The 55164-nt window shown below is 68.0% G+C and carries 60 protein-coding genes and 1 tRNA gene (2 of these 61 cut by a window edge); 27 read left to right on the plus strand and 34 right to left on the minus strand.

Annotated features, from left to right (window positions below):
- The 5 genes from ribD to HNP73_RS07015 form a co-directional block, all read right to left on the minus strand.
- A protein-coding gene (gene ribD, locus HNP73_RS06995; RefSeq protein WP_184147848.1) for a bifunctional diaminohydroxyphosphoribosylaminopyrimidine deaminase/5-amino-6-(5-phosphoribosylamino)uracil reductase RibD crosses the window boundary here: on the minus strand, positions 1–446 show its start. 664 nt of this gene lie to the left of the window's left edge; 446 of the gene's 1110 nt are visible here — the first part of the coding sequence; the start codon lies at positions 444–446; the stop codon falls past the left edge of the window.
- Between the two features lie 4 nt (positions 447–450).
- Positions 451–927, minus strand: coding sequence for a transcriptional regulator NrdR (nrdR, locus tag HNP73_RS07000; protein WP_184147849.1), 477 nt, complete (start codon positions 925–927; stop codon positions 451–453).
- Between the two features lie 96 nt (positions 928–1023).
- Complete coding sequence (locus HNP73_RS07005) at positions 1024–2100, minus strand: transporter substrate-binding domain-containing protein (RefSeq protein ID WP_184147850.1); 1077 nt, start codon at positions 2098–2100, stop codon at positions 1024–1026.
- Positions 2097–3128: a histone deacetylase family protein gene (locus tag HNP73_RS07010; RefSeq protein ID WP_184147851.1), complete on the minus strand. Its 1032-nt coding sequence runs from the start codon at positions 3126–3128 to the stop codon at positions 2097–2099. The genes HNP73_RS07005 and HNP73_RS07010 overlap by 4 nt, the downstream gene beginning before the upstream one ends.
- A 66-nt stretch (positions 3129–3194) precedes the next feature.
- Entirely contained in the window at positions 3195–3671 is a 477-nt protein-coding gene (locus tag HNP73_RS07015) for a transglycosylase SLT domain-containing protein (RefSeq protein WP_184147852.1), read from the minus strand.
- Between the two features lie 188 nt (positions 3672–3859).
- Here HNP73_RS07015 and HNP73_RS07020 point away from each other — a divergent pair, with 188 nt between their 5' ends.
- The 8 genes from HNP73_RS07020 to HNP73_RS07055 all read left to right on the plus strand — a co-directional run bounded on the left by HNP73_RS07020 (position 3860) and on the right by HNP73_RS07055 (position 11500).
- A complete protein-coding gene (locus tag HNP73_RS07020; RefSeq protein WP_184147853.1) occupies positions 3860–5134 on the plus strand; it encodes a hemolysin family protein in 1275 nt (424 codons plus the stop codon).
- Between the two features lie 56 nt (positions 5135–5190).
- The gene (locus tag HNP73_RS07025) at positions 5191–5538 is read left to right on the plus strand and encodes a PepSY domain-containing protein (protein ID WP_184147854.1); all 348 of its coding nucleotides are present in this window, start codon (positions 5191–5193) and stop codon (positions 5536–5538) included.
- Positions 5538–6197, plus strand: coding sequence for a response regulator transcription factor (locus HNP73_RS07030; protein WP_184147855.1), 660 nt, complete (start codon positions 5538–5540; stop codon positions 6195–6197). Before HNP73_RS07025 ends, HNP73_RS07030 begins: the two co-directional genes overlap by 1 nt.
- A 27-nt stretch (positions 6198–6224) precedes the next feature.
- A complete protein-coding gene (locus HNP73_RS07035; protein ID WP_184147856.1) occupies positions 6225–7580 on the plus strand; it encodes a sensor histidine kinase in 1356 nt (451 codons plus the stop codon).
- Positions 7581–7674: 94 nt separating this feature from the next.
- Positions 7675–8253, plus strand: a complete 579-nt coding sequence (locus HNP73_RS07040) for a calcium-binding protein (protein WP_184147857.1) — start codon at positions 7675–7677, stop codon at positions 8251–8253.
- A 142-nt stretch (positions 8254–8395) separates the two neighbouring features.
- Positions 8396–9013, plus strand: coding sequence for a calcium-binding protein (locus HNP73_RS07045; RefSeq protein ID WP_184147858.1), 618 nt, complete (start codon positions 8396–8398; stop codon positions 9011–9013).
- 114 nt (positions 9014–9127) lie between these two features.
- The gene (gene metG / locus HNP73_RS07050; RefSeq protein WP_184147859.1) at positions 9128–10852 is read left to right on the plus strand and encodes a methionine--tRNA ligase; all 1725 of its coding nucleotides are present in this window, start codon (positions 9128–9130) and stop codon (positions 10850–10852) included.
- Positions 10853–10888: 36 nt separating this feature from the next.
- Positions 10889–11500, plus strand: coding sequence for a LysE family transporter (locus HNP73_RS07055; RefSeq protein ID WP_184147860.1), 612 nt, complete (start codon positions 10889–10891; stop codon positions 11498–11500).
- Between the two features lie 6 nt (positions 11501–11506).
- On the opposite strand, the gene rnr is transcribed toward HNP73_RS07055, so the two are convergent.
- From rnr to HNP73_RS07085, 6 genes are all read right to left on the minus strand, one after another.
- A complete protein-coding gene (gene rnr / locus HNP73_RS07060; RefSeq protein WP_184147861.1) occupies positions 11507–13756 on the minus strand; it encodes a ribonuclease R in 2250 nt (749 codons plus the stop codon).
- 38 nt (positions 13757–13794) lie between these two features.
- Positions 13795–14406, minus strand: a complete 612-nt coding sequence (locus HNP73_RS07065; protein ID WP_246399567.1) for an Isoquinoline 1-oxidoreductase subunit — start codon at positions 14404–14406, stop codon at positions 13795–13797.
- Positions 14403–16550, minus strand: a complete 2148-nt coding sequence (locus tag HNP73_RS07070) for a xanthine dehydrogenase family protein molybdopterin-binding subunit (protein WP_184147862.1) — start codon at positions 16548–16550, stop codon at positions 14403–14405. Before HNP73_RS07070 ends, HNP73_RS07065 begins: the two co-directional genes overlap by 4 nt.
- A gap of 3 nt (positions 16551–16553) precedes the next feature.
- A complete protein-coding gene (locus tag HNP73_RS07075) occupies positions 16554–17012 on the minus strand; it encodes a (2Fe-2S)-binding protein (protein ID WP_184147863.1) in 459 nt (152 codons plus the stop codon).
- A gap of 129 nt (positions 17013–17141) precedes the next feature.
- The gene (locus tag HNP73_RS07080; protein ID WP_184147864.1) at positions 17142–17921 is read right to left on the minus strand and encodes an MBL fold metallo-hydrolase; all 780 of its coding nucleotides are present in this window, start codon (positions 17919–17921) and stop codon (positions 17142–17144) included.
- Positions 17922–17972: 51 nt separating this feature from the next.
- Positions 17973–19082: a LacI family DNA-binding transcriptional regulator gene (locus tag HNP73_RS07085; protein ID WP_184147865.1), complete on the minus strand. Its 1110-nt coding sequence runs from the start codon at positions 19080–19082 to the stop codon at positions 17973–17975.
- Positions 19083–19252: 170 nt separating this feature from the next.
- On the opposite strand from HNP73_RS07085, the gene HNP73_RS07090 reads away from it, so the two are divergent.
- The gene (locus HNP73_RS07090; RefSeq protein WP_184147866.1) at positions 19253–19501 is read left to right on the plus strand and encodes a hypothetical protein; all 249 of its coding nucleotides are present in this window, start codon (positions 19253–19255) and stop codon (positions 19499–19501) included.
- Between the two features lie 4 nt (positions 19502–19505).
- On the opposite strand, the gene HNP73_RS07095 is transcribed toward HNP73_RS07090, so the two are convergent.
- From HNP73_RS07095 to HNP73_RS07160, 15 genes are all read right to left on the minus strand, one after another.
- On the minus strand, positions 19506–20414 hold the full coding sequence (locus HNP73_RS07095; protein ID WP_184147867.1) for a sugar phosphate isomerase/epimerase family protein: 909 nt from the start codon (positions 20412–20414) through the stop codon (positions 19506–19508).
- A gap of 14 nt (positions 20415–20428) precedes the next feature.
- Complete coding sequence (locus HNP73_RS07100) at positions 20429–21121, minus strand: class II aldolase/adducin family protein (RefSeq protein ID WP_184147868.1); 693 nt, start codon at positions 21119–21121, stop codon at positions 20429–20431.
- On the minus strand, positions 21118–22503 hold the full coding sequence (locus HNP73_RS07105) for an FGGY family carbohydrate kinase (RefSeq protein ID WP_184147869.1): 1386 nt from the start codon (positions 22501–22503) through the stop codon (positions 21118–21120). Before HNP73_RS07105 ends, HNP73_RS07100 begins: the two co-directional genes overlap by 4 nt.
- Complete coding sequence (locus tag HNP73_RS07110; RefSeq protein ID WP_184147870.1) at positions 22500–23525, minus strand: ABC transporter permease; 1026 nt, start codon at positions 23523–23525, stop codon at positions 22500–22502. The genes HNP73_RS07105 and HNP73_RS07110 overlap by 4 nt, the downstream gene beginning before the upstream one ends.
- The gene (locus tag HNP73_RS07115; RefSeq protein ID WP_184147871.1) at positions 23518–24540 is read right to left on the minus strand and encodes an ABC transporter permease; all 1023 of its coding nucleotides are present in this window, start codon (positions 24538–24540) and stop codon (positions 23518–23520) included. Before HNP73_RS07115 ends, HNP73_RS07110 begins: the two co-directional genes overlap by 8 nt.
- Positions 24533–26026 (minus strand): sugar ABC transporter ATP-binding protein, encoded by a 1494-nt coding sequence (locus tag HNP73_RS07120; RefSeq protein WP_184147872.1) that lies wholly within the window; start codon positions 26024–26026, stop codon positions 24533–24535. Before HNP73_RS07120 ends, HNP73_RS07115 begins: the two co-directional genes overlap by 8 nt.
- Before the next feature lie 57 nt (positions 26027–26083).
- Complete coding sequence (locus HNP73_RS07125) at positions 26084–27085, minus strand: substrate-binding domain-containing protein (RefSeq protein ID WP_184147873.1); 1002 nt, start codon at positions 27083–27085, stop codon at positions 26084–26086.
- Positions 27085–27495 carry a substrate-binding domain-containing protein gene (locus HNP73_RS22875; protein ID WP_425486619.1) on the minus strand — a complete coding sequence of 137 codons (411 nt, stop codon included), beginning with the start codon at positions 27493–27495 and terminating at the stop codon, positions 27085–27087. The genes HNP73_RS07125 and HNP73_RS22875 overlap by 1 nt, the downstream gene beginning before the upstream one ends.
- A complete protein-coding gene (locus HNP73_RS22880; protein WP_221288253.1) occupies positions 27480–28121 on the minus strand; it encodes a LacI family DNA-binding transcriptional regulator in 642 nt (213 codons plus the stop codon). Before HNP73_RS22880 ends, HNP73_RS22875 begins: the two co-directional genes overlap by 16 nt.
- 132 nt (positions 28122–28253) lie before the next feature.
- Complete coding sequence (gene lexA / locus HNP73_RS07135; protein ID WP_184147874.1) at positions 28254–28937, minus strand: transcriptional repressor LexA; 684 nt, start codon at positions 28935–28937, stop codon at positions 28254–28256.
- An 86-nt stretch (positions 28938–29023) separates the two neighbouring features.
- Complete coding sequence (locus HNP73_RS07140; RefSeq protein ID WP_184147875.1) at positions 29024–30214, minus strand: molybdopterin molybdotransferase MoeA; 1191 nt, start codon at positions 30212–30214, stop codon at positions 29024–29026.
- Positions 30214–30690, minus strand: coding sequence for a cyclic pyranopterin monophosphate synthase MoaC (gene moaC / locus HNP73_RS07145; RefSeq protein WP_184147876.1), 477 nt, complete (start codon positions 30688–30690; stop codon positions 30214–30216). Before moaC ends, HNP73_RS07140 begins: the two co-directional genes overlap by 1 nt.
- Positions 30690–31496, minus strand: a complete 807-nt coding sequence (trpC, locus tag HNP73_RS07150; RefSeq protein WP_184147877.1) for an indole-3-glycerol phosphate synthase TrpC — start codon at positions 31494–31496, stop codon at positions 30690–30692. Before trpC ends, moaC begins: the two co-directional genes overlap by 1 nt.
- Complete coding sequence (gene trpD, locus HNP73_RS07155; protein WP_184147878.1) at positions 31493–32521, minus strand: anthranilate phosphoribosyltransferase; 1029 nt, start codon at positions 32519–32521, stop codon at positions 31493–31495. Before trpD ends, trpC begins: the two co-directional genes overlap by 4 nt.
- Positions 32518–33099 carry an anthranilate synthase component II gene (locus HNP73_RS07160; protein ID WP_184147879.1) on the minus strand — a complete coding sequence of 194 codons (582 nt, stop codon included), beginning with the start codon at positions 33097–33099 and terminating at the stop codon, positions 32518–32520. The genes trpD and HNP73_RS07160 overlap by 4 nt, the downstream gene beginning before the upstream one ends.
- A gap of 134 nt (positions 33100–33233) precedes the next feature.
- Here HNP73_RS07160 and HNP73_RS07165 point away from each other — a divergent pair, with 134 nt between their 5' ends.
- Both HNP73_RS07165 and HNP73_RS07170 read left to right on the plus strand, forming a co-directional pair.
- A complete protein-coding gene (locus HNP73_RS07165) occupies positions 33234–33494 on the plus strand; it encodes a hypothetical protein (RefSeq protein ID WP_184147880.1) in 261 nt (86 codons plus the stop codon).
- Complete coding sequence (locus tag HNP73_RS07170) at positions 33494–33991, plus strand: GNAT family N-acetyltransferase (RefSeq protein ID WP_184147881.1); 498 nt, start codon at positions 33494–33496, stop codon at positions 33989–33991. The genes HNP73_RS07165 and HNP73_RS07170 overlap by 1 nt, the downstream gene beginning before the upstream one ends.
- A gap of 18 nt (positions 33992–34009) precedes the next feature.
- Here HNP73_RS07170 and HNP73_RS07175 read toward each other — a convergent pair whose 3' ends face one another.
- The gene (locus HNP73_RS07175; RefSeq protein WP_184147882.1) at positions 34010–34759 is read right to left on the minus strand and encodes a gamma-glutamyl-gamma-aminobutyrate hydrolase family protein; all 750 of its coding nucleotides are present in this window, start codon (positions 34757–34759) and stop codon (positions 34010–34012) included.
- Positions 34760–34959: 200 nt separating this feature from the next.
- Here HNP73_RS07175 and HNP73_RS07180 point away from each other — a divergent pair, with 200 nt between their 5' ends.
- From HNP73_RS07180 to HNP73_RS07225, 10 genes are all read left to right on the plus strand, one after another.
- The gene (locus tag HNP73_RS07180; RefSeq protein ID WP_184148082.1) at positions 34960–35541 is read left to right on the plus strand and encodes a GcrA family cell cycle regulator; all 582 of its coding nucleotides are present in this window, start codon (positions 34960–34962) and stop codon (positions 35539–35541) included.
- A 191-nt stretch (positions 35542–35732) separates the two neighbouring features.
- A tRNA-Leu gene (locus HNP73_RS07185) sits at positions 35733–35819 on the plus strand.
- Positions 35820–35873: 54 nt separating this feature from the next.
- Positions 35874–36488: a ribonuclease D gene (locus HNP73_RS07190; protein ID WP_184147883.1), complete on the plus strand. Its 615-nt coding sequence runs from the start codon at positions 35874–35876 to the stop codon at positions 36486–36488.
- Between the two features lie 11 nt (positions 36489–36499).
- Complete coding sequence (locus HNP73_RS07195; RefSeq protein ID WP_184147884.1) at positions 36500–37486, plus strand: KpsF/GutQ family sugar-phosphate isomerase; 987 nt, start codon at positions 36500–36502, stop codon at positions 37484–37486.
- Positions 37486–38109 carry an LPS export ABC transporter periplasmic protein LptC gene (lptC, locus tag HNP73_RS07200; protein WP_184147885.1) on the plus strand — a complete coding sequence of 208 codons (624 nt, stop codon included), beginning with the start codon at positions 37486–37488 and terminating at the stop codon, positions 38107–38109. The genes HNP73_RS07195 and lptC overlap by 1 nt, the downstream gene beginning before the upstream one ends.
- Positions 38106–38645 (plus strand): LptA/OstA family protein, encoded by a 540-nt coding sequence (locus HNP73_RS07205; RefSeq protein ID WP_343063210.1) that lies wholly within the window; start codon positions 38106–38108, stop codon positions 38643–38645. Before lptC ends, HNP73_RS07205 begins: the two co-directional genes overlap by 4 nt.
- A complete protein-coding gene (lptB, locus tag HNP73_RS07210; RefSeq protein WP_246399569.1) occupies positions 38642–39412 on the plus strand; it encodes an LPS export ABC transporter ATP-binding protein in 771 nt (256 codons plus the stop codon). The genes HNP73_RS07205 and lptB overlap by 4 nt, the downstream gene beginning before the upstream one ends.
- Before the next feature lie 24 nt (positions 39413–39436).
- Complete coding sequence (rpoN, locus tag HNP73_RS07215) at positions 39437–40807, plus strand: RNA polymerase factor sigma-54 (RefSeq protein ID WP_184147886.1); 1371 nt, start codon at positions 39437–39439, stop codon at positions 40805–40807.
- Positions 40808–40889: 82 nt separating this feature from the next.
- Entirely contained in the window at positions 40890–41465 is a 576-nt protein-coding gene (gene hpf / locus HNP73_RS07220; RefSeq protein WP_184148085.1) for a ribosome hibernation-promoting factor, HPF/YfiA family, read from the plus strand.
- 32 nt (positions 41466–41497) lie between these two features.
- Positions 41498–41962, plus strand: coding sequence for a PTS sugar transporter subunit IIA (locus HNP73_RS07225; protein ID WP_184147887.1), 465 nt, complete (start codon positions 41498–41500; stop codon positions 41960–41962).
- A 358-nt stretch (positions 41963–42320) separates the two neighbouring features.
- Here the strand turns inward: HNP73_RS07225 and galU are convergent, their stop codons facing one another.
- The 3 genes from galU to cysQ form a co-directional block, all read right to left on the minus strand.
- Complete coding sequence (gene galU, locus HNP73_RS07230) at positions 42321–43229, minus strand: UTP--glucose-1-phosphate uridylyltransferase GalU (RefSeq protein WP_184147888.1); 909 nt, start codon at positions 43227–43229, stop codon at positions 42321–42323.
- Positions 43230–43376: 147 nt separating this feature from the next.
- Positions 43377–44177 (minus strand): 3-deoxy-manno-octulosonate cytidylyltransferase, encoded by an 801-nt coding sequence (locus HNP73_RS07235; RefSeq protein ID WP_184147889.1) that lies wholly within the window; start codon positions 44175–44177, stop codon positions 43377–43379.
- Between the two features lie 4 nt (positions 44178–44181).
- Positions 44182–44976 (minus strand): 3'(2'),5'-bisphosphate nucleotidase CysQ, encoded by a 795-nt coding sequence (gene cysQ, locus HNP73_RS07240; RefSeq protein WP_184147890.1) that lies wholly within the window; start codon positions 44974–44976, stop codon positions 44182–44184.
- 114 nt (positions 44977–45090) lie between these two features.
- Between cysQ and HNP73_RS07245 the strand changes: the two genes are divergently transcribed.
- Positions 45091–45480 (plus strand): acyl-CoA thioesterase, encoded by a 390-nt coding sequence (locus tag HNP73_RS07245; protein ID WP_184147891.1) that lies wholly within the window; start codon positions 45091–45093, stop codon positions 45478–45480.
- Entirely contained in the window at positions 45477–46091 is a 615-nt protein-coding gene (locus tag HNP73_RS07250; RefSeq protein WP_184147892.1) for an SH3 domain-containing protein, read from the plus strand. The genes HNP73_RS07245 and HNP73_RS07250 overlap by 4 nt, the downstream gene beginning before the upstream one ends.
- A 27-nt stretch (positions 46092–46118) precedes the next feature.
- Here HNP73_RS07250 and HNP73_RS07255 read toward each other — a convergent pair whose 3' ends face one another.
- From HNP73_RS07255 to HNP73_RS07265, 3 genes are all read right to left on the minus strand, one after another.
- On the minus strand, positions 46119–47084 hold the full coding sequence (locus HNP73_RS07255; RefSeq protein WP_184147893.1) for an ABC transporter permease subunit: 966 nt from the start codon (positions 47082–47084) through the stop codon (positions 46119–46121).
- Positions 47081–48643 (minus strand): sugar ABC transporter ATP-binding protein, encoded by a 1563-nt coding sequence (locus tag HNP73_RS07260; RefSeq protein WP_184147894.1) that lies wholly within the window; start codon positions 48641–48643, stop codon positions 47081–47083. Before HNP73_RS07260 ends, HNP73_RS07255 begins: the two co-directional genes overlap by 4 nt.
- Positions 48644–48708: 65 nt before the next feature.
- Positions 48709–49650: an ABC transporter substrate-binding protein gene (locus HNP73_RS07265; protein WP_184147895.1), complete on the minus strand. Its 942-nt coding sequence runs from the start codon at positions 49648–49650 to the stop codon at positions 48709–48711.
- Between the two features lie 269 nt (positions 49651–49919).
- On the opposite strand from HNP73_RS07265, the gene HNP73_RS07270 reads away from it, so the two are divergent.
- The 3 genes from HNP73_RS07270 (at position 49920) to HNP73_RS07280 (ending at position 53828) form a co-directional block, all read left to right on the plus strand.
- Complete coding sequence (locus HNP73_RS07270; RefSeq protein ID WP_184147896.1) at positions 49920–50681, plus strand: GntR family transcriptional regulator; 762 nt, start codon at positions 49920–49922, stop codon at positions 50679–50681.
- A gap of 187 nt (positions 50682–50868) precedes the next feature.
- Positions 50869–52182, plus strand: coding sequence for an FGGY-family carbohydrate kinase (locus tag HNP73_RS07275; RefSeq protein WP_184147897.1), 1314 nt, complete (start codon positions 50869–50871; stop codon positions 52180–52182).
- 29 nt (positions 52183–52211) lie between these two features.
- Entirely contained in the window at positions 52212–53828 is a 1617-nt protein-coding gene (locus tag HNP73_RS07280; protein WP_184147898.1) for a dihydroxyacetone kinase subunit DhaK, read from the plus strand.
- A 68-nt stretch (positions 53829–53896) separates the two neighbouring features.
- On the opposite strand, the gene HNP73_RS07285 is transcribed toward HNP73_RS07280, so the two are convergent.
- Positions 53897–54676, minus strand: a complete 780-nt coding sequence (locus HNP73_RS07285) for a class I fructose-bisphosphate aldolase (protein ID WP_184147899.1) — start codon at positions 54674–54676, stop codon at positions 53897–53899.
- Between the two features lie 311 nt (positions 54677–54987).
- Between HNP73_RS07285 and HNP73_RS07290 the strand changes: the two genes are divergently transcribed.
- Positions 54988–55164, plus strand: partial view of a GntR family transcriptional regulator gene (locus HNP73_RS07290; RefSeq protein WP_184147900.1) — the 5' portion only. It continues 648 nt past the right edge of the window; the window shows 177 of its 825 coding nt (coding positions 1–177); the start codon lies at positions 54988–54990; the stop codon falls past the right edge of the window.

The raw sequence follows: 55164 nt of genomic DNA on the forward strand, positions 1-55164 counted from the left end.
CCGGTGCTGACCCGCCGCAGGAAACCACGGTTGAGCGCAGTCGCGTCGGCAGCGAGACATCCCACCTCGACCTCGATTCCCGCCGCCCGGAGCGCAGCGAGGCCCGCGCCGCTCACGCGCGGGTCGGGATCCTCGATCGCAATGACCACCCGAGCGACGCCCGACGCGATCAGCGCGTCGGTGCATGGCCCCGCGCGGCCCTCGCGGACACACGGCTCGAGCGTCACGTAAGCAGTGGCGCCGCGCGCCCGCGCGCCGGCTTCGGCGAGCGCCGCCGCCTCGGCGTGCGGCCGGCCGCCGTCGGCCGTTCGCCCGCGCCCAACCACCTCATTCCCGGCCACGATGACGCAGCCCACTGCCGGATTCGGCCAGACCCGTCCAAGCCCTCGGCGCGCCAGACCGAGTGCCGTCCGCATCCAGCCCGCGTCGCTGGCGCTCGTGCTCATGTCGTCAGTCTTCTTCCCGTCCCACCGTCGCCGGGGGCCGCAATTCGGAGACGAAGTCCTCGAAGTCGTCGGCCGCCTGGAAGTTCTTGTAGACGCTCGCGAAGCGCACGTAGGCCACGGTGTCGATCCGTGCGAGCGCTTCCATCACGATCGCACCGATCGTGTCCGACGGGATGTCGGTCTCGCCCATCGATTCAAGCCTGCGGACGATCCCCGAAATCATCTGGTCCAGCCGCTCGCTCTCGATCGGCCGCTTCTGCATCGCGATCCGAATGGAGCGCTCCAGCTTGTCGCGGTCGAACGCCTCGCGCCGCCCGCTCTTTTTCACCACCACGAGGTCGCGCAGCTGCACTCGCTCATAAGTGGTGAACCGCCCACCGCAGGCCGGGCAGAATCGCCGCCGGCGAATCGACACGTGATCTTCGGCAGGCCGGCTGTCCTTCACCTGGGTATCGATATTGCCACAGAACGGACAGCGCATGCCTTGCCCTCGGGTCGCTACTCGGCGGGTTCGCGAGCACTATAGGGATGCATCGAATTGTTGGGTAGTGACAAGTTCAAACCACAACATGGCGATTCACTCGGGGCCGAGATAGTAGCGCAGGGTTCCGAACCATGCGGCGGAGCCCAGCGTGTCGAGGATTGCCCGGTTGATCGGCTCCCGCAGCGACGACCCTTCCGGAAGGGCCATGGCATAGGTTTCCGGCGCGAACCGGACGGGAGCGAGGTCAATGCCGCCGGTTGCCGCACTCTCCCACGCCAGCTCGGATTCGTCCGCGACGAAGGCATCTATCTCGCCGCTCGTCACGGCGCGAAGGCCGTCTCCCAGCGTCGGAAATGTCTCGACACGCGTCCCAAGCGCCTTCAATTGCGCCGTAGCCGGCCCGCCTGCGACGATCCCCACGCGCATGCGGGTGAGATCGCCCGCCGTGCTGACGCCGCCGTTCAACCGGTCAGCGGTCAGGATTGCCGAGAGCTGCGCCGTGGCGAGCGAAACGAGGCCGAGGGCAAGCAACATCCAGACGATCCCGAGGAGACGCCCCGCGACGGTGATCGGCGCCTTGTCACCGTACCCAACCGTGGTCATGGTCACGGTCGCCCACCAGAAGCCGCTGAAGAGCCCCCTGGCCGCAGTCTGCTCGAATTCCGGGTTCTTCCGCCGCTCCGCGACCCAGGCGAGGGCGCCGATGACGACCGTCAGCAGGATGAGCACGGCGAGCACGCTGCGGAACTCCGGCGATGCCAGCGCCTTCAGCAGGTCGAGGATCGGCACCGGACGTGTGGACGGCACGGCAACCGCGAGCCCGCTCTGGAAGTAGCCGTTGGTGAAATCGACCGCACGCTCACCGTCCGCCGTCGGAACGATGGCCCCGATCGCACCATCGAGCCGTCCCGCTGCGACCTCGCCCACCAGCGCGCCCGGCTCCGCTTCGACGAGTTCGTAGCGAAAGCCGACCCGGTCAGCGACCTGCGAGAGGAGATCGATGCTGAGCCCGATCCACGCGCCATCGGCGCCTTGCATTGCGAAGGGCGGCGCGGTGGTCGTGCCAATGCGCAGGGCCGGTGCCTCCTCGGAATGGCAGGGCGCCGCAAGGGCGAGCGTCAGGCAGAGCGCAACCGCAACCTTCCCGCGTCGCGAACAGGGCCGCCTCATGCGTCCGCGAATCCCCTGAGCAGCCCGGCGACATTCTCGCCGATCGCCTCGACGGCATAGCCGCCCTCCATCACGAAGAGCGTCGGCAGCCCGAGCGCCGCAATCCCCGCGCCCATGAGCGGATAGTCGATGGTGTCGAGCCGGAACTGGCTGATCGGATCGCCGTGGAAGGTATCGACCCCGAGTGAGACCACGACAACGTCCGGGGCGAAGCGTGCAATGGCCGTCGCGGCAACCGCGTAGGCCTCTGACCATTGCCCGAAATCGGTGCCGTGCGGCAGCGGCAGGTTCAGGTTCGCCCCCTCGCCGGCCCCCGCGCCCCGCTCGTCGGCGTGGCCGAGGAAGTAGGGGAATTCCACCATCGGATCGGCGTGGATGTTCACCACCTGCACATCGCCACGCTCGTAAAACATGTCCTGCGTGCCGTTGCCGTGGTGATAGTCGACGTCGAGGACCGTCACTTTTCCGGCGCCCCGCAGGCGGAACGATTCCGCGGCGACCGCGGCGTTGTTGATGTAGCAATACCCCCCGGCGAACCGCGCCCCGGCATGGTGGCCCGGCGGCCGGCAAAGGGCGAAAGCGGCGCGTTCCCCGCCCGCCACCAGCGCGGCCGCGCTCAGAGCCACATCATGGCTGGACTTCACCGCATCCCAGGTGCCGGCGACGAAGGTGGCACCGGCATCCATGGAATAGAACCCGAGGAGCCCGTCGATGTCCGCCGGCGGCACGTCGCACCGCAACCCCGGGCGCGGCCAGATGAACGGCATCGCCGGACCGTCACGCCCGGCGGCTTGCCAGAGCCCCCAGACGCGGGAGAGGAACTCGACATAGTCCGGAGCATGCAGGCGCATCGCAATCGAAAGGTCGTGCGTGTCCGGCTCCCGGATCGGCCCGAGACCCGCAGCCTCGACGCTCGCCCGGATGAGCTCGGCGCGGCGCGGCAGCTCGAAGGCTGGCACGATCGCGCCCGGCTGCAACTCGTTGTTGCCGCTGTGCCCGGCGTGGCGCGGCGAATAGACCGTCTGCATCTGGATCGTCCCCGGAGCCCGCGCCGTCAGCCTAAGCCGCCGCTCCCGGCCTGCGCAAGGCGCGGGTCAGCGCAGCCCGGTCTCCTCGAGCAGTCCGGCGGCCTTCGCCTCGTAGTAGTAGCCTTTGGCATAGAGGCCCACCGCCCGGTCCCGGTCGCCGCCGGAGACGAGCCACGCCCCCCGCAGGTACTTGACCGCAAATTCGAGGTTCGTCGCCGGATCGAGAAGGCCGCTCGGCTCGCCCCGGAAGCCCATCGACCGCGCCGTCGCCGGAAGGATCTGCATGAGGCCGTAGTACGGGCCGTTGCGCGCCTCGGGACGGTGCCGGCTCTCGCGGATCACCACCCGCTGCACCAGATCCTGCGGCACAGCGTAGCGCGCGGCCGCGCCATTGATCAGATCCCGCAGCTCCGGCGTCTCGTTGGGATAGAGCGGCAGCGCCCGCGAAACCTCCGGCGCAGTCTGGACCCGGGACGTACCCGAACACCCAGCCAGAAGGATCGCACCCGCCGCAAGACCGGCGGCAACCGTCACTGCCCGCATGTCGACTCTCCGGTCGCTGACCTCGTTAACCGTAACGCTGTTCCGGCCCGATCGCATCGCGTGTCAACTGAGGCAGTGCTCATAGGCGGATTTCCGCCCATCCAGATGCGCCCGTGCATCGGGCCCCGACTTTCCCTAAGAGGAGGACCGGGGCGCCCAGCATGCGCCTCTTTGCTCAAGGATCCCGGATGGTCGTCTCGCTGGTTATCGTTCTTGTACTCATTGTACTGAACGGCTTTTTCGCCATGTCCGAGCTCGCCATCGTCTCAGCGAAGCGCCCGCGCCTCGAGATCATGGCCAAGGCGGGCAACGGTGGCGCGGCCCGGGCGCTCCGTCTCGCCGAGGATCCGACCGGGTTCCTCTCGACCGTGCAGATCGGCATCACCCTCATCGGCATCTTCGCCGGTGCCTACTCGGGCGCCACGCTTTCCGCGCCGATCGCCGAGGCGCTGCGCGGCGTGCCGGCGCTGGCGAAGATCGCAAACCCCCTCGCGTTCGGCATCGTCGTCGTCGCGACCACCTACGTCTCGCTCATCATCGGCGAGCTGGTCCCGAAACGCCTCGCACTGCGCAACGCCGAGGGGCTCGCGGCGACCGTCTCCGGCCCGATGGCCGTGCTCGCCACCATCGGCAAGCCCGTCGTCTGGTTCCTCCGCATCTCGACCGAAGCCGTCCTCGGCCTGCTCCGCGCCCGCGGCGAGGCACCGAGCGCCGTCACCGAGGAAGAGGTGAAGGCGATGATCGCCGAGGGCACCGACGCCGGTGTCTTCCACGCCGCCGAACGCGAGCTCCTCGAAGGCGTCATCCGCTTCGCCGATCGCCCGGTAAAGGGCGTCATGGTGCCGCGCCACGCCATTTCCTGGCTCGACGTCAACGATCCGATGGACACGATCCTCCTTGAGGTCCTGTCGTCCGGCCACTCGCGCTTTCCGCTTTGCGACGGCGAGGTCGACGAGGTGCTGGGCTACCTGCACGTGAAGGACATCCTGCAGCTCACCGTCTCCGGCGGCACCGATCTCCGCGCCGCGGCTCGCGAACCGCTCTATGTCGGCGAGACGATCCAGGCGCTCAGGATGATCGAGCTCTTCCGCTCGTCCGGGACACACATCGCCATCGTCGTCGACGAGTACGGCAGCCTCGAGGGCCTCGTCACGCCCACCGACATTCTCACGGCGATCGCCGGCGACCTGCCCGATCACGACGAAAGCGACGAGGACGGTGCCGTGCAGCGGGAGGATGGCTCCTGGCTGCTCGACGGTAGCCTGCCGATCGACCAGGTCGCACGTCATCTCGAGGTGGAGGACATGAGTTCCAACGACTTCGTGACGCTCGCGGGCATGATCATCGAGGAACTGGGTCACATTCCCATCCCCGGCGAGAGCGTCACCCTGCACGGCTGGCGCTTCGAGGTGATCGACCTCGACGGCCGACGGATCGACAAGGTGCTCGCCCGCCGCCCCTGAAACCGTCAGCGAATCCGTCAGCGAGCCGTCAGGCGCGCTGACGCAACATCCCGCCCATGCAACGCCCGATTCTCCTCGCTCTCGCCCTCGCTGTCAGCCCGGGACCGGCCATCACCCAAGGTGCGGCGCCGCCCCCGGGCGTGGAGCCGGGCAGCGGCACGACCGACGTCGCCCGGGCGCGCGACGCGCTGGAGCAGGGCAAGGCCCTGCCACTGGTCGATATTCTGAAGATCGTTCAGGATCAGGTGGACGCGCGCATCATCGAGGTGGAGTTCGAGGAAGAGGGTGACCACTATGTCTACGAGTTCGAACTCATCACTCCCGACGGCCGCCTGCTCGAAGCCAAGGCCGATCCTGTGACCGGCCGCATCCTCGAAGTGGGTGAGGACTCGGACGACGACTGATGCGCGCGCTTGCGGTTGAAGATGATCCCCGTATCCAACGCGATCTCGCTGCGGCGCTGAGCGGCGCGGGCTTTCGCGTCGAGACCTGTGGCAACGGCGAAGAGGCCTGGTTCCTCGGCGATACCGAGGACTATGACCTCATCGTCCTCGACCTGGGCCTGCCCGGCATGGACGGCCTCGCGGTGCTGAAACGCTGGCGCGCAGCGGGCCGTGACACACCGGTCCTCGTGCTGACGGCGCGCGGCGCCTGGACCGAGCGGGTGGAGGGGATCGACGCCGGTGCCGACGACTACCTGCCGAAGCCCTTCCACATGCAGGAACTCGTCGCGCGCGCTCGCAGCCTCGTGCGCCGCGCCGCCGGCCGCGGCGGCGCCACGCAGACCTTTGGCCCGCTTGTCATCGACGCGAACCGCATGACCGCGACGCTGCGCGGCGTACCACTTGCGCTCTCCGCGCTCGAATATCGCCTGCTCGCCTATCTGGCACTGCACCGCGAGCGAGTCGTCGCTCCGTCCGATCTGCTCGAACACCTCTATGGCGATGACGACGCCCGTGAGGCGAATGCGCTTGAGGCGCTCATCACCCGCCTTCGCCGCAAACTCGGCCCGGGGATCGTCGGCACTCGGCGGGGCTTCGGCTACTTCCTCGAAGCCGCCTGAGGTGTGGCTCCGCTTTCGGCCGCTCGCATGAAGCTCGATTCGATTCGCCTCCGGCTGGTCGCCATGGGTGCCGCCGCAGTCCTCGGATCGCTCGCCGTCGCCGCGATCGGGCTCGACTATCTCTTCGAGCGCCACGTCCGGCGCCTCGCCATCGTCGAGCTTTCTTCCGATCTCGACCAGCTCACCGCGGGGCTCACACAAACCGAGAACGGCCTCGCCCTCGTCCGGCCGCCAAGCGATGGTCGCTACCGCCAGCCGCTTTCCGGCCGTTACTGGCAGATCGACACGCCGCAAGGCCCGCTCACGTCGCGCTCGCTCTGGGATGCAACGATCGCGATGCCCGAGGACGCCCCCCGCGACGGCCACCCGCACGAACACCTGCTTCCCGGACCCGACGGCGACCTGCTGCTCGTGCTGGAGCGGACCGTCTTCGCGCCGTCGCGCTTCGGGCCCGAGGGGGTGCGAATCCTCGTGGCGCTCCGCAACGGTCAGCTCGAAACCGCGGCTCATGCGTTCGTCCGCGACCTGGCGCCGTACCTCGGCCTCCTCTGCCTTTTTCTCACCGTCGCCGGCTGGCTTCAGGTCCATGTGGGCCTGCGGCCACTCTCGGACGTGGGTGGCCGGATCGCCGCGATCCGTTCCGGCACCGCCGCGCGTCTGGGCGACCGCTTCCCGGCCGAAGTCCGCCCGCTGGCCGCTGAGGTCGATGCGCTCATCGAAGCGCGTGAAGCCGAAACCAACCGCGCCCGCAGCCGTGCCGGCGATCTTGCCCATGGCCTGAAGACCCCGCTTCAGGCGTTGATCGGCGAGGCGGACGGGTTGCGCGCGAGTGGCGCCGGGGCCGAGGCCGACGGCATCGAGGAAATCGCCGCCGCCATGCGCCGCCACGTGGACCGCGAACTCGCCCGCGCTCGCATCGCGGCGAGCGCTCCGACGGCGGTATCCTCCCCCACCACGGTGATTGCCCGCCTCATGTCGGTGATCCGGCGGACCGAGGACGGCGCCCGCCTCGACTGGATCATCGACGCGGACCCGCACATCCGCACGCGCATTGACGGCGATGACCTGACCGAGGCCCTCGGCGCCCTGCTTGAGAACGCGGCCCGACACGCGGCCACGCGCGTCAGCGTGCTGGTCCTGCGCGACGGTCTGATCGCCGAGATCCGCATCGAAGACGACGGCCCCGGGATCCCCGAGGCCCGGCTCGACGATCTGACCCGGCGCGGCACCCGGCTCGACATGGCTGGTCCTGGCACCGGCCTTGGTCTCGCAATCGCCCGCGAGATCGCGGAAGCGGCGGGCGGCGGCATCCACCTCGCCAACCGCCACCCCGGCCTGCGCGTCATCCTGTCGGTCCCGATCAGCAACCTGACGGCTTCCTGACGCCCCGCGTCAGACCGGCGTCAGTCCCGGTCTGCCAGAAGTCCCTCATGCCGGGCAGCATGGTGCGCCCGGAGCTCCAGAAGGACAGACAGAGATGGCCACGATCGTCGGCAACAACGGTTCGAACGAACTCTTCGGCACCCGCTTTGCGGACCTCATCCGCGGCCTCGGTGGTGACGACGAGATTGAGGCCCGCGGCGGTAACGACCGGGTCTACGGCGGCGCAGGCAACGATGAGATCGACGGCGACGCGGGTAACGACTCCCTCTACGGTGACGGCGGCAACGACGAGCTCGACGGCGACGACGGCAATGACGTCCTGTTCGGCGGCACTGGTCACGACGAGCTTGACGGCGGCAGGGGCAGCGACCGGCTGAACGGCGGTGCCGGCAACGACGAACTCGACGGCGGCGCGGGCAACGATGTGCTGACCGGCGGAGCCGGCCGCGACATCTTCGAGTTCGACCGGGGCGATCGCGGCACCGACCGCATCACCGACTGGACGGATGGTCAGGACCGGATCGATCTCGATGACTTCGATTACAACCTGAACCAGGCGCTGTCGCGCGGCGATCAGGTCGGCAATAACGTGCGCTTCGACTTTGCCGGCAGCATCGTCATCGTTGAGGATGCACAGCTCTCCAACTTCGGCGGCGCCGACTTCATCCTCTGATTCTCTGGCGCAGGGCGGCTTGATCGGCCGCCCTCCACTCACCATTCTCAAAGGGTGACGTTCCAGACCGCGACGAACTGACGCAGAAACTACAGTCTGGCTCGCGCGATGCGGTCCGGACAGCAGGAGAGGAGAGACCACCATGGCAAGGATCATCGGAACCACCGGTGACGACGAGATCGACGGCACCCGCTTCGCAGACCTCATCCGCGGCCTTCAGGGCGATGACGAAATCGAGGGCCGCCGTGGCGATGACCGAATCTTCGGCGGCGTCGGCGAGGACGAGATCGAGGGTGACGGCGGCAACGACACCATCTGGGGTGACGGTGGCAGCGACGAGATCGACGGCGACAATGGCGACGACTGGCTGCTCGGCGGCATGGGCCATGATGACCTCGACGGTGGCGACGGCAACGACCGGCTGTCGGGCGGCCTCGGCAATGACACCCTGTCCGGCGACGAGGGCGACGACCTGCTCTTCGGCGGCGCCGGTCGCGACGTCTTCGAGTTCGACAGCGATGATGATGACGACGACGATGATGACGATGATGATGACGGCAACGGCCGCGACGTGATCGCCGACTGGACCGACGGCCAGGATCGCATCGACGTCGACGACTACGATTTCTCCATCCGCGAGGTGCTCGCCACCGGGACGCAGCGTGGCGACAATGTCCGCTTCGACTTCGACCGCGAGTCCATCCTGATCGTCCGGCAGGCCGATCTCGACGATTTCAGCGCCGCAGACTTCATTCTCTGAGCGACTGACGCGGCGCGCTCGCCGGCGCGCCGCGTCGTCGGGGTTCCCTGCCTCTGGCCACTGCCCGCGGGATCGCCTATCTCCCGTGGTCTGCCCTCAGACCCGGAACCGCCGATGTCCCGCATCCTCATCACCTCCGCTCTTCCCTACATCAACGGGGTGAAGCACCTCGGCAACCTGGTGGGCAGCCAGCTCCCCGCCGATGTCTTCGCGCGCTACATGCGCGCCCGAGGCAACGAAGTGCTGTTCATCTGCGCCACGGACGAGCATGGCACGCCCGCCGAGCTCGCGGCCGCCGCCGCCGGTGAGCCGGTCGCGGACTACTGCGCCCGGCTCTGGCAGGTGCAGAAGGACCTCGCCGACGGCTTCCGGCTGTCCTTCGATCACTTCGGCCGCTCGTCGAGCCCGGAGAATCACCGCCTCACCCAGCACTTCGCCGGACGCCTCGCAGACGCGGGCCTCATCTCCGAGGTCATGGAGAAGCAGATCTATTCCCCCGCCGACGGGCGCTTCCTGCCCGACCGCTACATCACCGGCACCTGCCCGAACTGCGGCTACCCGCGTGCGCGCGGCGACCAGTGCGAGAACTGCACCAAGCAGCTCGACCCGACCGACCTCATCGAGCCCCGCTCGGCAATCTCCGGCTCGACCGATCTGGAGGTGCGCGAGACCAAACACCTCTACCTGCGCCAGAGCCTGATGCGCGACGAACTGCGCCGCTGGATCGGCACGAAGACTGACTGGCCGGTCCTCTCCACCTCGATCGCGCTCAAGTGGCTCGACGACGGCGACGGCCTGCAGGACCGGGGCATCACCCGTGACCTCGACTGGGGCATCCCGGTGAAGCGCGGCAACGAGGAGTGGCCGGGCATGGAGGGCAAGGTCTTCTACGTCTGGTTCGACGCTCCGATCGAGTACATCGGCGCCACCGCCGAGTGGGCGCACGCGACCGGCCGGGGTGAAGACGGCTGGCAGCGCTGGTGGCGGTGCGATCTCGGCGCGGCCGACGTGCGCTATCTCGAATTCATGGGCAAGGACAACGTGCCCTTCCACACCCTCTCGTTCCCGGCGACGATCCTCGGCGCCAATCAGGACGGGCGGGAGGACTGGAAGCTCGTCGACTACATCAAGTCCTTCAACTACCTGAACTACGAGGGCGGCAAGTTCTCGACGTCCGAGGGCCGGGGCGTGTTCATGGATCAGGCCCTCGACATCCTGCCGGCCGACTACTGGCGCTGGTGGCTCATGTCGAACGTCCCCGAGGGGTCGGATTCGAACTTCACCTGGGAGAGCTTTCAGGCCGGGGTGAACAAGGATCTGGCCGACGTGCTCGGCAACTTCGTCAGCCGCGTCACCAAGTTCGCCGCTGCGCGCATCGGAACGGAGGTGCCCGAAGGCACCTACGGCCCGGCCGAGGAGGCGGTGATCGAGGAGCTGACGCGCCGGCTCGCGGCCTATGAAGCGGCGATGGACGCGATCGAGCTGCGCAAGGCGTCGCAGGAACTCCGGGCGATCTGGGTGGCCGGCAACGAGTACCTGCAGGCGGCAGCACCCTGGACGGCGGTCAAGACCGACCCGGCCCGGGCGGCGGCGATCGTGCGCTTCAGCCTGAACCTGATCCGGCTCTACGCGGTCCTCAGCCAGCCCTTCGTACCGGACGCATCGGCGAGCATGCTCGATGCGCTCGGGATCGAGGACGCGCACTGGCCGACGGACATCGGTGCCGCGCTCGACATGCTGGCCACCGGCGCGGCCTTCAGCGTGCCGGACGTGCTGTTCGCCAAGATCGACGACGCCCGCCGCGAGGGCTTCGAGGCGCGCTTCGCCGGGGCGGCGTAAAGCCAGTGGACGGGGAGGGTCGTCCCTGAGGACGCCGTGAGCCTCCCTGTCCTCTTCGCCGGGCTGACGGTGGGCCTCAGCCTCATCGTCGCCATCGGCGCGCAGAACGCCTTCGTCCTGCGGCAGGGGTTGCGGGGCGAGCACGTCTTCGCGGTCTGCCTCGCCTGCGCGGTCTCCGACGCGGCGCTGATCCTGCTCGGCGTCACCAGCTTCGCCCGGATCGCCACGCTCCTGCCGTGGGTGGACCCGGTGATGCGCTATGGCGGCGCGGCGTTCCTGATCTGGTACGGCCTGAAGAGCCTGCGCGCCGCGCTCACCTCTGGCGGGGCGCTTTCGGCCGATGGGCCGGCGCAAGCGGCCGGTCTCGGCCCGACGCTTGCCATGTGCCTGGCACTCACCTGGCTGAACCCGCATGTCTATCTCGACACCGTGGTGCTCCTCGGCACGATCTCGACCCAGTTCCCCGGTGACGAGGCGTCCTTCGCCGCCGGTGCCATGCTGGGATCGTTCCTGTTCTTCTTCGGCCTCGGCTACGGTGCGGCGTGGCTCCGCCCGGTCTTTGCCAGCCCGGCGGCGTGGCGGGTGCTGGAATTCCTCATCGCCCTGGTGATGTGGGCCATCGCCGGCAAGCTGATCGCCGGCGCCTGACTCCGGTCAGTGCCGCTTCGAGCGCTTCTCCACCACGCGCTTGCGCACGCGGCTCGCGCCGAGCTTGCGGCGCGGGGTGCCCTGCCTGCTGCCTTTCGGCGGCGTCGGCATCGCGCGGCCCTCCACCTCCAGCAGCTCGAAGAGCAGCCCGCCGGTGATCGGGGCAGCCTCGGCAAGCCGGATCATCACCCGTTGCCCGAGACCGAGCACCCGGCGGGATTTCTCGCCGGTCAGGGTCTGGCTGTCGGGATCATAGACGAAATACTCGCGCCCGATGGCCGAGATCGGCACCAGCCCGTCGGCGCCGGTTTCGTCGAGCTTCACGAAGAGGCCGAAGCGCGCGACGCCCGAGATGGTGCCGGCGAACTCCGACCCCACGCGATCGGAGAGCCACGCGGCCAGATAGCGGTCCGTCGTGTCGCGCTCCGCCATCATCGAGCGGCGCTCGGTCATCGAGATGTGCTCGGCCGTCTCGCCCAGCGCGCGTTCCTCCTCGACCGTCAGCCCGTCGTCGCCCCAGCGATGCGCCCGGATCAGCGCCCGGTGGACGATGAGATCGGCGTAGCGGCGGATCGGCGAGGTGAAGTGACCGTAGCGCGGCAGGTTGAGCCCGAAATGCCCGAAGTTCTCCGGCGCATAGTAGGCTTGGGTCATCGAGCGCAGCACGCTCATGTTGACCATCTCCGCGTGCTCGGTCCCCGCCACGCCGTCGAGCAGGCGGTTGAGCTGCGCGGTCTTCAGCACCTGCCCGCGCGCGAGGCTGAGGCCGACGGACTCCACGACCTCGCGCAGCGCCGCGAGCTTCTCGGGGTTCGGCTCTTCGTGCACCCGGTAGAGCAGATGCATCCGCTTCGCCTCGAGCTCCTCGGCGGCGGCGACGTTGGCGAGGATCATGAAGTCCTCGATCACCCGATGCGCATCGAGCCGATCCCGGAACGCCACCGACTCGACCTTGCCCTCGTCCGACAGAATGATCCGCCGCTCCGGCAGATCGAGGTTCAGCGGCTGGCGCAGGTCACGCTCCGCATGCGCCGCGCGCCACGCCGCCCAGAGCGGACGGATCACCGTCTCGAGAAACGGCGCCGTCTCGTCATCGGGATTGCCGTCCGCCGCCGCCTGCGCCTGCCCGTAGGAGAGCGTCGCCTGCGAGCGCATCAGGCCGCGGGTGAAGCGATGGCTGCGCTTCGCGCCATCGGGCCCGATCTGCATCCTGACGGCGATGCAGGGCCGGTCCGCGTTATCGATGAGCGAGCAGAGATCGCCGGACAGCTCCTCCGGCAGCATCGGCACCACCCGATCAGGGAAGTAGCTGGAATTGCCCCGCCGCCGCGCCTCCTTGTCGAGCGCGGATCCCGGCCGCACGTAAGCCGCGACGTCGGCGATCGCCACCCACACCACATGGCCGCCGGGGTTCGACGGGTCGTCGTCCGCCATGGCACAGACGGCATCGTCGTGGTCGCGGGCGTCCGAAGGGTCGATGGTGACGAGCGGCAGGTCGCGCAGGTCCTCGCGCTTGCCGAGCGGCATCGGCTCCGCCGCCGCGGCCTCGGCGAGCGCGGCCTCGGGGAAGACGTCCGGGATGCCGTGCTCGTGGATCGCGATGAGCGACACCGACTTCGGCTGCGACGGGTCGCCGAGGCGCGTCACCACCCGGGCGCGCGGCAGACCGTGGCTCCGCGGCGAGCCGATCTGCTCGGCCTCGACCAGTTCGCCCTCGCGGGCGCCGCCGCCGTCCCCGGGCGCCACCTGCCAGTCACGGTCGGTCTTCTTGTCGATCGCGGCGATCCGGCCGCCGAACTCGGCATTGTGGTAGATGCCGATCACCCGGCTCGGGCCCATGCCGATGCGCCGGATGACGCGGGCGGTAAGCGGCGCCTCCTCGGTGCCGGCGACCATCCGCCCGAGCAGCCGGTCACCCGCGCCCAGCGCCGGGTCGTCGCGACGGGTCAGGACGAGAATGCGCGGCGCGGGCTCGTCGCCCTCCCACTCGGCCGGCTCGGCCCAGAGATCGCCCGAGGCGTCAGGTCCGAGCGTGCGCAACACGAGCACAGGCGGCAACGCGCCGTCAGGCCGCACCCGGCCGCGACGACGCTCGAGCAGCCCCTCGCGCTGCATCCGGGTGAGAAGCTGCTTCAGCTCGACCTTCGCCGCGCCCTTCAGCCCGAAGGCGCGCGCGATGTCGCGCTTCGCCCCGGCGTCCGGGTGCTCACGCAGCCATTCGAGGATCTGTTCGGGCGAGGGGACCTGCTGTACCATCCCCGCGCCCTAACACGCCCGGCGCCCGGGCGCGACGCTCATTGCGGGCAATGCGCCCCCGTCTCGACCCACGCACTGATCAGCGCGCCGAACTCCGCCTGCGTGCCCGGCACCGGCTCGCGGCCCTCGCCCGGCTCCCAGCCCCAGCCGACGAGGTCGTCATGGGACATGTGCTCGACGATATCGTCGAGGCTCATGCCGCCATTCCGCTCAGGGTCCTTGATCTGGGTGCAGATCTCGCCGAGCGACTTGCCTGCCCATGCCATGGAGATCGGCGCGAGATGCCATGTGGCACTGCCGGGGATCGACGTCAGCGTGTCGGCCTGCGCCACCACCCTGACGTTCTCCGGCCCGTGGCAGGTGGTGCACATCATCCCGGCGGCGCCCATGTCGGCCTCGCCACGCACCACCGGCGGCTCGTGCGGATGCATGTCCATGCCCTGGGTCGGCACGTTGTCGACCGGGTGGCAGTTCAGGCAACGGGGATGCTCGATCACCTTGCCGGCTTCGGTGAAAAGCGCGACCGAGCGCGCCGCCTCGTCGGTGATCGTGTCGAACGACGAGAGGGGCTCCAGCTCCGCAGCGGCGGCGGGCACGGCGAGAACGGCGGCTGCGAGGGCCGCCAGGGCAAAGGCACGCTGCTGCATCATGCGAGCTCCGCGCTCGAGAGCGGCAGTCGACGCACCGGCTGGCCGGTGAGGCGTCGCCACGCATTGCCGACGGCCGGGCCGATCGGAGGCACTCCGGGCTCGCCGACGCCGGTCGGCGCCTCGCGCGACGGGATGACGGCCACCTCGACCTCGGGCATCTCGTGGATCCTGAGCGAGCGGTAATCGTGGAAGTTCGACTGAACGATCTTGCCGCCGTCGCCGAGGCTCACCTGATCGAAGAGGATGGCGCCGAGCCCGTAGCCGACACCGCCCTCCATCTGCGCCCGGATGACGTTGGGGTTGACCGGCTGGCCGCAATCGACGGCGACCCAGACCTTGTGGACCCGCGGCTTGCCGCCCTCGATCGAGACCTCTGCGATCTCGGCAACGTAGGTGTTGAAGCTCTTGTGCAAAGCGACGCCCCGCTGCCGCCCATCAGGGATCGGGCCACCCCAGTCGGCAAGCTCGGCCACGCGGGTGAGAACGCCGGCATGGCGTGGGTTCTTGTCACCGAGAAGCGCGAGGCGACCTTCCACCGGATCCTTGCCGCCGGCCTGCAAGAGCTCGTCGACGAAGCTTTCCACCGCGAAGCCGGTGTGGGTGTGACCGACCGAGCGCCACCAGAGCACCGGAATCGGCAGGTCGGTCGCGGTCGCGGTCACGCGCAGGTTCGGGATGCCGTAGGGCAGGTCCGCCGCGCCCTCGACGGTCGACTCGTCGAACTCGCCCTTCTTCATCAGCGACTGGCCGACGATGTGCTGGCGCCAGGCGACGATGTTGCCGTCCTTGTCGAGCGCACCCTTCAGATTGTGCAGGTAGGTCGGACGATAGAAGCCACCGCGGATGTCGTCCTCGCGCGTCCACAAGTGCTTGACCGGACGGGCCATGCCGGAGGCCGCGAACACCGCCGCCGCTTCGCGGATGTAGGGCGAGCCGAACTGCGCGCGACGGCCGAAGCTGCCACCCGCGAACTGGGTGTTGATGCGGACCTGCGACAGGTCGACGCCGCAGACCTCGGCAATCGCCGCCCGGTCCTGCCCGGGGAACTGCGCGCCGTTGAAGCAGTCGATGGAACCATCGGCGTTCTTCATGAGCACCGCGTCGAGCGGCTCCATCGGAGCGTGGGCGAGGTAGGGGAAGACGATCTCGCGCTCGATGACCGTCAGACCTGCGCCGGCGAACGCGGCGTCCACGTCGCCGGCCTTCTTCGCCTCATGTCCCGCCTCGGCGAAAAGCGCGCGGTAATCGGCCTCGATCTGCTGGCTGGAGCGGGTCTCGGCCTTCGAGAGATCCCAGTCGACGGCAAGCGCCGCACGGCCCTTGAGCGCGGCCCAGGTGTTCTCGGCATAGACCGCGACGCCCTGCGGCAAGGTCTTTACGTCGAGCACCCCCGGCACGGCGCGGGCCGCGGCATCGTCGACCGACTTCACCGTCGCGCCGAAGTGCGCCGGGTGCGCGACCATGGCGACGAGCATGTCCTCGGCCTGCACGTCGATGGTGAAGACCGCCCTGCCGGTCGACTTCGCCACCGTATCGAGCTTCGGCAGGTCGGTGCCGATGAGCACGAAGTCGGCCGGATCCTTCAGAACCGGGTTCTCCGGCGCCGGCATCGTCGCGGCCAGATCGGCAAGCTCGCCAAAGCCTGATTCCTTGCCGGACGCCGCATGGGCGATCCGGCCCTTGACCACGGTGATCTCGGAAGCGGGCACGCCCCACGTCTCGGCAGCGGCGGCGACCAGCATGGCGCGGGCAGTGGCGCCGGCCTTGCGCATCTGCTCGTAGGAGTTGGCGATGGCAGTGGAGCCGCCGGTGCCCTGGATGCCGAAAAGCAGGTTGGCGTAGATCTTGTCATCTGCCGGAGCTGCAGCGGCGCGAACCTGCGCCCAGTCGGCGTCCAGTTCCTCGGCGACGAGTGTGGCAAGCCCGGTGTAGGGGCCCTGCCCGAATTCGATGTGCTTGGAGAGCACCGTCACCGTGCCGTCCGTCGCCACCCGGACGAAGGCGTTGAACGCCGGCACGCCGGGCGCACCCGCAAGATCGCCGCGTTCGAGCGCATCGGCGGCAAAGCCGCGCGGCGCGAGGGCGACGCCGATGACAAGGCCGAGGCCCGAGAGAAATGCCCGGCGACTGGTCTGCATCGTCATGGCTCAGCCCTCCAGCGTCGCGGCGGCGTCATGGATCGCCCGGCGGATGCGGACGTAGGTGGCACAGCGGCAGATGTTGCCGGCCATGGCATTGTCGATGTCGGCGTCCGAGGGCTTCGGCACGAGCTGAAGCAGCGCCACGGCGGACATGATCTGGCCGGATTGGCAATAGCCGCACTGCGGCACGTCGAGCCCGATCCACGCCGCCTGGACCGCGGCGGCCTCGGCCCCGCTGACACCCTCGATCGTTACGACGTCCGAGCCTTCGACCGTCGAGACCGGCGTGACGCAGGACCGCCGCGGCATGCCGTCGAGGTGGACCGTGCAGGCCCCGCACTGGGCGATGCCGCAGCCATACTTGGTGCCTGTGAGGCCCGCCTCGTCGCGGATCACCCAGAGCAGCGGCGTGTCCGGGTCGCCGTCGAAGGCTATGTCCTTGCCGTTCAGGGTGAAGGTGACCATGGGCAAGGCTCCTCAGGCTGGGGGCGTCTCAATTGGCGCCCGTTGGCTATACGACTATCGTAGCGCATCATGGCACGCTGACAATCTTCGGGTGGCCGGAAACCCGGCTCGATATCTCGGCTCATCGGCTCAGCCGGCCGGATACCATTCTGCCCGGATGACCTTCGTCGCGGCCCCGGAGTCGGCGACGGCAGCCTCGAAGACCGCGGGGTCACTGCCCTTGTAGTGATAGGGATAGACCAGCGTCGGCTGGAACGCCGCGACGCCTGCGGCCGCCTGCTGCACGGTCATGGTGTAGGGCAGGTTCATCGGCACGAAGGCGACGTCGATGTCCTTCAGGCCGCGCATCTCGGGCGTATCCTCGGTATCGCCGGCAATGTAGACCCGGAGCCCGCCGAGCGTGAGAACATAGCCGTTGTCTCCACGCTCGCGCGGGTGAAACTTCAGCCGGTCCTCGGTGATGTTGTAGGCCGGGACTGCCGCGATCGGGATGTCGTTCGCGGTGGTTTCCTCGCCTGGCGCGATGGCCGTCGCCCGGGATTGCAGGTCGGGCGGCAGCTTGGCGTGGACCGAGGCGCTGGTCAGAAGTGCCGCGTCTCCGGCAATGGCCTGAAGGGTCGGCACGTCCAGATGGTCGGGATGCTCGTGGGTGACGAGGATCAGGCCCGGGGGCGGCAGGCCGTCGTACTTCGCCGCACCGCCCACCGGGTCGACGTAGATGACGAGGCCATCGGGAGCCGCCATGACGAACGAGGCGTGTTCGACCGGGTGGATGACGATTTCGCCCCCTTCCGCGGGGTAGCTGTCGCCGGTGAGGGTGGCCTGCGCGGCGCCCCGGCGCGGGCCGACGGCAGCGCCGCCGAGTGTGGCTGCGCCGAGGATGAGCGTCTGTCTGCGGGACAATCCCATGGGCGGTCCTTCTCCTGCTGCTCCGGGAGAGGTAGGCCGGGCTGCGATTTTTCAAGCGCCGGCCGGAGGCAGCGCCGAGGTCGCGGACACGCTCTTGCGCGCCGGCGGTGGTGCGGTGGAGCCGCGGATGACCAGATCGGTCGCGAGCGTCTCGCGCCGGAACCCGCCCGTCGTGTCGAGAATGATCTCCACGGCGCGCCGGCCGATTTCGGCAATGGGCTGGCGGACGGTCGTGAGCGGCGGCTGGGTAAGTGCCCCCTCCGGGACCCCGTCGAAGCCGACGATGGAGATGTCGCGCGGCACGGCGATGCCGCGCGCGGCGAGCCAGTCGAGGGCGATCATCGCGATCCGGTCCGACTGGGCGAGGATCGCCGTCGGCGGCTCGGGCCTCGCGAAGAGCGCCGCAAGCGCATCAGTGATGCTGGCCGGATCGGCCGTCGTCTCGTGGATCGGGACAGCGCCGCCGAGACCGGCGTCGGCGAGCGCGTCGAGGTAGCCGATCACCCGGTCGCGGGATGGCGCATAGGCCGCGGTGCGGACCCGCTCGGGGTTGGCGGGGCCACTCCGCCCGTCCTCGGAGAACTCCATGGCGAGCACCGCGAAGTGCCTGTGTCCGAGCACTGCGAGGTGGCGGGCGGCAAGGCGCGCGCCGGCGACGTCATCGACCCCAACCGCCGGGACGGTGTCGTCGGTATCTCCGAGGTCGAGCGCCACGAACGGCAGATTTCGCGCCCGGGACGAGGCGATGAGGCGGTCGGCACCCTCGAGGCAGAACAGGATCAGTCCGTCCACCAGCGCGCTGCGGATGTTCCAGAGCGCTTCGTCCTCGGTGGCGGAGATCAGCGAGACGCCGACGCCGTTCGCGTCACAGATCTCGGCGATGCCCTTCATCATGGCACGGGCGTAGGGGTCTTCGAAGAAGTGGCTGAGCGGCTCGCCGGTTGCGACGCCGATGGCGTTGACCCGTCCGGCGCTGAGGAGGCGCCCCTTGGGATCGGGGCCGGCGTATCCGATCGCGCGGGCCGCGGCGAGCACGCGCTCGCGCAGTTCCTCCCGGACCAGTTCGGGACGGTTGAAGACGTTCGACGCCGTCGCCTTCGACACGCCGGCCGCCGCTGCCACGTCGGTCAGGCGCGCCTTCCGCCCGGTGATTCGCGTCATGCGCCCTCCTTCGTGCCGCACCAAGTGTCTGAGATGGTATGCGATTTGAACCGGTTCAAGAAAGGACTTGCCGACGCGATTGGCTGCCCTATGTTTTGAACCGGTTCAATTGCGGTCAGAACCGGTTCAATCTCAGAGCAAGCCGGTTCAATCAGAGATGGATAGACATCATGACAACGGTCGTCTTGCGGCACGATCTGCCGCGCGCTCAATCGTTCCTGCCGGCGATGCAGCCGGTCTGGTCAGCCTTGCTGGCCTGGCGCCAACGCAAAACGGACGCCGAAGCGCTGGCCCGCGCCGGCCGACTGGGTCCGAGGCTGCTCGAAGACATGGGGATCGAGGACGCGACAGCGCGCGCCCTCGTTGGCGACTGGGACCAGCTCCGGCCAAATGGCTGGCTGGTCCGGCCGCTCAAGTGAGCGATCAGATCGGCAGGCGACTGCGCTCGGCCTGACGCTCGACTTCCTGCGCGGCCTTGAGCTGCGCCTTGGTGTACATGAGCGCGTGGGTCGCGAGATCGAACCCGTCCTCCCAGAGGTTGCGCCAGATGCCGAGGATCCCCTCGAGCGGCTGGCCGACCACACGGGAGGAAAACGACTCGAAGGTGATCGGGCCGGTGTACTTCGCCCGGACGATGGCACGGAACGCTGCCTGCAGGTCGATGCTGCCAGACCCGAGATAGCCGCGATGGCTGTCACCGGTGTGGAAGTAGCCGATGTAGGGCGCGCTATCGACAATGGCCGACGCCATGTCGGATTCCTCGATGTTCATGTGATAGACGTCGAGGTGGACCTTCACGTTCGGCGCGCCCACCAGCTTGCACATCTCCACGCCCTGCGCAGCGGTGTTGCAGATGTTGGTCTCGTAGCGGTTCACCACCTCGAGGCAGAGGTTGATGTCGCTCTTCGCGGCTTCCTCGGCCACCTCGCGGAGGATGTCGGCGGAACGGCGGATGCCGTGGGCCGTCGGCTGCTCGTAGTACTTGCCGAATCCCGAGTAGAGGATGCCGCCGATCGAATTGCCGCCACAGTCGCGGCAGACCCGAACCGCATCGAGCAGGAGCGCCTTGCCGCGCTTCTCCTTCTCCGGGTCTCCCGAGGAGATGTCGGATTCGAAATCGAGACCCATGGAAAACGCGATGCCAATGCCCGCCTCCTCCAGCAGCTTCGCCGTCACCGAGGGGTCGATCGAAGACGGATCGAGCGAAGGCGCCTCGATGAAGTCGAAACCGGCCTTTGCGGTCTGATTGATGGCGCTCGTCGCCTGATCCCTGCTCCAGCCGTGTTCCCAGACAAAGGAGTGGACGCCGAGTTTGTTCCTGATGTCGCTCATTGGGGAAGTCCTTCTCAGGCCCGCTTGCGGGCGGTGTCGTTGACGCCATCGAGATCGGGCGCGCGGCCGTAGCTCATGTTCTTCATCTGCCGGATGACGCGCTCCATCTCGTCGTCCGGCAGGACCGGCGGCTCGCCCAGCACCAGGGCCTGAACGTAGAGGCGCGACAGGGTTTCGACCTCGATGGCATTGTAGAGTGCCTGTGCGAGAGTCTTGCCGAGCGCGATCTGGCCGTGCTGGCCGAGCAGGCACGCGGTGCGGCCCTCGAGCGCTTCGAGGGCGGCGTCCGACAGCTCCTGCGTGCCGTAGGTGGCATAGCGCGCGCAACGGATCGTCGTGCCGCCGAAGATCCCGGTCATGTAGTGGAAGCTCGGGATGGTCTTGTGGTGGACGGCGAGCGAGGTGGCATAGACCGAATGGCAATGGAAGACGCTGTTGATGTCCTCGCGCGCCGCGAGAATGTCGCGGTGGAAGCGCCATTCCGACGAGGGGCGGCGGGCGCCCTCGTAGGTCCCGTCGAAGTACATCTGCACGATGTCTTCTGGCTGCATCATGTCGTAGGGCAGGGACGACGGGGTGACGAGAAAGCCCGCCTCATTGCGCACCGATATGTTGCCCGCGGTCCCTTGGTTGAGGCCACTCGCGTTCATCTTGCGGCAGGTCTCGACGATCTCGCGGCGAAGGGCAACATCGGGGGTGTCGGTCACGGCAGTGTCTCCATGGTCAGGGTCTCGCGCCAGAGGGCGCGATAGGCGGTGAGATCGGGAAGGTCCGACGTATCGGGCCGGGTGAGCGAAAGGCTGACTGGGGAGGTTCGGGTCGCGTGATGCGCGAGCAGCGCCGCGCCCGCCGAGATGCCGAAACTGTCGGCATTGATGTGCACCTCCGCCTGAGGGTGCAGCTTCTGGACGAGGGCGCCGTAGAGCGGGTCACGGACAAAGTTGCCGTCCAGCACCACCGTCTTCGTCGGCGGCAGCGCATCGAGGATCTCGGCGGAGAGAAGCGCCGTGTAGAGCACCGCAAGTGAGAATCGCGCGGCGACGTCATCGGCCATCGGCCCGGTGAGCCGGCCCCTCCTGGCGCGTCCGGGCAGGAGCCCATCGTCGGCACCAAAGAAGGGCAGCGCCATGGTGCCGCTCGCGACAAGGCGGGTGATCATGTCGCGAGACGCCGGACCCGGTTCGTCACCCGCAACGGCGGCGAACTCGCGGCCACCCATGGTGAGCATCCCCGGGACCGGATGACCGTAAACGTCGGAATTGCAGCTCCACCCCTCGCGCTCGACCGTGAAGTCGGCGCCGGTGCGGTCGGTCAACGCGACGATCCACGTACCGGTGGAAAGCACGATGAAGTCCGACAGCCCGGCCGCCTGATAGCGGTAGAAATTCGCCGAGGAGTCGTGGATGCCGCAGATGACCCGGGTCGCGGGATCAAGGCCGGTGCGGGCAGCGATCTCGGGGCGAACCGGTCCGATGGCCTCCCACGCCGGGGTCATGGGGGGCAGCAGGCGCTCCCAATGATGGCGTGCGACGATCGCGGAAGGCCGACGATCGGGCGTGCACCAGAGGTGCGACTGAGCACCAAAGCTCGTCACTTCCGAGGCAAGTACCCCGGAGAGGCGCCACGCCCAGTATTGCGGGGTATGCAGGTAGGCGCGGGCCGCGGCGAATGCCTCGGGCCACGCCTGTTCGAAATAGAGAAGCTGGCGCGCCGAGTGGGCGGAGCCGATCATGAACTGGCTGCCGCCGCGCTCGTGGAAGTCGTCGGCCTCCGCCCGATATGCAGCGGCGAACTCGGGAGGGAGCGTACCCTCATAGTCAATCATCGGCATCGCCGCCGCATCGTCGCCCACAAGCACGCCACTGCCGCCGTGTGTGCAGGGGACGATCGCCTCGATCGCATGGCGCGTGCCAAGCTCGGCGAGCGTCGCGAGAACCCACGCCTCGAGGGCGCCAAGGTCGTGATGCCGATAGGGCGGCCCCGGCAGGACAAGGTTCGCCGTGGAGACCTGTTCCAGAACTCCGCCGTCAGGTGTGACGACGGAGAGCTTGGCGTTGGTCTTGCCGAGATCCAGGACCGCTATCGTCACTTGCGTCTCCAGCGGGGCGCAAGGACCGCCCAGAGAGTCTGCGCCACCACGACCGCGATGAGCGTCCCACCCCAGATCGCCACCGTGAGGTAGGTCGATAGCCCGAACTGGTTCAGGCCCGACGAGATCACCTGAAGGATGGCGAGCGCGATCATGAGGCCCGAGACGGTGCCGAACCCGCCGAACGGATCGACGCCACCGAGCACCGCCGCGAGGATGGTGACCAGCAGATAGGACTGGGCATAGTCGGCGCTCGCAGAGTTGAATGTGCCAAGGATCACCAGAGCCGCGAGGAAACACGTGACGCTCGACAGCGTGTAGACCCCCACGAGTACCCGGCGGGTGTCGATAGCGGAATAGCGTGTCGCCTCGATGTTCGAGCCGATCATCGCACAGGCGATGCCAAAGGGCGTGTGCTTGAGCACGATCCCAAGCGCAATGGCTGCGCCAACGAGCAGCAGGAAGATGAGCGGTACCCCCAGGACCGAGGCGTTGAGCGTGGCTGACAGTGGTTCCGGCACGCCCGAGAGGGCCATTCCGCGGGTGAGATAGATCGAGATCCCGTCGATCAGCGACTTGGTGCCGAGGGTGACGAGGATCGGGTGCACCCCGGTATAGGCGACGAGCGCGCCGGTCACGACGCCGATGGCAATGCAGAGCAGCAGCCCTGCCACCAGCGCGATCGCAATGACGCCGATCACCGCCGCGCTGGAGGCATCGGGGGCGATGAACGTGCGCATGATCCAGACCATGAGCAACGCGCACTGGTTCATCGTCGCGATAATCGCGAGGTTCAGACCACCGGTCAGCAGCGGCACCACCATGGCGAGCGAGAGCAGTCCGAGCAGTGGCAACTGATACATGAACGAGTTGAGCGTGCCCTGGCTCAGGAAGCCGGGGACGAGCACCGCAAACAGCAGAAGGAGCGCGGCGAGAAGCGCGAGCAGCCCGAGATGTCCCCCGGGCAGTCCGCGGAAGAAGCGCAGGAGCCCCGCGCCCTCGCGATCGGACAGGTCAGCCATTGGCGGGCTCCTCCCCGAGGATGCGGTGACGCCGGCCGCGGCGCGACGAGATGACGGTGATCGAGGTGGAGACGAGGATCGTGATGCCGATGACGATCTGGAAGAAGTAGGACGACACCCCGAGCAGGTTCAACCCGTTCTGCAGGATGGCGAGCAGCACGATGCCGAGCAGCACGCCCGGCACGGTGCCGGCGCCGCCGTTGAGGCTCGCCCCGCCGAGAACCGCGGCCGAGAGAACCGCAAGCTCGGTGTTTACCATGGCGTTCGGCACGCTCTCACCCACGCGATGCGCCTGAAGCATGCCGCCGAGTGCCGCGAGAACCCCGAGGTAGCCGTAGGCGAAGAAGGTGAGCAGGCCGATCTTCGCGCCGACGCGCCGCGCGGCCTCGGGATTGCCACCCATCGCGTAGATCTGCCGTCCCACGGAGGCGCGCGTCATGAGCACCCAGGTGATCAACGCGACCGCCGCCATGACGACGATCGGCAGCGTGATCCGCACGATGTCGCCGGATTCGAGCTCGGTGCGATAAAACGTCACCCGGGTCGTCCACCAGTCGGGCAGGTCGTAGATCGATCGGCCGCCGGAGAAATACATCAGTAGTGAGAAGGTAATGCTCATCATCGAGATCGTCGCAATGATCGAGGTTATCCGCAGGTAGTGAATGAGCGCCGCGTTCAGACAGCCGAGTGCCGCGCCGACAGTGAGGCCCGCGACAATGACCACGGGGGCAGGCAGGCCCGCTCGCGCCGCGAGCAGTGCGGCACAGTACTGTGCGACCGAGGCGGTGGCGGCAAAGGAGATGTCGATGCCGCCCGACACCAGGACGACGAAGAGTCCCATAGCGATGATCGCCTGCACCGAATAGGTCTCGAGCAGGTCGATGATGTTCGGCAGGGTGAGGAAACCGCGGGCGGTAACGCTGAAGATCGTGCCGACGATCAGGATGACGAGCAGAAGCCAGAGCTCTGGCCGCCGCCGCCAGCGCGCGAAGGCGCTCGATGCGCGCTCAGGCATAAATCCGCTCCTCCATCTCGTGCTCCGAGATCGTGCCCGGCACCACTTCGCCGACGATGCGGCCGGCGCGCATCTGCAGCACGCGATCACAGGTCGCGAAGGCTTCCATCACTTCGTCGGAGATCAGGATGACGCCGACGCCCTCACGGGCGAGTTCGGCCACCACCTCGTAAATCCCCTGCTTGTTCTTGATGTCGACGCCCACCGTCGGGCTGTCGAGGATCAGAACCTTCGGGTGGGTGGCGAGCCACTTCGCCAGCACGACGCGCTGCTGGTTGCCGCCGGAGAGTGTCTGCACCGGCCGGTCCAGGCCGGGTATCTTCACCGCCAGACGGCGCACCCATTCGGCGGCGAGTTCCTTCCGGCGGGCGGTCGGTATGAGGCCGAAGCCAGTCGTCAGTCGCTTCATCACCGCGAGGACGATGTTGTCCTCGATCGACTGCGGCAGGACGACGCCAAGCGACAGGCGGTCCTCCGAGACATAGGCGATGCCGGCGTTCACTGCGTCCCGGTTGGAGCGGAGGTCGAGTTCTCGACCCTCAAGGCGGATCTGGCCGCCTTCGGAGCGGTTCATTCCGAAGAGCGTCAGAGCAAGCTCGGTGCGGCCTGAGCCGAGCAACCCGACAATGCCAAGAACCTCGCCCTTTCTCAGCGTGAACGAGACGTCCGCGAACTCCCCGCGACGAGACAGCCGGTCGACTTCGAGAAGCGGCTCCGCGCCGCTCATGTCGCGGGCGACAACGCCGGTCTCGATGTCGAGGCCGGTCATCAGGTTGGCAATGCGGCGCTGATCCACCTCTGCCACCGGCCAGGTACCGACCTTGCTGCCGTCGCGCACCACAGTGACACGCTCGGCGATTTCCACGACTTCGTCCAGTCGATGCGAGACGAAGACCACGGCGATCCCGTCAGCCTGCAACCGCGCGACGATGGCAAGCAGACGATCCACCTCGGCTCGGGTGAGCGACGCGGTCGGTTCGTCCATGAAGATGAGCCGCGCCTCGGCCGCGAGGCCACGGGCGATCGCAGTGATCTGGCGTTCGGCGACCGGCAGGTCGGCGACAAGCGCATCGAGGTCAATCTCGAAGTCCAGTCGCTTCAGGACCTTGCGCGCCACGTCCCGCATGTGTCGGCGGCTGATCGGCTTCAGGGCCGGGCCGAGGCTGTCTTCGATGGCAATGTTCTCCGCCACCGTGAGGTTCGGAAAAAGCGAGAGGTCCTGAAAAATGACCTGGATACCAAGCGCCTTGGCCTTTGCCGGATCGAGTGGCAGGACCGATCGGCCCTCGATTTCGATGTCGCCGGTCGTGGGAGGATGCACCCCCGCGACGGTCTTGATGAGAGTCGATTTCCCGCAGCCGTTTTCCCCGACAAGGCAATGCACTTCGCCAGGCCTTACCTCCCAGTCTATGTCTTTGAGCGCCTGCACGCCGCCGAAGCGTTTGGACACGCTTCGCAGCCGCAAGAACGGCGTCTCGTCCTTCATTAATTTTTCCCCCGAAACAGATTGGGCGCCGGTCGTTGCCGGCGCCCAGACGTTATGTCAAAGCCCGAGCTCGACCAGCCGGTCGATGTTCTCCTTGTCGAGCGCCTCGAGCTTTTGTGCCTGGATCAGCTTCTGGTCCGGAAGGACCCGAACAGCGCCCACGCCCACGAGCTCCATGCCGTCCTTGGGTTCCTCACCCCTGGCAAGCATCGCGCCGAGCTGGACGAAGATCTCGCCCGCGGTCATCGGATTCCAGATGAAGCCGCCGCGGATCGTGCCGTTCTTGACGTACTTCACCCCCTGTCCCGGGGAGAATCCGCCGACGAGCGCCACCTTGTCGGCGACCTCCCGGTCTTCGAGGACGCGGGCGGCACCGATCGGGCCCTGACTGCCGAAGGTCAGGATGCCCTTCAGGTCAGGATGGGCGCGGAGCTGGTCCTGTGTCGTCTTGATCGTCTCGTCCACGCTCTCCGCGACGCCGAAGCGATCGCCGAGCATGGTCATGTTCGGACACTTTTCCTTCTGGTAGGCGATGGCCGCGTCCGCCCAGGCATTGTGCAGCGGCACGGTCAGCGATCCGACGTAGACGATGTACTCACCCGTCTCGCCCATCTCCCTGGCGAGCAGGTCCATGTGCGCCTGGCCGTAGGCTTCGGTGGTGGTGAGCTCGAAGTCCCAGTCACGGTTCTCCTGATCCGGGCCTTCGTGCGAGATGACCTTGATCCCTGCATCCCGCGCCCGTCCGAGAACCGGGGCAAGAGCGGCGGAGTCGTTGGGAACGATTCCGATGACATTCACTTTGCGTGCGATCAGATCCTCGATGGCACGCACCTGTTGCGCGGCATCGGCCTGCGTGGGTCCGACCATCCAGGCATTGACGCCGGTCTTCTCGGACTCTTGCTTGATCCCGGCTTCCATGGCGTTGAACCACGGAATCCCGCCGATCTTGACGACGATGCCAACCTGCTCGTCGGCAGCGGACGCGAGTCCGGCCTGGAGCAGGCTTGCGGCGAGGCCAGCGGTGGCCGTCGCGAGCAGGGCGCGTCGTGTGAGTGTCATTATTCTCCTCCGTTGTTGCAGGTTATTGCCTCTCTCGAGGCTGATTGTCGCGGGGTCGAGCCGCGGATGGTGACAGCGCAGCCAAGCCGCCTCGACTGAGGCGGACTGTCATCGCCAGCCATTCGCCGACGCAGGATGGCCCAGGCGCTTTCCGCCATCTCCTCGACGGGCTGACGGACGGCGGTGATCCCGGGGGTGACGAGGCGCATCCACTCCATCTCGTCGAAGCTCGCGAAGGCGATGTCGTCGCCCACGCGGAGCCCGATCTCTCCGAGCATACGGTAGACCGCGAGCGTCGTCTCATGATCAAAGCAGAATATTGCCTCGGGACGGTCGGAACCGCGAAGGGCCGCGGCGACGCTGGGCGGAGCATGGTCCGCGAAGCCCACTTCGATCAGATCGAGCGCCATCCCCCCGGCGCCCTCGAGGGCGCCTTCCCAGCGTTCGCGAATTTGCTGATCTGGAGGCTTGTCCCGAGTGCGAGGCACCGGGTGATGCCGCGTCCGGCGAGCTGGCGGGTGATTGCGGCCGCTCCCGAGGCGTTGTCGACCGCGACGAGGTCAAATCGCGGAACGTCGGGGATGCGGTCGGCGACCACCAGCGGCATTGCCAGGTTGCGGGGCAGTCGGTCGACGAGGGCGCCATCACAGGGCAGGACGATGAGACCCGCCGGGCGCCATTCCCGGATCTTGCCCAGACGCTCGGCCTCTTCATCGGGATCGTTGCGTGTCGACACCACGACGAGGTCATAGTGGTCGAGGCGGGCAAGATGTTCGAGCGTCGAGACGAAGCTCGCGAACATCGGGTTTGTGAGGTCCGGCACGATGAGACCCACGAGGCGAGACTGGCCGGACCGCAGTCGGGCCGCCCGGTTGTCCCGGACGTAGCCCAGGGCCTCCACGGCGGCGCGGACTCGCTCAGCAATTTCCGGAGAAACCGTGGTCTTGCCATTCACGACATTTGAAACCGTCGCCACGGAGACGTTTGCCGCCTCCGCAACCATCCGCATCGACGGGCCGCCGGCGCCTCGGTTCATTTTCACCCCGCTTCGCTCGCTACCGCGTCGCGCTTTCGCGCTTGAGATGAAACGTTTAATAAACGTTTAATAAACGTTAGCGGAAGCTCTCTCGGGCTGTCAATGGCCGTGAGCGGACGGGCAGGCGCGTGTTCAGTAAGTGCGGATGAGGCCGACCAGTTTACCCTGCACCCGGACCTGATGATCCTGATAGAGTCTGGTCTCGTAGGCAGGATTTGCGGCCTCGAGCGCGATTGTCGATCCGCGCCGACGGAAGGTCTTCAGCGTTGCCTCCTCGCCTTCGATGAGCGCAACCACGATGTCGCCATTCTGGGCGCTCTGCTGTTCCTGGATCACCACGATGTCGCCGGAGTTGATTCCGGCGTTGATCATCGAATCACCCTTCACTTCGAGAGCGTAGTGTCGGTTCGCCGATGCGAGCATGGCGCCCGGCACCGCAATGTGCCGCGAAACCTGCTGGATCGCCTCGATCGGCGTGCCCGCCGCAATCCGGCCCATGACCGGCAATTCGAAGGCCGCGGTCTCCAATCCCGCCGTACCGGCCGGGCCCCGCGGCGCGCCGTCGAGAACCCGTGGCTCGAAACCAGCGCTGGACTCGAGCGTTTCGGGAAGACGGATGATTTCCAGCGCACGGGCGCGGTGCGGTAGCCGCCGGATGAATCCGCGCTCTTCGAGGGCCGTGATGAGTCGATGGATCCCGGACTTGGAGCGCAGGTCGAGCGCGTCCTTCATCTCATCGAATGATGGCGGCACGCCGTCGCGCTGCATCCGGCTGTGGATGAAATGAAGGAGATCGTATTGCTTTCGCGTGAGCATGTCGCCTCCATCGGTTACACGAACCGTTCTAGGTACGTTCCCGTTTTGTGTCAACGGGATTCGAGAAGGATCTACTTACGGACGAGTTAAAGCCAGATGAATTCAACCGGAGCATTCATCTCGCGCGCGGGCTCTCCGGACGGCCGAACGAGGAGCGCATTGGATTCGGAGAGCACGGAGAGAAGCGAACTGTCCTGCCGGTCGAACACCGAGACACGCCACCCGTCGGCCCCCGACTCGACACGGGCCCGCATGAAATGCATCCGGGGACCGTTGGCGCCGACCGGGGTATCGAGCCGACCCGGGGTGCGAGCGGGCGGCTCCCCCGCGAGGCCGAGCATTCGCTCGATCGCCGGGACGAGAAAGATCCGCCCCGTGACGAGCGCCGAAACCGGATTTCCCGGCAGACCGACGAAAGCCGCATCGCCAATCCGGCCTGCCATGAGCGGCTTGCCGGGTCGCATGGCAATCCGGTGGAATTCGAGGTTGAGCCCGCGGGCGGTCGCCGCCGGGCGCACGAGGTCGAGGTCCCCGACCGACGCGCCACCGATCGTCACCAGGAGATCCGCGCCGCTCGCCAGCGAGAACCCGAGGTCGAGGCTCTCCACCGTGTCGCGCGCGATTGGCAGGATGCGGACCTCCGCCCCCACCGCCTCGAGCATCGCCTTCAGCCCGAACGCGTTCGAGGCGACCACCTGCTCCGGCCCCGGCGCCTCACCGGGCATGACGAGCTCGTCGCCAGTCATCAGCAACGCGATAACCGGGCGACGGTAGACCCGGACCGGGTCCGCCCCCATGGCCGCGATCAGTGCGAGATCGGCGGGTGAGAGTCGGCGCGGCGCGGTGATGCGCGCACCGACCGGAAAGTCGCCGCCGGCCGGGCGGATGTTCGTGTCCGTGTCGTGGCCGGGCTTCGGTGCGACCCAGCCCTCGCCCGCCTCGGCGTCTTCCTGGATCAGCACGGTGTCCGCGCCCGCCGGCACCGGGGCGCCCGTGAAGATGCGCACCGCCTCGCCCTGCCCGACGCTGCCCTCGAAGCGGCGCCCCGCTGCGGCGCTGCCGAGAAGGCTAAGGCGCGTGCCGGGGGCAAGATCGGCGCCGCGCAGGGCATAGCCATCCATCGCCGAGATCGCGACGGGCGGCTGTGCCCGCGCCGCCACCACGTCACTCGCGAGCACCCGGCCACCGGCTTTCGCCAGCGGGATATCCTCCGGCGTGACCGGCTGAAACAGCGCCATGAGGCGGGCGTGGGCTTCCTCGACGGGCAGAAGTGCCATTATTTGGCCTCGTATCGACCGGATTTGCCGCCTTCCTTGAGGGCAAGGCGGATGTTGCCGATCACCATGCCCCGGTCGACGGCCTTCAGCATGTCGTAGACGGTGAGCGCCGCCACCGAGACAGCGGTCAGCGCCTCCATCTCCACTCCGGTCGGACCGGTGGTCGCGGTCGTCGCCTCGATCTCGACCGTACCGTTCTCGTGGTCAGGCCGCAGGTCGATGGAGACCTTGGTGAGCGGCAGCGGATGGCAGAGCGGTACGAGATCGGCCGTGCGTTTCGCCGCCATGATCCCCGCAAGACGCGCCACACCCAGCACATCGCCCTTGGCCGCCGTGCCCGCCGTCACGAGGGCAAGCGTCTCGGGCGCCATGCGGACGGAACCCCGCGCCACCGCGCGCCGGAACGTCGCGGCCTTCTCCGAGACGTCGACCATATGCGCGGCGCCGGAAGCGTCGAAATGCGTCAGGTCGGCCATCACTCGGCTTCCGGGGTCCAGGGCGCCCGCAACAGCTCCCGCGTCGCAGCCTCGACGTTTGCCTCGCGCATCAGCGACTCACCGATGAGGAAGCAGCGGATGCCGTACCGCGCCATCTGTGCCAGATCCTGCCGCGTGGAGAGGCCCGACTCCGAAATGATCAGCCGATCGCCCGGAACGTTCCGGGCCAGCTTGCGGGTGATGGCGGTGTCGGTGACGAAGGTGCCGAGGTCGCGGTTGTTGATGCCGACGAGCGGCGAACGCAGGAGCTTCGCGCGATCCACTTCCTCTGCGGTATGGCACTCGATGAGCACGGCCATGCCGTACTCGATCGCCGCGTCCTCGAGGGCGGTCGCCTCCTCGTCGGTGAGGGCCGCGAGGATCAGCAGCACGCAGTCCGCGCCGAGAACCCGGGATTCAGCGATCTGCCAGGGATCGAACATGAAGTCCTTGCGCAGCACTGGCAGGTCACAGGCGCTCCGCGCCAGCCTGAGATAGGTGTCATCCCCCTGAAAACTCGGCCCGTCGGTCAGAACGCTGAGGCAGGCGGCTCCCCCCTCGGCGTATGCTTTCGCCAACGCCTCGGGGTCGAAATCCTCCCGGATGAGACCCTTCGACGGACTCGCCTTCTTGATCTCGGCGATGAGCGCGTAACCCAGTGCCATCTGGCGGCGAAGCGCGCCTTCGAAGTCGCGCGGGCGCTCAGTGTCGCGCGCCGCAGCGTGCATTTCCGCGAGTGGCCGCGCTTCCTTGCGGGTCGCCACGTCGGCCAGCTTGTAGGCCTTGATATCGTCCAGAATGCTCATTTTTCGACGTCCACCGCTGCGGTCACCGCGGCGAGTGCCGCTGCCTTGGCGCGGGCTGCGCCGGAATCGATGCTGTCACGGGCGATCTCGACACCTCCCGCGAGATCGGGCGCCCGTTCCGCGATGACGAGCGCAGCGGCGGTGTTCAGCAACACCGCGTCGCGATAGGCCGACTCCTCACCCTCCAGAAGCCGGCGCAACGCCTTGCCGTTCTCCTCAGGCGTGCCACCGAGGATCGCCTCGACCGGGTGGCGCGACAGGCCGGCATCCTCGGGCACGACGACGAACTCGCTGACGCCGCCGTCGTTCCACTCAGCGACCCAGGTCTCGCCCGCGATCGAAATCTCGTCGGTACCATCGGCACCGTGCACAACCCAGGCACGATCCGACCCGAGCTGGCCCAGCGTCTCGGCCATCGGCCGGATCACCTCGCGGGAGAACGCCCCGGTGAGCTGCCGCCGCACCGAGGCGGGGTTGGTGAGCGGGCCGAGGATGTTGAAGATCGTCCGCGTCCCGAGCTCCTGCCGCGGCGCCATGACATGTCGCGTCGCGGGGTGGTGCATCGGCGCCATCATGAAGCCGATGCCGGTCTCGGCAATCGCGCGTTCGACCACCTCCGGGCCGACCATGACGTTGATGCCGAGCTCGGTCAGCGCATCCGCCGCCCCGGACTTCGACGACAGGTTGCGGTTGCCGTGCTTGGCGACCGGGATCCCGGCGCCTGCCACCACGAAAGCGGTGGCGGTCGAGATGTTGAGCGTGCCCTTGCCGTCACCGCCGGTGCCGACGATGTCGATCGCTCCTTCCGGCGCCCGGACCTTGAGGCACTTCGAGCGCATGACCGACGCGGCGGCGGCGTACTCGGCCACCGTCTCGCCACGGGTGCGCAGCGCCATCAGGAAGCCGCCGATCTGCGACGGCGTCGCATCGCCCTCCATGATCGCGGAGAATGCGGCCTCGGCCTGCTCACGCGTGAGCGGACCCTCGGCTGCCCGGCCGATCAGCGGGCGCAGGCGCTCGCTCATGCGGGCACGCGCGCGAGATCGAGGAAGTTCTTCAGGAGCGCGTGGCCATGCTCGGACGCGATCGACTCCGGGTGGAACTGCACGCCGTGGATCGGCAGGCTGCGGTGCTGGAGCCCCATGATCGTGCCGTCCGCAAGCTCGGCCGTCACCTCGAGCGACTCGGGCAGGCTCTCCCGGTCGACGATCAGGCTGTGGTAGCGCGTGGCGCTGAATGGCGAGGGCAGACCGGCGAAGACGCCCTTGCGGGAGTGTTCGATCGTCCCGGCCTTGCCGTGGACGATCTCGCCGGCGCGCACGACCTTGCCGCCGAAAGCCTGACCGATCGCCTGATGCCCGAGGCAGACGCCGATGAGCGGCGTCCGGGTTTCGGCGGCGGCGTCGATGAGCGCCAGACAGATGCCCGCCTCGTTCGGGGTACAGGGTCCGGGAGACAGCAGGATCGCCGACGGATTGAGCGCCATCGCGGCCTGCACGTCTATCTCGTCGTTGCGCCGGACGACGGTCTCCGCGCCGAGCTGCCCCAGGTAGTGGAACAGGTTGTAGGTGAAGCTGTCGTAGTTATCGATCAAGAGCAGCATGACGTCAGCGCCCGTCCCCTCGCGGCAATCTCGCTGGCGCCACCCCGCCGGCGCGCTATAGATGGCCCCGGGCCAGTGAAAGGGTCAAGGGCAAGCCGCCCGATACGGGTAATGTTGCAACAGGGAGTTGCACGATGACAGCACGGAGAGGCGGCGGCTTCTGGCGGGGCTTTCTCGTGGGACTCGTCCTTTCGCTTCTGATCGGTCTCATTCTTGCGTGGGCCTTTCCGCCGCTTCACGCCCCGGACGTGGATGAGGCGCTCCTCGCCACGCCGGATGGGCCCGGAGCCCCCGCGGCCGTGGGCCGGCCGGGTGGCGCGACGCCCGAGGCTGAGCTGCCCGGGCACCCTCTTCCGCCCGCCGCACCCGCGCCGAAGCCCGAAGCCGCACCCTGATGCCGCTCGCCGTGCGCTTGCTGCTGGAGGGCGAGATCGAGACATTTCGCCGCATCCGGCTCGAGGCACTCCACCGCGAGCCCGCGTCCTTCGCCAGCAGCGCGGCGGACTGGGAAGCGGCGCCCCCGGACGACTGGCGTCGGCGCCTCGCGATCGGTCCGGTCGCGGTGGCGTTCCGCGACGAGGAACCTGTCGGCCTCATGGGGCTCATCCCCGAGGGCGGCCGGCGCATGGCCCATCGCGGGACTCTCGTCATGGTCTACGTGCGCCGGGAAGAGCGCGGTGCCGGTCTCGCCTCCCGGCTCCTCGCCACCGTCGCGGCCGCCGGTGAGGCACTCGGCATTCGCCAGATCGAGCTCCACGCCAGCGTCGAGAATCCGACAGCCCTCGGCTTCTACCGGCGCGAGGGGTTCGTCGAGGTCGGCAGAATGCCGGCCGCCTTCATCCACGACGGCCGTGAGATCGGCGAAGTGGTGATGGTGCGGCAGGCGCCGTAGCAGCACCCTGCGGGAGAGTCAGTGCGCGGCGTAGCCCGAGACCGCGGCGCCGAAGGCCATGAAGAGCGGCCGCGACACCGGATCATTGGCCGCGTTCCACTCCGGGTGCCACTGCACCGCCATGGCGAAGCTCGATGCCCCCTCGACGACGATCGCCTCGGGGGTTTCGTCGGGTGCATATCCCTCGATCACGATCCTCGGCCCCCGGTCGAGGATGCCTTGCCCGTGAAGCGAGTTGACCAGCACCTCCCGCGCCCCGAGCACCCGGTGGAATGCGCCGCCATCCGAAAGGCTGACCACGTGCCGGAGTTCGAACTGCTCCTCCAGCGTCCCGTCCGGTGGCATCCGGTGGTTCATCCGCCCCGGGATCTCGCGGATCTCCGGGTGGAGGGTGCCGCCGAACGCCACGTTGAACTCCTGAAAGCCCCGGCAGATGCCAAAGACCGGCACACCGCGCGCCACGCATTCCCGGATGAGCGGCAGGGTCACCGCATCCCGGTCGGGGTCGAAGGTGCCGTGCTTGTCGGTCGGCTCATGACCGTAGTGACTCGGATGCACGTTCGGACGGCCGCCGGTCAGGACGAAACCGGCGCAGACGTCGATCAGGTCGCTGATCGCGCCCACCTTGGGGATCGCCGGCACCATGAGCGGGATCGCCCCGGTCAGGTCGGCGACTGCTTCGATGTTCGATACTCCGACCGACTGAACAGGGTAGCGGTCGTTGACGAGGTGCGGATTCCCAATAATGCCGATAACAGGCTTAACCATGATCCAAAACTTGGCCGTTGACTCCGTCTGAACACTAGGGCACGCGCTGCGTTCCGTCGAGAGGTTGCGGCGCAACAAGCTGTGTGTGGAGGATGATCCGCCGCCCGGCTCCTTGTCGATGCCGACCACGCCGACTAGAATAGGTGGATCCGCGGGCACCGACCCGCCATCCTCTTCCAAACGAGCGGAGCATGTCCGAGATGTCCTGGACCGACGAGCGCGTTGAGACCCTCAAGACCATGTGGTCGGAGGGCAAGAGCGCGAGCCAGATCGCCAAGGAGCTCGGCGGCGTCACCCGTAACGCAGTGATCGGCAAGGTCCACCGCCTCGGTCTCTCGAACCGGGTTGGCGGCGCCGAACCTCAGGAAGAAGCAGCCAGCGCCCCCGAAGTGGTGAGCGAGGAGGTTGTCGAACCGGTCGTCGAGGCGGTCGTTGCGCCCCAGGCGCCCGTGCGCCCGGCACAGCCGCGCGAACCTGCCGTTGCACCGCCCGCCGTGCGGGCCAAGACGCCCGGGCAGCCGCAGCCGCCGCAGCCGGCGAACGCCGAAATCAGCCCCGAGGCGCTTGCGAACCTCGCCGAGGTGGCGAAACGCGCGCGGCGGCTCAATCTGATGCAACTGACCGAGCGCACCTGCAAATGGCCGGTCGGTGATCCGGCGACGGATGATTTCTGGTTCTGCGGGCTGGCTGCCGTTCCCGGCAAACCCTACTGCGAGACCCACGTCGCTGTCGCCTTCCAGCCCATGTCCGCGCGCCGCGATCGCCGCGGCAGCGGCCGCTGAGGCTCGGCGCCCGCCATCGGAGCAAGGCAGATCATCGGGACCCGGACATGACTTCCGGGTTCCGATGCCGTGGTATTGCGGGCAAAGCGCAGGGCGATGCCGGGACCATCGCACGGTTCGTGAAAATTCCCTCGCCACCTGCCGTTGACACCCCCCGCGCTGCCCGTATATGAGCGCGCAGTCGACACCCTGCCCGGGTGGCGGAATTGGTAGACGCGCTGGTTTCAGGTACCAGTGGCTTAACGGCCGTGAAGGTTCGAGTCCTTTCCCGGGCACCAGATACAAGCTCCGTGGCCACCGCCCGGGCCCCCGAGCGCAGGCCCGAGGAAACCATGGCAAACCACCTCCACCGGGGCGACCTGCCAGACGGTCTTGACCTCGGCCCGGTCGTCGCCATCGACAGCGAGACCATGGGTCTGCTTCCCGCCCGCGACCGCCTGTGCGTGGTGCAGCTCTCGGGCGGTGACGGCGATGCCCACCTCGTGCAGATCGCTCAGGACCAGACCGAAGCGCCGAATCTGACGCGGCTCTTGGCCGACCCGGACGTGCTGAAGCTCTTCCACTTCGGTCGCTTCGACATCGCGGTCCTGCTCAACCGCTTCGGGGTGCTGACGGCGCCGGTCTACTGCACCAAGATCGCCTCGCGGCTGGTGCGGACCTATACCGACCGGCACGGGCTGAAGGATCTGCTCCGCGAGATGCTCGACGTCGATATCTCGAAGCAGCAACAGTCGAGCGACTGGGGCGCCGACACTCTGTCGGTCGCGCAGATCGAGTATGCCGCTTCCGACGTACTCTACCTCCACCGCCTCAAGGCCGCGCTCGACGCCCGCCTTGTTCGCGAGAATCGTGCCGAGCTTGCACGCGCCTGCTTCGACTTTCTGCCCCAGCGCGCCCGCCTCGACCTCGCCGGTTGGGACGAAATCGACATCTTCGCACATAGTTGAAGCTGAAGCCCATGTTGACCACACCCCACTCCATCGACTCCGAAGCGTTGCTCGCGACCGGCCGCCGGGTGATCGGGACCGAAGCCTCCGCCCTCGGCCAGCTCGCCGAAAGCCTCGGCCCGACGTTTGTCGAGGCGATCCGGCGCATCCTCGCAAGCCCCGGCCGTACCATCATCTCGGGCATGGGCAAGTCGGGCCACATTGCCCGCAAGATCGCGGCAACGCTCGCGTCTACGGGAACGCCGTCGATGTTCGTCCATCCGGCCGAGGCGAGCCACGGCGATCTCGGGATGATCACGCCGGACGATGTCGTGCTGCTGCTCTCGAACTCCGGGGAGACGCCGGAACTCGCCGATCTCATCGCCTATTCCCGGCGCTTCGCGATCCCGCTGATCGGCGTCGCCGGCCGCCCGGGCTCGACGCTCCTGCGCCAGTCCGACGTGGCGATCCTCCTGCCGCCAGCCCCCGAGGCCTGCTCCGTCGGTCTCGCGCCCACCACGTCGACAACCATGACGCTGGCGCTCGGTGACGCCCTCGCCGTCGCCCTCATGGAGCATCGCCACTTCACGCCCGAGGATTTCCGCGGCTTCCATCCCGGCGGCAAACTCGGGGCGCGGCTCACAACAGTCGCCTCGCTGATGCACAGCGGCGACCAGCTGCCGCTCATCAACCCGGAAGCCCCGATGGGAGACGCGCTGCTCGAAATGAGCCGCAAGGGCTTCGGCGTGGTCGGTGTCACCGGTGCCGACGGCCACCTCATCGGGATCGTCACGGACGGTGACCTCCGCCGCCACATGGACGGCCTCCTCGACCGCCGGGTCGCGGAAGTGATGACCGCGGAGCCGAGCACGATCTCCACCGCCTCGCTCGCCTCCGAAGCGCTCGGCGTGATGAACTCGAAGAAGATCACCACGCTCTTCGCCGAAGCTCCTGACGCGCCGGGCATCCCGGCGGGGATCCTGCACGTTCACGATTGTCTCCGCGCCGGCGTCGTCTGATGGCGCTGCGGCCCGAGGTCCATTCGCGGGTCGTCACCATTCTGAAGCTCGGGCTGCCACTCGTGGCGCTCGCCCTCGTGGCGTCGGTTTTCCTCGTCCAGACCGACGACCGGCTTGGCGGCACCATCAACTTCTCCGAGGCGGACATCAACCAGCTCGGCCACGGACTGCGGCTCACCAACTCGGTTTTCACCGGCACGACGCAGAGCGGCGATCGCTTCCGCTTCACCGCCGCCACTGTGGTGCCCGACGCCGCCCCGCCAAAGCACGCCGCAATCAGCAAGCTCGACGGCACCCTCGAGCTCGCCGACGGCCCGGCGGTCTCGCTGGTGGCGGACGGTGGCGACCTCGACATCGACTCGCAGCGCCTCGACATCGCGGGAAACGTGCGTATCTCCACGACTGACGGCTATGAGCTGGAGACGGACAAGGCGACGATCGACTTCGTCTCCGGCACCTTCGTCGCCGGGGACCAGGTGGTGACGCGGGGAGCCCTCGGCGAGATCACGTCCGGCAACCTGCACGTCACACCCGCGGCCGCCACGGGCGAGGCACGGCGGTTTTCCTTCAGTGATGGCGTTCGCGTGGTGTACGATCCTCCCGATCCGAAACGAGGACCATGATGCGCGTCACCGGCCTTATCGCGGCGGCCTGGCTGTCAATCTTCGCGGCTGCCGCCGCGGCCCAGACGACTGTGCCATTCGGGACGTCGGGCCACGACGCCTCGCAGCCCGTGGAGGTCACCTCCGAACGCCTCGACCTCGATCAGGGGGCCGGCAGCGCCATCTTCTCCGGCACCGTCCGGGTCGGACAGGGCGCGCTTCGCATGGCCGCCGACAAGGTGCAGGTGTTCTACGACCCGAAGGCCCAGAGCGGCACCGGTCCGATCCAGCGGCTCATCGCCGCCGGCAATGTCACGCTGACCAACGGCACCGAAGCAGCGGAGGCGGACAGCGCCACCTACGAGGTCGGGAGCGGCAAGGTCGACATGCAGGGCAACGTGCTCCTCACCCAGGGCAGCAACGCCCTCTCGGGCGATCGCCTCGCGATCGATCTCAACGCCAACTCCGCGCGGATGGACGGAAGGGTGCGCACGCTCTTCGTCCCCCAGTCGCCGAACCAGCCCGGCCCGCAGCCCGGCACCGCGAGTAAGCCATGAGCGACACTCTCGCGGAAATGGAGGCGCGCCAGACCCTCGCGCACGGCGGCGGGCTGATGGTGCGCAACCTCGCCAAGAGCTACCGCAGCCGTCCGGTGCTGCGCGACGTGTCGCTCGAACTCAGGCGGGGCGAGGTGGCCGCACTCCTCGGCCCGAACGGCGCCGGCAAGACCACCTGCTTCTATGCGATCGCCGGGCTCGTGCCGCCCGATCGTGGCACGATCCTCGTCGATGGCAACGACGTCACGTGGCTGCCGATGTACCGCCGCGCGAAGCTCGGGATCGGCTACCTGCCACAGGAAGCCTCGATCTTCCGTGGCATGACGGTTGCCGACAACATCCGCTCAATCCTCGAACTCACCGTGCCGGATTCCGAAAAGCGCCGCGAGATGCTTGACGAGCTGCTCGGCGAGTTCTCGATCACCCACCTGCGCCGGGCACAGGCGATCTCGCTTTCGGGTGGCGAGCGGCGACGTGTCGAGATTGCGCGCTGCCTCGCGGCGCAGCCGCACTACGTGCTGCTCGACGAACCCTTTGCCGGCGTCGATCCGCTCGCCGTGGCGGATATCCGCGGACTGGTCCGTCACTTGAGCGAGCGCGGGATCGGCGTTCTCATCACTGATCACAACGTTCGCGAAACGCTGGATATCGTCGACCGGGCGTATATCCTGCATGATGGGGCGGTGCTCATGTCGGGGACTCCGGATGAAGTGGTCCGGGATGACAATGTGCGCCGGGTCTATCTTGGGGAAGGCTTCCGCATCTGACGGAAGCTGGCGGGGCAAGTTCTGATGGCACTCGCGCCACGCATCGAGATTCGCCAGACTCAGTCGCTGGTCATGACCCCACTGCTCCAGCAGGCAATCAAGCTGTTGCAGATGTCGAGCCTCGAGCTGGCGGGCTACCTCGCTGCCGAGGTGGAAAAGAACCCGCTCCTCGAACTCGGCCCGGCCGCGCCCGCGCCCGGCTCGGCACCGGGCGTGGGTGGCGGGGTCGGCCGCCGGGACGACGACGGCGACTGGCTGGAAGGCATCGCCGCGGGCGTCACGCTGCATCAGCACCTGCAGGCGCAGATCCGGCCCATGCGCGGCACGCCGCGCGTCATCGAGGCCGCGCTCCTGATCGCCGACGAGCTCGAAGACGACGGCTACCTCCGGGTGCCGCTCGCCGAGGTGGCAACCCGCCATGGCCTGCGCTCCGCCGACGCCCTCGCCGGGCTGACGCTGGTACAGGCCTGCGACCCGGCGGGAGTGGGCGCCCGCGACCTCAAGGAATGTCTCTCGCTCCAGCTCCGCGAGCAGAACCGCCTCGACCCGGCGATGCAGGCGATGCTCGACAACCTCGCGCTCGCCGCCAGGGGACGCCTCGCCGAGCTCGAACGCATCTGCGGCGTCGATGCCGAGGACATCACCGACATGCTGGCCGAGATCCGCGCGCTCGACCCGAAGCCGGGGCTGCGCTTCAGCCAGGCCCGGGTCGAACTCGCCATCCCGGACGTCTACGTGCGACGCTCGCCGGACGGCACGCTCACGGTCGAACTCAACTCCGAGAGCCTGCCCCGCGTGCTGATGAACAACGTCTACGCGGCGCAGCTCCGCAAGGACGATTCGGAAGCCCGCGCCTTTGTCTCCGAATGCAGCACCCGCGCGAGCTGGCTCATCCGCAGCCTCGAGCAGCGGGCGCGCACCATCCTCAAGGTGGCGAACGAGGTGGCCCGCCGGCAGGACCGGTTCTTCGAAACCGGCACGCCCGGCCTGCGGCCGCTGACCCGCCGGTCGATCGCCGAGAAGCTCGGCCTGCACGAATCGACGGTCAGCCGCGTGACAGCGGGCAAGTACCTCGCCTGTGACCATGGCTGCTACGAATTCTCCCACCTCTTTGTCTCGGCGATTCAGGCGGTTTCCGGGGGCGAAGCCTACTCTTCCGCGGCGGTGCAGGACCGGATCCGCGGCCTCGTGCACTCGGAGCCAGCGCGCCGCACGCTTTCCGACGACAAGCTCGTCGCGCTCCTGAAAGCCGAAGGGATAGACATTGCGCGACGCACGGTTGCGAAATACCGTGAGAGCATGGGAATTCCGTCCTCCGTCGAACGCCGTCGTCTCCGGGCATCGCCAGTCGCGGCCCGGGAGATCGACGCAGGCTCTTCACGGGCCCGCGATTGACAACGGGGGTGGGGACGTCCATAGGGTCCGCCCGTTGGGGGCGGACACGGCGAGCCGGTCGGTGAAGTTCGAGGGCGAAGCAATGCGCATCCAGGTCAGCGGTAAACAGATGGACATCGGGGACGCCCTGCGCGCCCATGTGGAGGATCGCCTCGGCGAAGCCGTCGGCAAGTACTTCGATCGGCCGGTCGAGGCCGTCGTGACCTTCTGCAAGGATCGCCACCAGTTCGTCGCGGATTCCTCCGTACACCTCGCCACCGGCATGACGGTGCAGGCCACCGGCAAGGCCGACGAGGTCTATGCCTGCTTCGAGGGCGCGGTCGAGCGCATGGAGAAGCAGCTGCGCCGCTACAAGCGTCGCCTCAAGGATCATCATCGCGATCGTCAGGACCCGATCGAAGTGATGGAAGCGGCGTCCTACGTGCTTCGCGGCCACAACGACAGCGAGCACGAGGAGCCCGATTCACTCCAGCCGGTGATCGTCGCCGAGATGGCAACGCGCGTTCCGAGTCTTTCTGTTGGCGAAGCGGTCATGCAGATGGAACTTGCGGGCGCCCAGTTGCTTGTCTTTCGGAATGACGCGCACGGGGGGGTGAACGTGGTTTACCGTCGGGACGATGGCAACATCGGTTGGGTCGACCCAAAGAACGCCCAGTAAGCGGCGAGACGGACAGGCAAGGAACGCTCTCCATGGAGCTATCGGATATACTTGGGGTGGAGGCTGTTCGCGCGCCCCTGAAAGCTACGAGCAAGAAGCGCTTGCTCCAGGATCTCGCCGAGATGGCCGAGACCGTCTACGGACTGCCCGCTGCGACCGCCTACAAGGCGCTCATGGACCGGGAGGCCCTTGGGCCGACCGGGGTCGGTCGCGGCGTCGCCATTCCGCACGCCCGTTTTCCGGGCGTCGAGCGGGTCATCGGCATGTTCACCCGTCTGGAGAAGCCGGTGGACTTCGAGTCGATCGACCGCCAGCCGGTGGATCTGGTCTTCGCGCTCTTTGCGCCGGAGAGCGCGGGCGCGGAGCACCTGAAGGCGCTTGCCCGTGTCTCGCGCACCCTGCGCAGTGAAGCGGTCTGCGCCAAGCTGCGCTCGACCTTCGATCCCTCTGCGATCTACGCGATCCTGACCGACGGCAAGGCCGAGCGCGCCGCCTGAGCGCGCGGCACCACGCCCGCGCACCGCGCGGGCCGGCTCGTTTCCACGCATTGAGCCCGACGCACTTCGTTGGGGTGATGCAGCCTCGGTCCACCCCATCCGCCCCGGGTCTTTTGGCTCCTGCTTCGCCGGACACGCCGACCGCACGGGGGCGGGTCTGCCGGCATCCCGGCAACAGGGACCTGCGCTTCCCGGCAGCCGTGCCGCCGCCGGTCCACTTGGCCCGGCCATCATCCCCGGTTGTTCCGCTGCCGACTGGGGTGACGTGCCACGGTCAAACCATCTGCCCTGAAACGCGAAAGGCCCCGCCCGTTTCCGGGCGAGACCTTGTCCGGTCGTCCTCCTGACGGGGAGGCGCTCAGCCGTTGGCAGCAACCTTCGGCGGGGTTCCCATCTCCGTCTCGCTGACGGTCCGCAGGAAGTCCAGGAACTCTTCGCGGAGTTCCGGCCGCGAGAGGCCAAAGGCGACGGTGGCCTGCAGGTAGCCGGCCTTGGAGCCGCAATCGAAGCGCCGCCCCCTGAACCGGAACGCCGTGACGTTGTTCCGCGGGCCGATCTCCCGAGCGATCGCGTCGGTCAGCTGCACCTCACCCCCGGCACCGATTTCGGCGTCCTCGAGGTTGCGCAGAACCTGCGGCGTCAGGATATAGCGACCGATGACGGCGAGGTTCGACGGCGCGACCTCGGGCTTCGGCTTCTCGACCATGCCACGCACCGGCATCACCGCACCGACCGACTTCTCCACGTCGAGGATCCCATAGGACGACACGCTTTCGGTCGGGACTTCCATCGCCGCGACCATGTTGCCGCCGCGGTAGTTCTCGATCATCTGCTGGAGGCAGGGCACATCCGCATCAATCACGTCGTCCGGCAGAAGCACCGCGAACGGCTCGTCGCCGATCAGCTTGCGCGCGCACCAGACGGCATGGCCGAGGCCGCGCCGCTCCTGCTGCCGCACGTAGGCGACGGCGCCTGATTCCATGTCGGTCTGCTTCAGGGCCTCGAGCAGGGCGGTCTTCTTGCCTTCGTGCAAGGCGGCCTCAAGCTCGGGAGCACTGTCAAAATAGTCCTCAAGCGCGCTTTTGCCGCGCGAAGTCACAAAGATGAACTCCCTGATCCCGGCAGCCCGCGCCTCGTCGATCGTGTACTGGATCAATGGCTTATCGACCAGCGGGAGAATTTCCTTGGGCACCGACTTCGTTGCTGGCAGGAACCGGGTACCGAGTCCCGCAACTGGCAACACTGCCTTGGTAACCTTGTTCGTCATCACGTCCCCAACTGTCTACTCATCAAGACCACGAACGCCATTGCGGCGGTTCGGTTCCGAACGTCCGTTCGTTGCACTGTAGCCAAGAAGGCCCGAAATTCAATTGCTGACTCGGGTGAGCCTCTCGGCCTTCCGGCTTATACCGGCCTACGCCAGTCCTAACCCCTGCAGGATCGCCTCTATCTTGGGCACATCCGTCGGGTTGTTCAGTTCCCAGAACGGCCGTCCGCGCGCATCGACCTCGACACAGGTGACCGGCACGCCATTTTCCATGAACCGCAACTGCTCGAGTCCTTCCCAGGTCTCGAGCCGACCCACCGGCCAGTCGCCGTAGGCGGCGAGCGCCGCCCGGCGATAGGCATAGACGCCCACATGGTGAAAGACCGGAATATCCTCGTCCGGTCCGAGCGGGCGGCCGGTATAGGGCAGGACTTCCTTGGAGAAGTAGAGCGCCCGAAGCGCCCGGTCAAAGACCGCGGTCGTGGCGCCCACCCGTCCGTTGCGGCGATCCTCGAGGAAGCTCGCAAGCGCCTCCGCGTCGGTACGCAGCACCGGCGTCGCGACCTGACAATCGGGGTCCGCCCGCATCGCGTCGACGAGCGCCGATACGAACCACGGCGGGGTCAGCGGCGCGTCGCCCTGCAGGTTGACGATCACGTCCCATTCCGGTCCCAGCGCCTCGGCCACCACCGCACAGCGCTCGGTGCCGTTGCGGCAGCTTTCGGGCGTCATGACCACTTCGGCGCCGAAGGCGCGTGCAGGCCCGGCGATCCGCTCGTCGTCGGTGGCGACCACCACGCGATCGACGCCTTCCACCGCCATCGCCGCGTCCCAGCTGCGGCGGATCAGGCTCCGCGCCTCCCCGGTCGCACCGCGAAGCTCGGCAAGCGGCTTGCCGGGGTAGCGGGTCGAGGCGTAGCGGGCCGGGATAACGACGAGAACTCCCATCAGATCAGCCCGAAACCAGGTCGATGCCGGGAGCGAGGGCGATGAAGAACGGGTTCTCGAAGCCATCCTTGCCGTAGGCGAGCGGCGTGTGGTCGTCGAAGCGGACGACCTCGCCACCGGCGCCAAGCAGCACCGCCTGCCCCGCGGCCGTGTCCCATTCCATCGTCCGGCCGAGGCGCGGATAGAGGTCGGCCTCACCCGCCGCCACCAGGCAGAACTTCATCGACGAGCCGGCGGAGCGGAAGTCGGCGACCTGATATTTCGCGATGTAGTCGTCCGTCGCCTGATCGCGGTGCGACTTGGACGCGACGACCACGAGGGCGGCCGGATCGGGCTTGCCGACCTTCAGCGCCTTGAGCGCACCCGGCGTGTCACCGAAGGGCCCGGACTCTTCCTGCGACTGGCCGGAGGCGTCGGTGTAGAACAGCCGGCCCTTGGCGGGGGCGTAGACCACGCCGCGCGTCGGCACGCCGTTCTCGATCAGCGCAATGTTCACCGTAAAGTCACCGCGGCGCTGCACGAACTCCTTGGTGCCGTCGAGCGGGTCGACGAGGAAGAACACCGGCGCCTCGATGCCGTGGCTCTCCGCCTGCTCCTCGGTGACGGCGGGGATTTCGGGGAAAGCTGCCGCCAGGCCCCGGGCGATGAGCGCGTCGGCACGCTCGTCGGCCTCGGTCACCGGCGACGCATCGGACTTCGCCTTCACTTCGAATTCCGGGCTCTCGTAAACCTGCATGATTTCCGCGCCGGCCTCGAGGGCCAGCGTGCGGATGGTCGTGACGATACTCGCGTAATCCATCGTGTTCCCTCATACTGTCCTGCCGCCTTCGGCAGGGTCACGTGCGCGAGGTATGGACCGCGCTGCCGGGCTTTGTAAACATGACTGCAAACAGCATCCATCAGGAGAAATCGCATGGGCGATCAGGCGCCGTCGGGCAAACTCGCGCTCCAGACGATCGCGATGCCAGCGGACACCAATGCGAGCGGCGATATCTTCGGCGGCTGGCTGATGGCGCAGATGGATATCGCCGCGTCGATCCCGGCACGGGCACGGGCGCGCGGCCGGGTCGCCACCGTCGCGGTCGAGGCCATGAGCTTTCACCAGCCGGTACACGTGGGCGATCTCGTCACGATCTACACCGATATCGTGCGGGAGGGCCGGACCTCGATGGGCATCGACGTGGAGACCTGGGTCACCCGCTCGCCGGATCAGGAGATCTTCCGTGTGACACAGGCGCATTTCGTCTTCGTCGCGACCGACGGCGCGGGCAACAAGCGCGCCCTGCCGGAGGCGGCGTCATGAGACACCGCATCGCCGCAGTCGTCTTCATGGCCCTCGCGCTTCCGGCAACCGCCGCCGGGATCCTGCCGTCACGCTTCGATGTGAGCGGAGTCGCCGGCGGCGACGCGCTCAACGTGCGGGCCGAACCCACGACCTCGGCGCCGGTGATCGCGACGCTCGCCCCGGACGCCCGCGGCATCGAGGTGGTGGCGACCGATCCGTCCGGCCGCTGGGGCCGTGTCAACGCCGGCGAGGCGTCAGGCTGGGCGTCGCTGCACTACCTCAGGGAGGAGCCGGACGTCTGGAAGGAGGGGGCACTGCCCGCCGGCTTGCGTTGTTTCGGGACCGAACCGTTCTGGTCGCTCGTCCCCGAGGGTGCGACGGCGCGCATGGAGAGCCCCGAGGCCTCCGCGAGCTTCGAGCTCAAGACGCTCGACCTCGGCCATCCGTCCAACCAGCGCCGGGCGCTCGTCCTCACGAACCAGACCGCCACCGCGACGGCGACCATTACCCCGCAGCTGTGCAGTGACGGCATGTCGGACCGCCTCTTCGGCCTCGAGACGCTCGTGGTCATGCATGGCGAGGGCGGCCCCCGGCTAGTGACCGGCTGCTGCTCGGTCGCCGGCCGCTGAGGCTCGCGACCGGCCGGCGTCCGGCGCTTACCGCGCCGTCCGATACCGGTCGAGCGCGACGGCGACAATGATCACCAGACCCTTGATGATGTACTGCCAGATGTCGGACACGCCGACGAGGATCAGGCCGTTCGAGAGCACCGCGATAATCAGCGCGCCGATCAGCGTCCCCCAGATCGATCCGACACCGCCGACGAAACTGGTGCCACCGAGGATGACGGCGGCGATGGCGTCCAGCTCGTAGGACTGACCGAGCTGCAATCCGTTGGCGGCGTAGAGCCGCGACAGCGACATGAGCCCGCCGACACCGGACAGCAGCCCCGACATGGCGTAGACGAAGAGCAGCACCAGCGGCACCTTGATGCCGGCGAGGCGTGCCGCCTCGACATTGCCGCCCACCGCGTAGATCCAGGTGCCGAGCACCGTCCGCCGCAGGATCACCCACGAGACGACGATGGCGGCGAAGGCGATGACCGCGAGGACCGGAACGCCGAGAAGCGTGCTGTTGCCGATGAAGGCGAACGGCAGGTTCGAGTTGAAGACGGTGGTGTCGTTGCCGAGCAGTCGCGCAAGTCCCCTGATCGCCGTCAGCGAGCCGAGGGTGACGATGAAGGGTGGCAGCTTCAGCCACGCGATGATCGCCCCGTTCGCGAGGCCGCAGAGCAGGCCCACGCCCACCGCCGCCGGAATCCCGAGCATCCCGTAGTCCGGGACGAGAGAAACGATGGCGCCGACCATGGCCGCCGCGGCAAGGATCGAGCCGACGGAGAGGTCGATGCCGCCGGTCAGCACCACGAACGTCATGCCCGCCGCGAGCACGATGTTGATCGACGCCTGCTGCATCACGATCGAGAGGTTGCCGAACGAGATGAAGCGACCGCTGATCAGATGAAACCCGATGACGAGCAGGATCAGGACAGGCAGCATCCCGAGCGCGGTCAGGCTGGAGCGCCACCGGCGCCCGCCCGCTTCCTTCTGGTCCTGACCGCTCATGCTTCGCTCCGTTCCCGCTCCGCCGGAATGGTCCCGGTCGAAAGCGTCATGATGTCTTCCTGTCTGATCGGAGCCTCCGGCGTTGCCGAGACCTCGCCCGCGATGCGGCCCTCGCGCATGACGAGCGCGCGGTCGGAAATTCCGACGAGTTCCGGCAGGTCGCTCGATATGACGAGGATGCCGAGGCCGCGTTTCGCCAGTCCGTCGATGATGCGATAGATCTCGGATTTCGCGCCCACATCGACCCCCCGCGTCGGCTCGTCGAGGATCAGCACCCGGGGGTTGGTTTCGAGCAGACGCGCGAGCAGCACCTTCTGCTGGTTGCCGCCTGAGAGGGTACCGACATTGATCCGGGTCCCGGCGGTGCGGATCGACAGCGCCTTGACCGCGGCGTCCGCCCGCGTCCGCGCTTTCGCGAAGTTCAGCAGACCGCCCGGACCGGCGTCCTCGTCGACGACACCGATGTTGACGTTGTCTCCGACCGACATGTCAAGAAAGAGGCCGAGCGCCTTCCGGTCCTCGGTCAGGTAGGCGATGCCGGCGTCGAGCGCCTGCTTCGGGCTGTGGATGTCGAGCGCCTTGCCATCGAGCCCCACACTGCCGCCGGTGTGCGGGTCGAGACCGTAGATCAGGCGGGCAAGCTCGGTCCGACCGGACCCGACGAGGCCGGCCACCCCAAGCACCTCGCCGGCATGCAGATCGAACGAACAGTCATGGACCTTGGCGCCGTCGCCCATCCCGCGCACGGACAGCACCACCGGGCGCCCGGCACCGGGAACGCTGTGGTCCTTCTTGTAGAACGACGAGAGATCCCGCCCGACCATCATCGAGACGAGGCGGCCGGCAGAGATCTCGTCACGCTCCAGCGTGCCGATGTAGGCGCTGTCGCGCAACACGCTCACCCGGTCGGAGAGCGCGTAGATCTCCTCCATGCGGTGGCTGATGTAGACGATGCCAAGGCCCTGAGCCTTGAAGCCGGCAATGATCTCGAACAGCCGGTTGGTCTCGCGCGCGGTCAGCGAGGTGGTGGGCTCGTCCATGACGATGATGCGGGCATTCGTCGTGAGCGTGCGGGCGATCTCCACGAGCTGCCGCTCGCCGAGGGAGAGCGACGCAACGAGTTGCTCGGGACGGATGCCGGCGCCGAGCCGGTCGAGGTAGGGCGCGGCCCGCCGCCGCGCGGCGCCACGGTCGAGAAGGCCGAAACGGCTCTCCTCCGCGCCGAGGAACATGTTCTCCGCGACGGTGAGGTTCGGGGCGAGCGAGAGTTCCTGATAGATCACCGAGATCCCGGCGGCTTTCGAGGCGTGCGGATCACCGCTGGGGATCGCCCGCCCATCGACGAGGATCTCGCCGCCCGGATCGGCACGATAGGCGCCAGAGAGAATCTTCATCAGTGTCGACTTGCCGGCCCCATTCTCGCCCATGAGGGCGTGGACCTCACCCGCTCGCACGGTCAGCGAGACCTCGCTCAGCGCCCGCACGGCGCCGAACGTCTTGCTGATGTTGCGCATTTCGAGCAGCGGCGTGCCGGCCGGCGTCGGGGTCGGACTGTCCATCGGTCGATCCGGGGCAGGGGACGGACCGGTGCCTGCGCCGGTCCGTCGGTTCAGTCGGGCCGCCTTCAGTTTCCGCCCGTGCTCCAGGCGACGTGGTTCGCGGCATTCTCCTTGGTCACCAGCGTCGTGTCGAGGAGCGTCACCTGCGGGTCGGGCTTCGTGCCGCCCAGCAGCGCCACCGCCTTCTCGGCCGCTTCCTTCGCCATGCCGTAGGGGTCCTGCGACGACGACGAGACCAGCAGCGTCCCTGCCGTCTTCAGGCCCTCGACGAAGTCGGGCGAGCCGTCGACGCCGGCGATGATCATCTCGCTCCGGCCGAGCTGCTTCGCCGCAAGCTCGGCGCCGATCGCCGTCGGGTCGTTGGCGCCAAAGACCGCGTCGATGTGCTCATACCGGGTGAGCAGCGACTGCATCACTGCGAGGCCGCCCTCACGCGATGCCTTGCCGTCCTGATCGTCGGACAGGATCTTGATGTCCGGGTGCTTGGCGAAGGCGTCCTTGCAGCCCTTCACCCGGTCGATGATCGAGGAGACCGGCGGGCCGTTGATGATGACGACGTCGCCCTTTCCGCCCAGCCGCTCGGCGAGGTCGGAGCAGGCGAGCTCGCCCGCCTGAACGTTGTTCGTCATGACCGTCAGGTCGGAGCCTTCGGCGGAGACGTCCATCGCCGCGACGACGATGCCCGCCGCCTTGGCCTTCTCCACGAACGGCTTGATCGCCACCACGTCGACGGCGTTCAGCATGATGATCTGCACGCCGGCCGCAATGAAGCTGTCGATCTGCGACGCCTGCTTGTTGAGGTCGTAGTCGGCGCCCACCGCCGTCACCTCGACATCCGGGTTGCCAGTCTTCAACCCGTCCTCAGCGCCCTTGATGAGCGGCTGAAAGAACGGGTTGCCGAGCGTGCCGACGGTGATGCCCGCGCGTTCGAGCTTCGCCTGCGCCGATGCCGCACCCGCGGCCAGACACAGGACCATCGCTGCGCCGAGCAGTGTCGCTGGTTTCATAAGATTACCTCTGGAGTTGTCGAATCCCGTGCGGGGAGGCGTGCCGCAAGTCTGGTCGGTCATCGGTAGCCTACCCTCCCGAAGTCTGGCCCGGCTTTCTACCGGCGCCACTGGCCTCGTTTGCTGGGCCGTGCGCTTCCGCCGTGATCGGCGCGCGCCATCTTGTACGTACATTCTGTACAATCGAACTGTCAAGCGGCCACATCTGCGATTTTCAGTCGCATAGAACTGCCCTACTGTACGTATGTCACAGACAACGGAGACCCGCCTTGAGCGACGGGATCGATCGCAGCTCGCCCGAGCCCTACTATCTTCAGCTCGCGCGCATCCTTCAGGGCCGGATCAGCGACGGCATCTATGCTCCCGGCGCGCAGATCCCCGGGGAATCGGAACTCTGCCGCACCTACGACCTCGCGCGCTCGACCGTGCGCGAGACGCTGCGGACGCTCGAGCAGCAACGCGCCATCCGGCTGGTGCCACGGCGCGGGGCATTCGTGACGGACCACAGGGACAACCGCTGGATGCTGCGCGTTGCCCAGGGCTTTCTCGAATCCGAGGCGCATTCCGGCAACGCGGTGATCGAGACCGAGGTCTTGCGCGCGGTCGTCGAGCCGGTGCCGGCGCGCGCCGCCGTGGCGCTGGAGCTGGCGGAGGGCGAGCCGGTGTTCGCCCTCGAACGGCTGCGCAAGGTGGACGGCCTGCCGGCCTTGCACTCGACCAACTGGCTGCCGGTCGATATCGGCGCCCTCCTCGAGTCAAAGCCGGTGTTGCGCGGCGTGGCCTCGCTGAACGCCACCCTGCGTGAAGCTGGCGTTCACATCTTCTCCGCCCGGCGCGAGCTGGCCGCGGTCGCTGCATCAAGCGACACCGCGCGGCGGCTGGAACTGCCGAGAAACGCTCCGGTCCTTTGCATCACGTCCACGTCTCGGGACGCCGCCGGCCGGCCGTTCGACTACTACGAGTCGCTGGTGCGGAGCGACGCGCTGACCATCTCGATCAGCGCCGAGGCGGGGGATCTCGGAGGAGACTGACCGCATCCGCATGTCGCGGTTGCTTTCCCGATCCAGGGTCACTAGCTTTGTACGTACAATAAGGACGCGCCCTGGCGGTGCCGCGGCGTCCGCGACATGGGGGGAGACGACGATGCCGTCGGATGCCGAAGGGTCGGGGGAGGACACGTGCGGTCGCGGCATCCGTTTCTGGCCGCGCCGGTAGCCGATGCTGGTCTGTGGCATCGACATCGGAACGACCAACCTCAAGGTCGCGCTCTTCGAAGACGGGCGGCTGCGCTGGATCGGCACGGCGGCCACCCCCCGCACGCGCGACGAGTTCGGGCCCGTCGTGGATGCCGCCGCGCTGGTCCGCGAGATCGAGGCGATGCTGACCCGGGGCTGGCGCGAGGTCGGCGGGGGCGCCCCGATTGCTGCCATCAGCGCCACTGGCGTCGGCGAGGACGGGCTCTGTGTCGACGCGAAGCTCACGCCGCTCGGCCCAGCGCTTCCCTGGTTCGATCTCCGCGCCCGCACCGAAGCCGATGACCTCGCCGCGGGCGACGCCGCGACACCACGCGCCGGCATTGTCATCGACCCGACGCGAACCGCCTCGAAATGGCTATGGACCGCTCGTCACAGGCCCGACGAGATTGCCGCTGCCCGGAGCTGGATCGCGCTTGCGGACTACCCGCTCGCCCGATGGGCCGGGGCAGCGTTCATGAGCGATACGCTGGCGTCGCGGACCGGATGCTACGACGCGGGCGCGGGCGCGTGGATCGCACCGCTGCTCGACGCCAGCGCCGCGCCACCGCTGCCGCCGGTCGTCACCGCCGGAACGGTGATCGGCACCGTCCGCAGTCTCGAGTTGCTGCGGAGCGGAGCGGTGGACGACTCGACGCTTCTCGTCGCGGGTGGCCATGACCATCCGGTCGCCGCCCACGCCATCCACCGTCTCGCGCCCGATGCCCGCGTCGACTCCTTGGGAACCGCCAACGTCGTCTGCGGCAATGCCCCTCGGTTCGATGTCGTCGCGTTTGACCCGCTGCTCTCGTTCATGGCCTCGACCGAGGGGCCCGGACAGCTCGCTTGCGTCGGCGTCTTCGACTTCACCGGAACGGTGAACCGCTTCACCGGCGGCATGGACGCGGTGCGCCGGGTCCTTGACCTGCCCGTCATGCCCGGGGCGCCCGCACCTTTGCCAACGCCACCATTCGGGAGCGAACGGCAGCTTCTGGAGTGGGCGACACTCAACGCCCGCCGCATGCTGGAGCGCCTCGACCAGTATGGCGTGCCGCAGGGACCGATCTTCGCCACCGGCGGCTGGAGCCGGTCACGGGCGCTGCTCGAACTCCGCGCGAGCATCTACGGCGCGCCGATCCGTGCCCCGGAGGAAAAGGAGCTCTCCGTCCGCGGCGCGGCGCTCCTCGCCACCGCGGCAGCGGGAGGCGAGGCGTCATTCGAGACAGCCGTTGCCGTCGTCGAGCCGAACGAGGCATGGCGCCGGCACTACACCGTGATCTTCGCCGACGTCACCGACTGACCCGGCCGCAGGGATAGGGAGCTTCGCCCATGGCGCAATTCATCAACAGCCGCGAGAGCATCGTCACCGAGGCGATCGACGGGCTCGTCCGCACCTCCGGCGGCAGGCTCGCGCGCCTCGACGGCTACCCACACGTTCGAGTCGTCATCCGCGCCGACTGGCAGCGCGATCGCGTGGCGCTGGTCTCGGGCGGCGGATCCGGACACGAGCCGAGCCATGCGGGTTTCGTCGGACGCGGCCTGCTGACCGCCGCGGTCTGTGGCGACGTCTTCGCCTCGCCGTCCGTCGATGCGGTGCTTGCAGGGATCCTCGCCGTCACCGGCGAGGCCGGGTGCCTGCTCATCGTCAAGAACTACACCGGCGACCGGCTGAACTTCGGCCTCGCCGCCGAACGCGCCCGCGCCCTTGGCCGGCGGGTCGCCATGGTGATCGTCGATGACGACATCGCGCTGCCCGATCTGCCACAGGCCCGGGGCCTCGCGGGCACGCTCTTCGTCCACAAGATCGCCGGAGCCGCCGCCGAGGCCGGGCAGGGCCTCGACGCCGTCGCTGCTCTCGCCGGCCGGGTGATCGCCGGCCTCAGGAGTATCGGCATGTCGCTCGATACCTGCACCGTCCCGGGCTCGCCGAAGGAGGACCGGATCCCGCCCGGCAAGGCCGAGCTTGGCCTCGGCATCCACGGCGAGCCCGGAGTCGATCAGGTGGGCTTCTCCGGTGCCCGCGACGCCATCGCGCGGGTGGCCGAAAAGCTCGCGGCGACCATGGACGACGCGCCGCAAGTGCTGCTGATGAACAACCTCGGCGGCACCTCGGCGCTGGAAATGGCGGTCCTCACCCATGAGCTGACCCGCTCGGCGCTCGCCGGCCGGATCAGCCACATCGTCGGTCCCGCCGCGATGATGACCTCTCTCGACATGCAGGGCTTCTCCCTCTCGGTTCTGCCCGCAACGGCGGAGTTCCTCGCCGGCCTTGAGACATCCGTCCCGGTCGCCGCCTGGCCCGGCGTCACCACGGTCGGCGCGCTTTCCGTCCTGCCGATGCCCGAGAACACCGCACCGCCGGCCGCGCCCGCATCCGCCGATCCTGTGGCGCGTCAGCTCATCGTTACCGCCTGCGAGACCCTGCTGGCCGCGGCGCCGGACCTGAATGCCCTCGACGCGAAATCCGGCGACGGTGATACCGGCTCGACGCTGGCCGGTGCGGCGCGGGCGCTTCTCGACGGGCTCGACGGCCTGCCGCTCGCGGACCCGGCCGCGCTCTGTGGCGCCATCAGTCAGACGCTGTCGCAATCCATGGGCGGCTCGTCGGGCGTGCTGCTCGCGATCTTCTTCTCCGCGGCCGCCGAATCTGCCAGCGAGGGGGTCCCGGCCGCGCTCCGCGCCGGCCTTGCCCGGATGCAGGAAGTCGGCGGCGCCCGTCCCGGCGATCGCACGATGATCGATGCCCTCGCCCCCGCCCTCGATGCGCTCGACGCGGGGCTTGCCGCCGCCGCCGCCGCCGCGCGCGATGGCGCCGACCGGACGGCCGGCATGGACCGCGCCCGCTCCGGCCGCGCCGCCTATGTCGGTGCCGCGCAACTCGCGGGCCACGTCGATCCCGGTGCCGAGGCGGTGGCCCGCCTCTTCGAGGCGCTGGCAGGACGATAGGGCCGCCAGAGACGCAAAAGCGCCGCGGCCTCACCCGCGGCGCTCGCGTTCCGGCAGCGGATCCCGCGTCAGTCGTCGAAGCGGACGCTGCGGGTAAGTTTCGCGATGTCGGCGAGGGTCTTCTCGGCGGCGCTGCGCTCGCGCTGCCAGATGTTGCGGCCGACAATGACGCCTCGGGCACCGGAGCGGATCGTACCGGCGATCGCCTCCACCGTCTCGCCCGGTTCGCCGGTGAGTGGCCCGCCGGCGATCACGAGCGGAACCTGCAACTCCTCGACGAGCCGCCTGGTGCGCTCCTCGCCCGGGAAAGCGATCTTGATGATGTGCGCTCCGAGATCGTAGCAGATCCGCGCGACCTTCTCCTCGGCGACGATGACCTCTTCGGAGCGCGGCGCACCGATCAGCACCGGTTCCAGCACCAGCGGGATATCCCAGCGGTCACAGGCAGCGATCACCTCGCCGGCGCGGGTGCACATGGCCACGCGCTCGGCTTTCGACATGTTCCACGGGAACAGCATCTTTACCGCGTCAACGCCAAGGCGCACGGCCTCTTCAACCGTGGTGATGAGGCCGTGCGAGCCACCGTCGGGCTCGCGGAAGTCGTAGTAGGTGTCGATGGCCATCACGCGCGTCAGGTGCGGCCGGGCCGCGAAGAACCGCTCCGTCTGCTTCACCTGCCCGGGCGTCATCATGAATCCCGTCACATCGTGGTCGGCCCAGGCCGGGAACGGCGCCGATGGTGTCTCAAGGCCCTCGATCCGGTCGAAGATCAGCCCGTGGTCCACCGGCATGATGATCGCGACCCGGTTGCTCGGCAGCGTGCGTCGCAGACGGTATTCCATCGACATGTGAGCCGTATCCCCGATCAGAACTTTGTCCATCATGTACGGACAATACCGACGTCATGCATCGTGCCTCGGCTTCGTGTCAACCCCGGAGAGGCCGACACCGCGACCGACGGTCCCATGCCTCACATCGTGTTCGGGCACGATTTCGTCTTGATCGCCGCACCACAACGCGAGCATGGCCATATCGGCAGCGGCTGATGCTCCGCGCCGCCGGACGTCACCGCACTGTCACCGCACTGTCACCGACCCGCGCCATCATGCCGGCTTTCCATTCCTGGCAAGAGCAGGGCGAAGACGTCTTGGACGGACCGATGACCGAACCGCGTTTCAGCACGTCACCCCTGTTCGAGGGAGTCGATCCCCACAGCGACCTTCCGCTGTTCCTTCAGGTCGTCGACGCGTTCGAGACCGCGCTTCGCACCGGACGCATCAGACCCGCGCAGAAACTGCCGACCGAGGTCGAACTCGGCGCGCAGTTCGGCGTGTCG

It is taken from the genome of Amaricoccus macauensis (assembly GCF_014201905.1).
Lineage (GTDB): Bacteria > Pseudomonadota > Alphaproteobacteria > Rhodobacterales > Rhodobacteraceae > Amaricoccus > Amaricoccus macauensis.

Bases quoted from the DNA above. Each gene is read 5' to 3' on its own strand.
- lexA (WP_184147874.1), bottom strand. From the start codon at position 28,937: ATGCTCACGCGAAAGCAATACGATCTCCTTCATTTCATCCACAGCCGG.
- HNP73_RS07030 (WP_184147855.1), top strand. From the start codon at position 5,538: ATGCGCGCGCTTGCGGTTGAAGATGATCCCCGTATCCAACGCGATCTC.
- HNP73_RS07010 (WP_184147851.1), bottom strand. From the start codon at position 3,128: ATGCAGACGGTCTATTCGCCGCGCCACGCCGGGCACAGCGGCAACAAC.
- HNP73_RS07025 (WP_184147854.1), top strand. From the start codon at position 5,191: ATGCAACGCCCGATTCTCCTCGCTCTCGCCCTCGCTGTCAGCCCGGGA.
- HNP73_RS07005 (WP_184147850.1), bottom strand. From the start codon at position 2,100: ATGAGGCGGCCCTGTTCGCGACGCGGGAAGGTTGCGGTTGCGCTCTGC.
- HNP73_RS07175 (WP_184147882.1), bottom strand. From the start codon at position 34,759: ATGGTTAAGCCTGTTATCGGCATTATTGGGAATCCGCACCTCGTCAAC.
- metG (WP_184147859.1), top strand. From the start codon at position 9,128: ATGTCCCGCATCCTCATCACCTCCGCTCTTCCCTACATCAACGGGGTG.
- HNP73_RS07225 (WP_184147887.1), top strand. From the start codon at position 41,498: ATGGAGCTATCGGATATACTTGGGGTGGAGGCTGTTCGCGCGCCCCTG.
- HNP73_RS07120 (WP_184147872.1), bottom strand. From the start codon at position 26,026: ATGAAGGACGAGACGCCGTTCTTGCGGCTGCGAAGCGTGTCCAAACGC.
- HNP73_RS07045 (WP_184147858.1), top strand. From the start codon at position 8,396: ATGGCAAGGATCATCGGAACCACCGGTGACGACGAGATCGACGGCACC.
- HNP73_RS07245 (WP_184147891.1), top strand. From the start codon at position 45,091: ATGGGCGATCAGGCGCCGTCGGGCAAACTCGCGCTCCAGACGATCGCG.
- HNP73_RS07140 (WP_184147875.1), bottom strand. From the start codon at position 30,214: ATGGCACTTCTGCCCGTCGAGGAAGCCCACGCCCGCCTCATGGCGCTG.
- HNP73_RS07065 (WP_246399567.1), bottom strand. From the start codon at position 14,406: ATGATGCAGCAGCGTGCCTTTGCCCTGGCGGCCCTCGCAGCCGCCGTT.
- HNP73_RS07085 (WP_184147865.1), bottom strand. From the start codon at position 19,082: ATGACGCGAATCACCGGGCGGAAGGCGCGCCTGACCGACGTGGCAGCG.
- HNP73_RS07205 (WP_343063210.1), top strand. From the start codon at position 38,106: ATGATGCGCGTCACCGGCCTTATCGCGGCGGCCTGGCTGTCAATCTTC.
- HNP73_RS07160 (WP_184147879.1), bottom strand. From the start codon at position 33,099: ATGCTGCTCTTGATCGATAACTACGACAGCTTCACCTACAACCTGTTC.
- HNP73_RS22880 (WP_221288253.1), bottom strand. From the start codon at position 28,121: ATGAACCGAGGCGCCGGCGGCCCGTCGATGCGGATGGTTGCGGAGGCG.
- trpD (WP_184147878.1), bottom strand. From the start codon at position 32,521: ATGAGCGAGCGCCTGCGCCCGCTGATCGGCCGGGCAGCCGAGGGTCCG.
- moaC (WP_184147876.1), bottom strand. From the start codon at position 30,690: ATGGCCGACCTGACGCATTTCGACGCTTCCGGCGCCGCGCATATGGTC.
- HNP73_RS07080 (WP_184147864.1), bottom strand. From the start codon at position 17,921: ATGGGATTGTCCCGCAGACAGACGCTCATCCTCGGCGCAGCCACACTC.
- lptB (WP_246399569.1), top strand. From the start codon at position 38,642: ATGAGCGACACTCTCGCGGAAATGGAGGCGCGCCAGACCCTCGCGCAC.
- HNP73_RS07285 (WP_184147899.1), bottom strand. From the start codon at position 54,676: ATGTCGATGGAATACCGTCTGCGACGCACGCTGCCGAGCAACCGGGTC.
- HNP73_RS07015 (WP_184147852.1), bottom strand. From the start codon at position 3,671: ATGCGGGCAGTGACGGTTGCCGCCGGTCTTGCGGCGGGTGCGATCCTT.
- HNP73_RS07170 (WP_184147881.1), top strand. From the start codon at position 33,494: ATGCCGCTCGCCGTGCGCTTGCTGCTGGAGGGCGAGATCGAGACATTT.
- HNP73_RS07265 (WP_184147895.1), bottom strand. From the start codon at position 49,650: ATGAAACCAGCGACACTGCTCGGCGCAGCGATGGTCCTGTGTCTGGCC.
- rnr (WP_184147861.1), bottom strand. From the start codon at position 13,756: ATGGTACAGCAGGTCCCCTCGCCCGAACAGATCCTCGAATGGCTGCGT.
- HNP73_RS07190 (WP_184147883.1), top strand. From the start codon at position 35,874: ATGGCAAACCACCTCCACCGGGGCGACCTGCCAGACGGTCTTGACCTC.
- HNP73_RS07095 (WP_184147867.1), bottom strand. From the start codon at position 20,414: ATGAGCGACATCAGGAACAAACTCGGCGTCCACTCCTTTGTCTGGGAA.
- HNP73_RS22875 (WP_425486619.1), bottom strand. From the start codon at position 27,495: ATGGCGCTCGATCTGATCGAAGTGGGCTTCGCGGACCATGCTCCGCCC.
- HNP73_RS07040 (WP_184147857.1), top strand. From the start codon at position 7,675: ATGGCCACGATCGTCGGCAACAACGGTTCGAACGAACTCTTCGGCACC.
- HNP73_RS07280 (WP_184147898.1), top strand. From the start codon at position 52,212: ATGGCGCAATTCATCAACAGCCGCGAGAGCATCGTCACCGAGGCGATC.
- HNP73_RS07180 (WP_184148082.1), top strand. From the start codon at position 34,960: ATGTCCTGGACCGACGAGCGCGTTGAGACCCTCAAGACCATGTGGTCG.
- HNP73_RS07275 (WP_184147897.1), top strand. From the start codon at position 50,869: ATGCTGGTCTGTGGCATCGACATCGGAACGACCAACCTCAAGGTCGCG.
- rpoN (WP_184147886.1), top strand. From the start codon at position 39,437: ATGGCACTCGCGCCACGCATCGAGATTCGCCAGACTCAGTCGCTGGTC.
- HNP73_RS07250 (WP_184147892.1), top strand. From the start codon at position 45,477: ATGAGACACCGCATCGCCGCAGTCGTCTTCATGGCCCTCGCGCTTCCG.
- HNP73_RS07260 (WP_184147894.1), bottom strand. From the start codon at position 48,643: ATGGACAGTCCGACCCCGACGCCGGCCGGCACGCCGCTGCTCGAAATG.
- HNP73_RS07125 (WP_184147873.1), bottom strand. From the start codon at position 27,085: ATGACACTCACACGACGCGCCCTGCTCGCGACGGCCACCGCTGGCCTC.
- hpf (WP_184148085.1), top strand. From the start codon at position 40,890: ATGCGCATCCAGGTCAGCGGTAAACAGATGGACATCGGGGACGCCCTG.
- nrdR (WP_184147849.1), bottom strand. From the start codon at position 927: ATGCGCTGTCCGTTCTGTGGCAATATCGATACCCAGGTGAAGGACAGC.
- trpC (WP_184147877.1), bottom strand. From the start codon at position 31,496: ATGAGCATTCTGGACGATATCAAGGCCTACAAGCTGGCCGACGTGGCG.
- HNP73_RS07020 (WP_184147853.1), top strand. From the start codon at position 3,860: ATGGTCGTCTCGCTGGTTATCGTTCTTGTACTCATTGTACTGAACGGC.
- HNP73_RS07110 (WP_184147870.1), bottom strand. From the start codon at position 23,525: ATGGCTGACCTGTCCGATCGCGAGGGCGCGGGGCTCCTGCGCTTCTTC.
- HNP73_RS07255 (WP_184147893.1), bottom strand. From the start codon at position 47,084: ATGAGCGGTCAGGACCAGAAGGAAGCGGGCGGGCGCCGGTGGCGCTCC.
- HNP73_RS07035 (WP_184147856.1), top strand. From the start codon at position 6,225: ATGAAGCTCGATTCGATTCGCCTCCGGCTGGTCGCCATGGGTGCCGCC.
- HNP73_RS07235 (WP_184147889.1), bottom strand. From the start codon at position 44,177: ATGGGAGTTCTCGTCGTTATCCCGGCCCGCTACGCCTCGACCCGCTAC.
- HNP73_RS07075 (WP_184147863.1), bottom strand. From the start codon at position 17,012: ATGGTCACCTTCACCCTGAACGGCAAGGACATAGCCTTCGACGGCGAC.
- HNP73_RS07070 (WP_184147862.1), bottom strand. From the start codon at position 16,550: ATGACGATGCAGACCAGTCGCCGGGCATTTCTCTCGGGCCTCGGCCTT.
- HNP73_RS07115 (WP_184147871.1), bottom strand. From the start codon at position 24,540: ATGCCTGAGCGCGCATCGAGCGCCTTCGCGCGCTGGCGGCGGCGGCCA.
- HNP73_RS07090 (WP_184147866.1), top strand. From the start codon at position 19,253: ATGACAACGGTCGTCTTGCGGCACGATCTGCCGCGCGCTCAATCGTTC.
- galU (WP_184147888.1), bottom strand. From the start codon at position 43,229: ATGACGAACAAGGTTACCAAGGCAGTGTTGCCAGTTGCGGGACTCGGT.
- HNP73_RS07165 (WP_184147880.1), top strand. From the start codon at position 33,234: ATGACAGCACGGAGAGGCGGCGGCTTCTGGCGGGGCTTTCTCGTGGGA.
- cysQ (WP_184147890.1), bottom strand. From the start codon at position 44,976: ATGGATTACGCGAGTATCGTCACGACCATCCGCACGCTGGCCCTCGAG.
- lptC (WP_184147885.1), top strand. From the start codon at position 37,486: ATGGCGCTGCGGCCCGAGGTCCATTCGCGGGTCGTCACCATTCTGAAG.
- HNP73_RS07195 (WP_184147884.1), top strand. From the start codon at position 36,500: ATGTTGACCACACCCCACTCCATCGACTCCGAAGCGTTGCTCGCGACC.